This is a genomic window from Cognataquiflexum aquatile (assembly GCF_003316845.1).
GTDB classification, from domain to species: Bacteria; Bacteroidota; Bacteroidia; order Cytophagales; family Cyclobacteriaceae; genus Cognataquiflexum; species Cognataquiflexum aquatile.
Map to the genome: position 1 here is coordinate 1 of NZ_QMIK01000001.1, position 57671 is coordinate 57671.

Here is a 57671-nt window from a genome sequence, read left to right on the forward strand (position 1 = left end):
CGGCGAAGCCGCATTTCCCCTCCCCCTCCAATGCCGAATCTGCGGTGGCCGAGCTTGCCGAGGCCCATTTTTATTTTTATCTGAAAGCCAAAAAAATGTATGACTCTTTAAATAAATGATTGGCTGTTTTTTTTAGAGAGGGCTATCCAATTGAAGCATGAATGTCTGCTCAAATTAATTCAAACCCCGATCTATGGACTATTGTCTGCCAACTATCGACTCCTTCTACTTATCAAAAACCTTATAATATACCTCACTCCATTTCAATTCATTCTGAAGATTTCTGATAGTTGTTTGACCATCAATATTGACTGATTCTATTCCTGCAATGTTGGCAAAGTCATTTAGAATTGTCGTAGATAGGTTTTGGCTGAAGCAGGTATGGTGTGAACCTCCGGCCAAAATCCAGGCTCCGCACCCGGTTTTCATATCAGGCAAAGGCTTCCACATAACCCTTGCGACCGGTAATTTGGGCAAATCATGAGGAGCATCCACAGCCTCCACTTCATTGACAATCATCCTGAATCTATTTCCCATATCCACGAGGGAGGCATTGAGCCCTCTTCCGGCTTTTACATTGAAAACAAGCCTGACAGGATCTTCTTTGCCTCCGATTCCCAATGGATGCACCTCGCAGGAAGGTTTGCCTGAAGCGAGACATTCATCCACCTCAAGCATATGTGAACCCAATACAAGGGTATTTTCAGGATAAAAATGATAGGTGTAATCCTCCATAAAGGCATTCCCGCCTTCCAAGCCCGTACCCATTACTTTCATTGCCCTGACTAGAGCGGCTGTTTTCCAATCCCCCTCACCGGCATAACCAAAACCTTTGTTCATCAGTCTTTGGACAGCGATTCCCGGAAGTTGGCGCATGCCATGCAGGTCTTCAAATGTGTTGGAAAAAGCTTTGAATCCGCCTTCTGTTAAAAAACTCTCCAATCCGATTTCTATCCTCGCAGCTTCGACCAAAGAGTCTCTTTTTGCACCACCGTTTTTTAGATTTTCTGCCAAAGCATAAGTACGCTCATATTCTTTGATCAGGTTGTTGATTTCTGAATCGGTCACAGCATTGATTTTTTGGACCAAATCTCCTACAGGAAAGGTATTGACAGCAAATCCAAATCGCATTTCAGCCTCGACTTTATCACCTTCTGTGACGGCTACATTGCGCATGTTGTCTCCAAACCTTGCGATTTTCATGCCCTGCCAGTCATGCCATCCGCTAGCTGCGCGGCACCAACCGTCGATTTCCAGATGCACTTCTTTGTCTTTCCAAAATCCCACCACCACTTTTCTGTTGATCCGCATACGGCTTGTCAAAAAACCAAATTCCCGATCTCCATGGGCACTTTGGTTGAGGTTCATAAAATCCATATCGATGGAATTCCAAGGAATATCCCGATTGAATTGGGTATGCAGATGGAGTAGGGGTTTATTTAGGATTTTGAGACCATTGATCCACATTTTGGCAGGAGAAAAAGTGTGCATCCAGGTAATGATTCCGATGCAATTCAATGCTTGGTTAGCATCCTGACAGATTTTAAATATTTCTTCAGTGGTTTTAACGATGGGTTTGAAAAGGATTTTGACAGAAATGTCATTGGTCTGGTTGAGATATTCAGCAATAACTTGCTCATGTTCAGCTACTTTTGCCAAAGTTTCCTCTCCATAAAGGTGTTGGCTTCCTGTGATAAACCAAACTTCGTTTTGGGGGATTTTTTTCATGTTAGTGTCCTTTTTGAAAAAGAATAGGTTATGTTAAGTGTATTTTTTTGCCAAGCTTGGTTAAATCAGCCTTTGAATCGAAAACCCAAGATCCGGGCAAGTGGGATTGCTATTTTTCCTGAAGATAAAAGTAAATTAATTAAGTGTAATAATTACACCTAATGAAAACAATTTAATTATAATAGAGACCAGAATTATTCCCTTGCAGCGGTGATTTCATGAAGCGGGATGATTTTTTGGATTGTCAAAACAGTTTCTTTGTATTGTTTGACATCCAAAGAATAGTAAAATGCACCTTTTTTTGAGCTCAGTTTGTCTTTGTCTTTTTCTTTCTTCAAAAGATTGGTGGAAAGTAACTTTCTGGTGAAATTTCTTTTGTCAAATTTTGTATTGTAAAGACCCTCATACATGGTCTGTAATTGTGGCAAAGTGAATTTTTCAGGAAGCAATTCAAAGAGAATGGGTTGGAAAGCAGCTTTATACCGTAATTTATCCAATGCGATTTCTACCATTTCCTGATGGTCAAAAATAAGTTTTGGAAGCTCCTTCATTGGAAACCATCTCGCATGAAAATCATCATTGATTTGTTGTTGGTATTTTTTAATGTCAATCAATGCCACATAAGTCACCGCAATTACCCTTTCAATTGGATCTCTGTTTGGCTTGCTGAATGACTTCATTTCTTCAAGATAAATATCCTGAAGTCCGGTGAGTTGTTTCAAGATCCTGGAAGCTGCTTCATCGAGCGATTCCTCAGGCTGAACAAAACCCCCCATCAAAGACCATTTTTCTTTTTCAGGTGCAAAGCCACGTTGGATCAAAAGCAATTTGTATTCGGTTCCATCAAATCCAAAAACAATGCAATCGACTGCTACAAGGAACCGGGTTTGGTTTGAGTATTTCATTAATTATTAAAATCTATCCCTGATTATTTTAGCAAAAGATATGTAAAATCTTAGATTAAATTCCAATGTGTGATTTTGCAGGCAAAGTTTTATGTTGTTCAAATCAACGGGATTCATTTGATGGTTCTTGTTTGATTATTAGTGTAAAAAATACAATTAATTTTTGTCGATTAAGGTTTAATTTCTAATATTAGATGGTATATCACAGTGGAAGTAATTAAATGAATCTCTTTCTTTCAAAGTGAAATCCAAAAAATGATTTACATCTTCACCTGCAATAATTGAATCAAAACAACAAAATTAAAATCATATGAAAACAAATTGCTTGAAAGGATTTACAGTGGTGGCATTCATCCTGATTTCGTTCCTTTCCAACGCCCAGACTAGCAGACTGATCGTGAATGCCGATCAGGGAAGTGCCATTATCAACAAACATATATATGGTCATTTTGCCGAGCACCTTGGAAGAAATATCTATGGGGGAATCTGGGTAGGGCCGGATTCCAAAATCCCCAATGAGGAAGGTTACCGATTGGATGTCATGAAAGCTATCCAAAAGCTGGAGATTCCCAACCTGCGTTGGCCGGGAGGTTGCTTTGCAGATGAATACCATTGGACAGACGGTATCGGCAATCCAAAAGACCGTCCTACGATGATCAACACCCATTGGGGTGGCGTGGTAGAAGACAATTCCTTTGGAACACATGAATTCATGAATTTTGCCAAAAAAATCGGTGCAGAACCTTATATCACGGGTAATGTTGGGAGTGGTTCGGTCGATGAGATGTCCAAATGGATCGAATATATCAATTTTGACGGGGTCAGTCCGATGTCAAACCTGAGAAAGAAAAACGGCCAGGACGAACCTTGGGATATCAAATATTGGGGTGTTGGAAATGAAAACTGGGGCTGCGGTGGCAATATGACAGCCGAATATTATGCCAATGAATACAGAAGATATGCAACCTATGCGAGGGATTATGGGGCAAATAAACTATATAAAATCGCAGGTGGAGCTAACAGTAATGATTATAACTGGACTGAAGTATTGATGAAAAACATTCCCCTCAATATGATGGATGGGCTTTCGGTACATTATTATACCATGACTGGTTCTTGGACTGACAAGAAATCGGCTACTATTTTTGACAAAGAAACTTACTTGGAGACTTTGAGGAAAGCTGCGGGTATTGAGGAATTGATAAAGCGCCATGGTGCTATCATGGACCAATATGATCCTGAAAAAAGAATAGGAATGATCGTTGATGAATGGGGAACTTGGTATCAAGTCGAACCTGGAACCAACCCTGGATTCCTTTACCAACAAAATACCATGCGAGATGCACACGTGGCGGCTATTTCACTGAATATTTTCAATAAACATGCTGACCGTGTCCATATGGCTAATTTGGCCCAAACGGTCAACGTGCTGCAGGCCATCATCCTTACCAATGATACAGACATGATCCTTACCCCGACATACCATGTTTTTGATCTGTATAAGCCTCATAAAGATGCCACTTTGCTTTCCCACCATCTTGTGACGGAAGTTGTGTCTTATGGCAAAGAAAAACTGGAAGCTTTGAATGTATCTACTTCCAAATCTCCCGACGGAACGGTAAATATCAGCATTGCAAATATTCATCCTGACAAGAAAATTGACCTTGATGTGGTGTTGAGAGGGATTTCAGCCAAGACTGTAACAGCGGAATATGTGACGGCTCCGTCCATCGATTCTTACAATACTTTTGAAAAAAAGGAGGTAGTCAAAAAAGCAGCTTTCAAAGATTTCAAATTGGATAAAGACAACCTGAAAATTGCTGTTCCCGCCAATTCAGTCTTGATGGTAAGGGTGAAGTAATGTTTTGTAATAAGAATTAATTTGGTTTGGGGAAAAACTGATATAAATACCATGGAGGATAATTATGTAATCGGGTTGGATTATGGGACAGATTCTGTCAGGGCGGTTTTGGTGAATACCAAAAACGGTGACTGCGTGGCAAGCCACGTTGTTTTATACCCAAGATGGAAAGCCGGTAAGTACTGCAATCCGGTAGAAAACCAATTCAGGCAACATCCATTGGATCATTTGGAGGGATTGGAAGCGAGCGTCAAAAGGGTGATGGAAAAATCCAAAATCCCAGCTTCACAAGTCAAAGCCATTTGTGTGGATACCACAGGTTCTTCCCCTTTGCCTGTGGATGATAAAGGACAATCCCTGGCCATGAATCCTACATTTGCAGAAAACCCAAATGCCATGATGGTACTATGGAAGGACCATACGGCCATCAAGGAAGCCGATGAAATCAACCATATTGCCCGAACTTGGGGAGGGGAGGATTACACCAAATACGAAGGCGGAATTTACTCTTCAGAGTGGTTTTGGTCTAAAATATTACATGTCGTAAGAGAGGACCAAAAGGTGGCTGATGCGGCGTTTTCCTGGATGGAGCATTGTGATTATATCACTGCACAATTGATTGGAAATGAAGATCCTTTGACTCTAAAGCGAAGCAGGTGTGCGGCAGGACATAAAGCACTCTGGCATGAAACCTGGGGTGGATTGCCGCCCAAAGAGTTTTTAGGATTGTTCCATCCTAATTTAGCTTCATTAAGAGATCGTCTATATTCCGAAACCTTTACTTCTGACAATCAGGCAGGAAACCTTAGCCGAAATTGGGCAGAAAGGTTGGGTTTGACCATAGACACAGTCGTAGCTGTGGGAACATTTGATGCCCATGCAGGCGCTGTCGGTGGTGAGATATCAGAAAATACCCTGATCAAAGTAATGGGAACCTCCACTTGTGACATCATGATTACTTCTAAAGAGAATCTTGGAAACAACCTGATACAGGGAATCTGTGGGCAAGTGGATGGATCGGTTATCCCTGGCATGATCGGTTTGGAAGCCGGTCAATCAGGTTTTGGGGATGTATTGGCATGGTTTAGGGATTTGATTACCAAACCAAGTATCGATTTGATCCAAAAAAGTATTCATTTGGATGAAAGCCAAAAAGCAAAACTGATTGAAGAAGTCGAAGAAAATCTCATAACCCAACTTTCTGAAGAGGCGCTTAAAATTCCCGTGAATGAATCTAAAATAGTTGCACTTGATTGGATCAATGGGCGAAGGACTCCTGACGCCAATCAAGCTTTGAAAGGAGCGATTATGGGTTTGAATATGGGTTCGGATGCAGCGAGGGTTTTCAAATCCTTGGTGGAAGCCATCAGCTTTGGTTCCAAAAAGATTGTCGACAGGTTTGAGGAAGAAGGGGTAAAAATCGAGACAGTAATCGGAATGGGAGGTGTGGCCAAAAAGTCCAAACTTGTCATGCAGACATTGGCAGATGTGCTTAATATGCCCATAAAGGTGGCCACATCAGACCAAGCACCGGCTTTAGGTGCAGCCATATATGCAGCAGTTGCAGCAGGAATCCATTCAGATACACAAGCAGCAATCAAGGCCATGAGCAATGGATTTGATGAAGTTTACCATCCCATTCCCAAAAATGTAAACCATTATAAAAAGCTTTATAAGGAATATGGGGGGTTTGGGGAGTTTGTCGAGGGAAATAAGTGAAGGCTGAAGGATGAAGGAAAAAGGATGAAGGTTTAGGTAAACTTAAAGTAAAAAGGTTTGATCCTATCCATTATGGTATTCCCGGATTTGTTGTTATTTTCAAAAAACGGTATTATTTCAATATCATAACTTCCTTTTTAACATCAATCTCGAAGTGAAATGCAAAATGACCTGAAAGAAAGAACAAAAAAGTTTGCGATCTCAATTATTGATTTGGTAGAAAAGCTTCCCAATACTATTTCTGGCAGAGCTATTGGAAACCAACTTGTAAGAAGTGGTACTTCGGTGGCTGCTAATTACAGGGCTGCAAGTAGAGCAAGAAGTGATAGAGAGTTTATTTCAAAAATTGGAGTGGTGGTTGAAGAGTCAGACGAAAGTGGATTTTGGTTAGAATTGATAGGAGAAAAAAAATGGATGGAAGTATCAAATCTTATCAAAGAATCCAATGAATTAACTGCAATATTTGTTTCTATTGTAATGAAAGTAAAAAGCAGAGAATCAAAAAAATAGAAGTTCCAATAACCGTTTAATTGTTTCTTAAAATCTATTCTTCCTTTCCCTCTACCCTCTACCCTCATCCTTCATCCCTCATCCCTCTACCTTCATCCTTTATCCGTCAAAACCAATGTCAAAATTCCAAGCCCTCAAACAAGAATGCTTTGCTGCGAATATGCAACTGCCAAAGTTGGATTTGGTGGTCTATACTTTTGGGAATGTCAGTGCTGTGGACAGGGAAAAAGGTGTTTTTGCCATCAAACCAAGCGGAGTTCCCTATGAAGAACTGAAAGTGGAGGATATTGTGATTGTGGACTTTGACAATAACGTCATTGAAGGAAAGATGCGGCCTTCCTCTGATACCAAGACACATGCATTTCTTTACAAACATTGGGAAAATATTGGAGGAATCTGTCACACTCATTCGACCTATGCAGTTGCTTGGGCACAGGCGCAGATGGATATCCCGATTTTTGGGACGACACATGCAGATCATCTTACAGCGGATATTCCGTGTGCACCTCCAATGTCAAACAGCTTGATTCAGGGAGATTATGAGCACAATACCGGTCAGCAGATTTTGGATTGCTTTGCTTCCAAAGGGTTAAGACCCGATGAAGTCGAAATGGTGCTGATTGGAAATCATGGACCATTTGCTTGGGGAAAAAATGCCGCTAAAGCAGTTTACAACAGCAAAGTGATGGAAGAAATCGCCAGAATGGCTTATCTGACCTTACAGATCAATCCCAATGCCCCAAGGCTTAAAGATGCCCTGATCAAAAAACATTTTGAGCGGAAGCATGGAAAAGATGCTTACTACGGTCAGGGTTGCTGATTCTCCAATTATTCTGAAAGTGATAAGAGCGTGTTTTTTAAAAAATCGGTAATTTTATACGAAGCAGCATTAAATGTCCGTTTCCTTTTCGCCTTCTTTTTTAACCTTCAATGCCCTTTTGGTAACTTTCAAATCTCTGAAATAACCGATCGTACCAATATCAACATAAAGGCCTACAAATCCCTTCTTGGTTTTGCCCAACATTTTATCCACGATAAAGGAGGAATACTTCAAGTCATTGATATACATTTCGGCAGATTCACCATTTACTTCTATTCTCATGGTGATCCACTCATTGAGGGCCACAGGGGCCGAACCTTCATACCTGAAAGGGGCAATCTTCCGCAAAGTGTCAAATTTAAAGTCGGGATACGAGAAGTACTGTACGGTATGGTTTCTCCGAAGTTGGTTATCGGACCTTCCTACTTTTGGCCTTACATAAATACTCTCAAATCCCGAATCATCTTCCTGAATCCTGAAATAAAGACCGATAAATCCTGCAATGCCTGAGTAAGGGGCAGGATTTTGTAATTGGCTGTACATTTTGACTTCAATGGTTCCGTTTTCAAAGTCACCCAACCCTACAAGCCGGGCATAATGCGGTTCATCCACCGTGGCCTCTATCCGTGTCGAATCAAAAGGGAGGGCATTTAAGTCCCGTTCGATTTTTAAGACTTTTTTTCCTTGAAATTTCACCACCCCGCCGGTGACATTGTGAAGTTCAAACTCCTGGTTTTTGAGTTTCAGATTTTGGGCATTGCCACCAAAGGCGATCAATACCAAAAGTATAATTATAAGGAATTTATTCATTTCCATAATGTTTTTTGAGGATGTGGAAGATTCTACAAAAGTCAACATAATCAACGGCCTATACCCTTAAACTAGGTTAAGAAATCAGCCCTTGGATTGGAGGTTCTTCCGGATTTTGCTCAAAAATTCAGGGGTAATCCCGAGATAGGAGGCAATTTGAGTATTGGGAATCCTGTTAAAAAGATGGGGATATTGTTCCAAAAAACTCAAATACCTTTCCTCAGCCGTAGAACTGAACAGCTGTCCGATCCGCTCTTGCTGCTGCATAAAATGGTTTTCCAACAACACCCTAAAAATCCTGTCAAACTTTGGAGCCTTGATATACAGGTCAAGCAAATCCCGGTGTGTGATGCGAAGTACTAGGGTATCTTCCAAAGCTTCAATATTCAAAGTTGAAGGGATTCTTTTATGGAAACTTGTGAGGTCAAGAATCCAATAATTCTCCGTTGCAAACTGAAAAACGTGGTAATCCCCTTTTTCATCAACTTTAAAAAGCCTGAGACATCCTTTAACCACAAAATCAAAATGGTCACATATTTTACCCTGCTGCAGCGCAAACTGCTTTTTGGCAAAAGTGAGGGGATGGAATTTAGCTTCAACCAATTCTTTCTCCTCCCGCTTTAAAGGAATGAGTTTTCCGAAATAATCAAGCAGAGGTTGACATGAAGTTAAATTTGCGTTATTGCTCATTTTCAAGATTTTCCGGGAAGTCTTAGCTTCAAATATAAACAGGATCAGGGTAACTGTTGGTTTTTTTTGCATCCTGATATCGGGGTAATGGACTTCTGCTCAGGAAATGATTTACGAAAAAGATTTTAAGCTTTGGTTATTTAAAAAAGACCCCAAATACTAGTTGCCGGTTCCCAAACCATTAATTCCTTTTCTCTGTTTGTTCTTTATGGATTGGATTACCTTTGGGAAAACATCAGAAAATGCGTGAAATCATCGTTATCGGAGCCGGATTGAGTGGGCTTACTGTTGCTTATAACCTTCGGAAACGTGGGGTTTTTTGTAAGGTATTAGAAGCACAGGATAGGATTGGGGGAAGGATTCAAACCGTATTCGGGAAGGCAGGCACTCCCATGGAAATGGGGGCGACTTGGTTTGGAGATGTCCATGTACATCTTTTGAAACTGCTTCAGGAATTGGAAATCCGCTATTTCAAGCAAAAGGAAGAAGGCATTGCCTTGTTTGAGACCATGTCTTTTGAACCGCCGCATCGGTATTACATCCCACCTTCTGAGTCTTCTTCTTACCGGGTTCAGGGTGGGACTTCTTCTCTGATCTCCGCTTTGTCAAAGTTTGTAAGGGAGGAAAACATCAAGCTCAAGACGCAGATTCTTGAAATAAGCCAAGAAAATGACCAGCTCAGGTTGCGGGACCAAAACGGCAGTGAATACCTTTGTCATCATCTTGTGGTGGCGATGCCCCCGAAAATCTTTGCCCACAGCATCAAGGTCCGTCCTGAATTGCCCAAGGAAGCATCCGAAATCCTTCAAAATGTGCAGACATGGATGAGTGGCTCGGTAAAATTTGCAGTGGAATATGCCGTTCCCTTTTGGAGGGCAAAGGGATTTTCAGGCAATGTTTACAGCCAATCTGGATTGGCGACCGAAATGTATGACCACACTGATTTTGAGGAGTCAAAATTTGCGCTAAAAGGATTCCTGAACGGCAGCGCATCCCATTTTAGTTTGGAAGAGAGAAAGACAAGAGTAATCCAACAACTTGTACATTACTACGGATCGGAAGCAGCAGAATTCCTGAGCTACACCGATAAAATCTGGGATGACAAATACATCAAGTCTCCCCAAGATGGATTTTTGCTTCCCCATCAGAACAACGGCCATCCGATTTTCAATGGATCTTTTATGGAAGGAAAGCTCTTTTTGTGCGGAGCGGAAGCCGCCAAAAACTACGGAGGCTATATGGACGGTGCGGTTAGGGCAGCCAATTTGACCTCAGAAAAATTATTCAGCCAAGTCTTATGATTTGGCTGTGGCTCAATGGTCTCAGCCGCCGTTGACTCTCATTTTTTCATTGTCAAACCTGTAAACAACGCCGTTGTCCAATTCTATTTCCAAGTCAAAAATAAGTTCGATATTCTCTGAAGGTGGGCTGATAAATTTGAGGTAAAGCCGCTCATTCTTAAGAAATCTGTGCCTGTTGTTGATAAAATCGGTCAGGTTGTATTCCTGCTGAAAATTCTGGGTAAGGACAAACTTTTCATTGATCACGTCGCCTTCCTGCAAGGTTTCATTTTCGTTGACGACAAGATTTTTTTTGTTGATGATCCGAATAGTCCTCAGAGTTTCTATGGAAAAAGATTCAGGAGGACTGCAGGCATACGCTGTATTCATAAAGAAAGAACCTTTCTCTTGGGTTTTGATTTCGCTGACAGGTTTCAATCCAGACACCCAAAATGCCTTGTAAAGTGTCTGATGGAAATAATACCTATTTGGGTCGAATGCAAAATTTCTATCTGCCCTAAATAAAGTCTCCACAGAAAAGGTTGTAATGGAAAAATCTTCTGCTTCAAAAACGGGATTGCAACCACACGGACCATTGCACTGTTCGACACAAGAGACCGGAATAAGTCCCATAAAAACGACAATCAGGAAACCGGCTGCAAGTTTTTTATTCATGGTTATGTATTCAGGGCTTTTTATAAAAATACCTTATTCCAACCTTGAAACAAGGAAAACCCCAACAAGTTTGCAGTTTGGTTTTTTATTTTGAATTTTTCCAAAAAACAAAAGTCAATCAATAAGTAACCTCTACTACTTTGCGGTCTTTGTTCATTTTCCAAAACTTTTCGGCGAGAATGGCAGGGGAGTGGGTTTTGCTTTCAGGATTGATCCAGCCTGATACAGTAAGGGTTCCGACATAGATACCTTTGGCTTTCAGACAATCACTGAGCATATAAGCAAGGCTTTGAATCCCTGCTTTTCCCAAAGAAATCGAGGCTATGCTGGCATTGGGATAATTGGCAGAACCACCGCCTGTAAGCAGTACAGAACCTTTGCTTTCCAATAAGTCATCCATGAGGGCTTTGACCGCTTCAAGGACATTTCCGACACTGATCCTAAATCCTGTTGTCAAAGAATCGGCAGTTTCCTCCATCAGAGGGATCATCCGCGCATCGACAGCGTTATAGTGAAGGATTCCAAAAACAGGAAGCTTGACCTTGAGTTTTTCGATGGCTTCGATCATCTGTTCTGTATCAGAAAGGTCTGCTTTTTCATAATTGGAAACGATTCCCATTTTGTCAAGATGCAGCTGAAACCCCGCCAATTTATCGGCGCTACGACTGATCATTCCTACTTGGTACCCTTCTTTTCCAAATTTTTCGGCGATGGCGAGGCTCAATCCTTGACCCATTCCGATAATTAGTATTGATTTTTGCATAGAGATAGATATTTTGTGTATAAAGTTGTTTTTAGATTGTTTGGGAAAAGATTTAAAGTTTCTGATTCATTTCAAAATAATATACTGAAAAATTCTTCCCTGACTTAAAAATTAATATCATTCAATGTGTAATCCCGCCAATAAAACTCACATCAGTGAGTTTATGGTCCAAAGTATAATTTACCTGTTTGTCTGTAGTCGGTTGCGATCTATTGACAGTTATCGGTGATAAACAAAACTTGGAATGAATATACAGGTATCATTGCGTATAATCATATCAATCGACATTCAAAAAGATTAAAAACCAGTTTTTGGAGCAAATTGACCGCCTAATTTATCCTGAAATTTCCCTGTATAATACCGGCATAAATTCATTATCAAAAAAACAATGGTGAAAATCTCATATTCCTAAAGATACCAAATTTGTTTTTTGTATTTGTCTTCAAATTTTCCTTTTTGAGTCCTTATATTGACATTTTATATCTTAGCCATAAACCACATGGAATTAATTACAATTAAAGAAAGACCTGAGTATGCCTTGAATGAAAGGCAAAACAAAAAAAGCAATTGTTTTTCTAGCCTTATCAGTGAATTGAGAAAAAGGCGGCTTTCTGAAAAGGAGGTAGAAACGATCAACAACGAAATCAAAAATATCAATGCCTCTACCGGTACTGAAAAAGATTTCATGAAAACAATGGCCAAATCCCAAGCCACTATTTTAAAGGTGATTGAAAAGGAATCCAAGCTTGTAGTGAAAAACCACTACAGGAACCTGTGGTTGGTATTGGGGATGTCAGCATTTGGGATTCCTATCGGAGTTGCTTTTGGCATCTCCATAGGAAATTTGGGTTTATTGGGATTAGGGTTTCCTATTGGAATGGGAATAGGCGTAGCGGTTGGAACCTCTTTGGACAATAAAGCAGCCAAAGAAGGACGCCAACTTGATGTCGACCTTGCTGCTTAATCTTATAAAAAAACGAAATGATTTTCCCAAAATAAGCGCCATGAAAGCAGCTGTCTATTACGAATATGGTAACCCGGATGTCATCAAGGTGGAAGACTTGCCCAAGCCTGTTCCCGCCGACGATGAAATCCTGATACGGGTTCTCGCGACGACCGTGAACAGGACGGATTGTGCCAGACTCCGCGCTGTTCCTTTCATCATGCGTTTTTTTACAGGTTTGACCAGGCCAAGTAACCCGATATTAGGTACAGATTTCGCGGGAGTAGTGGAAGAAGTTGGGCGTTCGGTGACGGCATTCAGAATCGGGGATCAGGTTTTTGGGCTCAATGATCAGGGCATGGGTTCTCAGGCTGAATATATGGTTTGTGGAAATTTCAAATTCATCAGCCACATGCCAAAAAGCGCAAGTTTCCGGCAGGCTGCTGCAAGTGCAGAGGGTGCCCATTATGCCATCAATTTTATCAATAAAGTCAAATTGGGAAAGGATCAGCGGGCTTTTGTCCATGGTGCAAGCGGCGCCATTGGGTCGGCTATGGTGCAACTCCTAAAATACCATGGGCTTCATGTCACTGCTACCTGCAGTCACAAAAATCTGGGTTTGGTGGCTTCATTGGGTGTGGATCACATCATCGATTATGAAAAAGAAGACTTCAGAGCCATAGGGGAGACATTTGATTATGTATTTGATGCCGTGGGAAAAAGTACTTTTGGAGAATGTAAAGTTTTGCTCAAACCGACCGGAACCTACATTTCTTCAGAACTTGGACCAAAAAACCAAAACCCTCTTCTCGCCCTTGTTACCCCTTTGACAGGAGGAAAGCAGGTCAAATTCCCTTTTCCTTATGATATCAAAGAAAGCCTTTCATTGATAAAGAAGATGATGGAGGAAGGTAAATTTGAGCCTCTTATCGACAGGGAATATTCATTGGCAGACATAGCCAAAGCCTATGCCTATGTCGAAACAGGTCAGAAAACCGGAAATGTCATCATCAACCTTTTGTTGAAATAGCCGTTTTTTCATTCACTTCACTATTCCCTTTTTAGAAATGAAAGCGATTGTTTACTCCAAGTATGGGTCACCGGATGTCCTTCAACAGATGGAAGTTCCCAAACCAATTCCCAAAGACAATGAAGTCCTGGTAAAAGTCCATGCCACCACTCTCAATAGGACTGATTGTGGATTTAGGAGGCCGGATTATTTTATAATCCGCCTGTTCAATGGCTTTTTTGAACCTAAAGTAAAAATCCTCGGATCAGAATTTGCCGGAACAGTGGAAACTGTCGGTTCAAAGGTCAGCACCTTCAAAGTCAGTGATGAGGTCTTTGGGTTAAGTACAGGCAAATTCGGTGCACATGCGGAATATATCTGTGTTTCGGAATCAGGTTCTATTGCCATCAAACCCGACAATTTTTCTTTGGAGGAGGCCGCGGCAGTCTGTGATGGATTGATGCTTGCCAATGGATACCTCAAAGACCTCGATTATTCCAAACCTCAGAAAATCCTTATATACGGGGCCTCAGGATCAATAGGGACAGCTGGAGTGCAGTATGCGAAATACCTTGGGGCAAAGGTAACCGCTGTCTGTAATACCAAAAACGTGGAGCTTGTCCGGTCTTTGGGAGCGGATGAAGTCATTGACTACACCAACAATGATTTTACCCTCGCAGGCAATGATTTTGATTATGTATTTGATGCGGTAGGAAAAAGCTCCTTTTTCAAATGCCGGAAACTCCTCAAACCCAAAGGAGTATATGTTTCCACTGAATTTGGATTCCTCGCCCAAAATCTATTCCTGACCTTGTTGACTCCGATTTTTGGAGGAAAAAGAGTCAAATTCCCAATTGCTACAGACAAAAAGGGAGACATCCTGTTTTTTAAAAAACTCATCGAATCGGGAAAATACCGGGCAGTAATCGACCGACGCTATCCCTTATCTGAGATTATTGAGGCTACCAAATACGTCGAAACCGGCGAAAAGACCGGTAATGTGGTGATAAATGTGGGGTGACCAAGGTGGGCGGGTATTTTGTCTGGCCTGCGTACCATTTAAACAGGCTTTTCAGCATCTCTTTTTTTTCTTATCTTTAATTATTCACTTTCTATTCATTTACCATGAAAAAGGCCACTTTAATTATTCTTGGACTAGCTGCAGCATTCTGTTTTGGTTTTTTGGTGAAAACACCTAGGGCTGCTGACCCTGCTGTTTCTGGATCCAATACAAAAATGGAAACCATGAAATTGGGTGCATTTTCAGTCAGTCTGAATGTGAAAGACCTTCAGGCTTCCAAAGCTTTTTATGAGAATCTTGGGTTTAAGCAGTTTGGAGGGTCAATGGAACAAAACTACCTGATTATGAAAAATGAGAGTACACTGATCGGGTTGTTTCAGGGGATGTTTGAGGGAAATATCCTCACTTTCAATCCAGGTTGGGACGAAAATGCAGCTGAACTGGATTCTTTTGAAGATATCAGGTCTATCCAAAAGCAATTGAAATCTAAAAGCATCCCTTTGTTAAGCGAAGCTGATGAATCTTCTTCAGGACCTGCCAGTCTGATGCTCAGGGATCCGGATGGGAACCTGATTTTATTGGACCAACACCGGTGAAAGGCAACAACAAAGGGTAATCCACTCTTTTTCACTTTTTAAAATATTCCAACATTTTATTCAATTAGTCTTCTATGTCCGTGGGATTGCCCTAGCGTTCTCTCTGTCCTTTTTATGTAGGATTTGAAGGTGATTTTTATCTTTTTCAACCATTGTCCTATTATGTTTAAGTCGAAAGAAAAGGCAGTAAAAACCTATTAATGACAGGGTTTGATCGACTATCCATGAAATCTGTAAATTATGACAATTTGGATAAGTAATCTATAATGGTTGAGGAAAATTATCCTGCAAAATTGCGATGTAAATAAAAATAAAAATGAAAAAGATCAACGTAACACTATTGGCAGTCATGACTTTCGCTTTTTTCTCCATTGGTTCTGTCCAAGCAATAGGCAATAACAAAGGAGAAGCAAAGCCTAAAATGCCTGAGTCGGAAATGAAAATTCTCGTTGATAGACTTGAAGAAATAAAAAGCATGGATCGGTCTATGATGGACAGGTCAGAAAAAAAAGAACTGAGGACTGAGGTGCGGGAAATCAATGAAGAAATAAAAAGAGATGGGGGCGGGGTTTATCTCTCGGTGTTCGCACTTCTATTGGTCATTGTGCTTTTGATTCTTTTGTTATGATCTAAGGAATTACAATACAATTGACCTATATCGGATTACCCAATTCGAACAAACAATACTCCAACACAACCTGGCATTACATTAAATTTTCATTTCACTCCAAAACAATCAAAACAATGGGAAATCTTCTTTACGTCATCGCAGTGATTTTAGTAATCATATGGGCGGTGGGCTTTCTAGGCTACAATAGTGGTGGCATCATTCATATCTTATTGGTAATCGCCATCGTGGTGGTTTTGCTCAGGGTAATCCAAGGCGGAAGGGCCGTTTGATCCCCAACAGCAAAAACTTAAAAGTGAAATTTTCTGCTTTTCTCTTTGAAAAATGGGATTAGGCTTGAAAACTTCACTTTTGTAAAACAGAAATCTAAATCAACTGCACTATGCAAACCAAAAAAAACACCAAACCTGAATATTATAAAGTGACAGGTGATTGGGGCAGGCAATCTTCCCTTCTGCAAGAACAATATCCGGAACTGACAGACGACGACCTGGAATTTGAAGAAGGAAGAGAAGATGAACTTATCAGAAGGCTAGAGATCAGGCTGAACAAAAATCACGATGAGGTGGTGAAAATTATCACAAAAGGCCAATTGCAGTCTGTCTGATTTCCTGGCAATCTTTACACTTAACTGTAAAAACCGATTTAATAAAATGCATGGGAACCAAACTCCCGTGCATTTTTTTTTGACTTTAAAATTTGAAACCAAAAACAAGAGAAAACCTTGAAGTAGAGATAATGTGAATGGATTGCATTGGACACAATAGGGTCCTTAATTATTTTAAAAAAATTCATTTTTTTTTGTATTTTTCTTTTAACAAACAAAATCTCTCCAAGTTGAAGGTATACATCAAATACATGGTCAGCCTCCGCTGCAAAATGATTGTCCAGCAGGAATTGGAAAAGTTAGGCATCCCTTTTTTGAGCATAGACCTTGGCTTGGTTGAAACAAAAGATCCCATCACAGAACAGCAGCATGATGACCTTAAATCCAACCTGGAGCAGGTAGGGCTAGAGCTTTTGGATGACAAGAGAAGTATCCTCATCGATAAGATCAAAAATGTGATCATCGAAATGATCCATTACAATGAAGAAGTGCCAAGGGTCAATTACTCTGTTTTTATCAGTGAGAAACTTGGCTACGATTACACTTACCTGTCTAATATTTTTTCTGAAGTCAAAGGCATCACCATCCAGCAGTTTATCATTATCCATAAAATCGAAAGGGTAAAAGAACTGCTGCTCTACGACGAACTCAACCTGACAGAGATATCCTATAGGCTGAATTACAGCAGTGTCTCACACCTCTCAAACCAATTTAAAAAAGTCACCGGGCTGACTCCTTCGTTTTTTAAGCAGATTAGAATATTCCGCAAATAAAGTCTCAAAATGTATGATTTATATAAGATTAAAGGGGGATTCTATAAATTGAAATCACACTTTTTGTTGGAGATTTGTATCAACAAGAACACCAAAATATGTTGATGAAGGAGGCAAGTAGTAACATTGAACTTTCCAAAGGAACTGAACATATTGTTACTGAAGTCATTGCCTATCTGGCAGATTCGGTGGTCAGCAAAAAAATACTGAGTAAAGTAACAGGAAGTATCACCGCTTCCGCTATGGATGTGGGTACAAAAATTGAAGAAAAAAATTCCCATTTTGACAACTATATCCAGATCATTGACGGCAGTGCCGAACTCACTATAGACGTCAAAAAGTATAACTTGACCAAAGGTCAGGGAATTATAATCCCGGCCAATTCAAGTTATATTTTCAACGCCAACAAGCAGTTTAAAATGCTGTCGACCATTATCAAAAGTGGTTATGAGGATTGACTTTTTAATTAGTACTAAATGATTTTTAGGATTATCTATTTGTATGTCGGATTTAGCTTTGACAAGTCTTTATTTATTGAAAATAAAACATGTCAAGCCACTATTTTTCCTCCGGTTGAAATTTGTTTGGGTGAATTAAATGATACCGATTCTGACAAATAAATAGATAATCTCATTTTCTTTCTTTGTTTAACTTCTGAAAGGATGTTTGAAAATCAGGAAAATAAGTAAAATATATAAGTTTTTTGAGGAAGTTTATAAAATAAGAACCACACCTCACCATATCTTTACATCATAAAATGACAATTAGTAGGGCTTATAAATGGCAAGAATCGGCAGGTAAAACCTGCCTTTCTTTTTTTTAGACTTCTTGGTTCTGAGCATTCTTATTTTCCACACGACTGTTATCAAAACCTGACTTTTCAAAATTTATGATTGTTTGAAAGCAGATTCAAAATATCGCTCTCGCTTGAAGTTTTCAAGTATCATTGGATAAGGAAATCAGAAAAAAAGTTTTATGATTATCCGCTTTCATATCAGTAGCCAAATATCATTTTTCTCCACCTCGGCAAGCTCGGTGAACGGATATCGTGAGATCAGAGGGGGGTGGTAGAAATGCGGCAAAGCCGCATTTCTACCACCCCCTTCAATATCAATAAATTACGGTGGTCGATCCCGATAATTATCGTGGACGAGACCATTCTGTAAGTAATCCTATACTGGTAAGAAGGCGGATATACATAAAAAGTTTAAAGCCCCATTGACAATAAGTGCTCATTTGCCCATAAGTGATATCTATAATTTTAAAGTATTAAACTATAATTGAACAGACTTAACCCGCCGTATCTTTGAAATTGTAATATGACAATTACTAGGGCTTTTTAAAAGGTAAGAAATGGCAGGATGCACCTGTCATTCTTTTTTTAACTGATTTTGAAAAAATACTCCCAAGTTCTGAGTGTGATTTCTGTAATCTTTAAGTTGTATTCTGTAATTCCAAATCCAACACGTGCCATACCTTTGTGACAGTAAATAACAATTTACTAGGGCTTATAAATGGCAAGAATCGGCAGGTAAAACCTGCCTTTCTTTTTTCTACTGATTTTTGAAAGTCATCAAAATGCCCTAACTGATGCGGATATGTAATATCTACAAGCTTTAAGTTATATTCTATAATTTTTAAAAATCACATACGCATACCTTTGATTAATAAACCAACAAAATATTTAACAACAAGATTATGAGAAGAATTACATCAATTACCGCATTGATTATGGTGTCAGGATTGCTTGCTTTTGGTTGCCAGGATTACCCTGAGGGACCATCTGTGAGCTTGGTCCCAAAAGCAGATAGGGTAGGCAACGATTGGAAAGTGGGAGAGGCTTTGGACAATGGTACCAATGTGACAGCCGACTATTCCAGATACGAACTTGATCTAACTCCAGGCGGTACCGCCACCCTCACCGCACAATATACATTGTTAGGAATGGCTTATGATTTTGTGACTGATGGCACTTGGGTATTTGTCAGCGATGAGAAGAAAATCTCTTTTGATTTTGCCAATGACCAAGCAGATGGAGTGTACGAAATCCTAAAGTTAGAAACCAATGACATGTGGTTGAAAGAAGATGGCGGAACACTCGAATTGCATTTTGTCCAAAGATAAAATTCAAAATCCGATAGTTTCTATTTCAATTTCTAACCATCAAAACGTAAATAAGCTATGAAAATTTCAAAGTCAAATCCTACAGGATTGATTGTCAGCAGTGTACTGATGGTGATCGGCGCGGGTGCTATCATTGGTTTTTTTACCAAAAAAAGCAACCAAAAGAAAGCCTCACAGGCAAGTAAGTTCTTCATGAAAAAGTTGAAGGAAGAAGGTAAATCCCTCAAGAACAAAGCAAAGGACAGGCTTGAATCTTCCAGGAAGGTTTTGGATAATGTTTCTAATGTTTAAGCCAACTGGCGAAACCTGGGAATGTCCTTATTCACTATTGACGAAATAACAAAAAAATGAAAATTATACCTGTATTAAGCAAAGTTCTGATGGGTTCAGCCCTTGTTCTTTCTCTCAGCTATTGTACCAAGCCAATTGAGGAGAAACTCGATGATGCGGAAACAAAAGTTCAGGAAGAGCAATCTGATGTAATGGAGGCCAAAGAAGATCTTCAGGAGGTTGCCGTTGACTCGGTCAATCAAGTAGAAGATTTCCTTTTGGTTTCCAAACAAAGGCTGGAAGCAAATGCCAATAACCTTGCGGAAATCAAGAGGGAGTTAAAGTCCGACAGGGCTGTTCTGACGCCTATCCTTGAGCAGGAATTGTCGGTTTTGGATAAAAGAAACAAGGAACTCTTAACGATTGCAAATGATACATCGGCAATCAGAAGTGATACTTGGGAAAATGTCAAAATCGAATTAAACAAAGAAATGGATGCCTTGGAGACTGCTATTGCAGACTTTAGGGATAAAGGGAAGAAAAAACCCTGATCCAAAAATTTTTATTGGGACTAAAAATGGGAAAGAATGTCAGGTTTTACCTGGCATTTCTTTTTTTGTTAAAACCGGAGACCATTACCTTCTATCCTCCCCATATCTTGAAAAAAGCTAAAGGTGCCGGAACAGAGATTTTTTATTGGATAAAATAGTTTTCCATCCACCCTTCAGATTTCCCAAAAACCTGATTTATACAACTTAAACAGTCAATTGTATAAGAGAAACCCTTACCATACAGGAGACCTTTGGTTGGGGTAAACTCAAGATTTTGAGATTCCTTTCGGTATCTCATCGGCTAATTGAAGTCCAAAGGGATTTAGGAAAGTTCTTTAAATCATCTTCAGTTCTGAGTTGATTTCAATATCTCAGAATCCGATAAAACCATACGATCAAAGCCCAGTTTTGACCAACAGTCAAAGAACTTCCATAGCGATGAGATCTGATGCCAATCAGGAAAAGTCAAAGAAAACAAAGAATTATTATGCCATTGAATACTACATCAGTTCAACAACTTCCTGACCAGCCTACAGAGCAAGAACAATATCTGCACCTGATTAACTTAATGCCTGAAAAAGTCACCAAAGCTGATGCTGACGGAAAGGTATTTTACTTTAACCAAAGTTGGGTTGATTTTACGGGAGTAAGTAAGGATGATCTGGTGCGGGAAGGATGGTCCAAGTGGATTCATCCTGAGGATGAGGAAGAAACTGAAAAATCCTGGTTAGATGCCGTCAGGTCCGGAAACAAATTTGAAATGGAAGTTCGTGTCCTTGACCAAATGGGGGAGTACTATTGGCACATGAGCAGGGCAAGACCTATTGCGGATAAAGATGGTAAAATTATCCAATGGATTGGCATCACCACCATAATACAAGACCAGATAGAGGAAAAGGAGCAATTGGAGAGAGTTGTCAAGCGCAGGACCAAAATGCTTGACAAAACCATCAAGGAATTGAAATCAATCAACCTTGAATTGACCGACACCAAAGAGAAACTGGAGTCCGATTATGCAAGGAGTCTGATAGAAGCGAGTCTTGATCCATTGATCACCATCAGCACTGAAGGAAAAATAACAGACATGAATGAGGCGTTGACTACCATCACAGGAAAAAGTAGGGAGTTTTTGTACAATACTGATTTTGAAAATTATTTTACAGAACCCAAAAAAGCCCGTCAGATTTACCAAGAGGTTTTTAAAAAAGGCTTCATCAAGAATTTCCCCCTCGTCCTTATAGACGGAGAATTGGTGGATGTCCTATTCAACGGTGCTACTTACAAAGATCCCGCAGGCAAAGTCCTTGGTGCTGTAGTAGTGGCTAGGGTGGTCACCGAGCAAAAAAGGATTCAAAATGAATTGCTCATAGCGAAAGAGACGGCAGAGTCAGAAAGAAAATCCGCAGAAGCTGCGAAAGTAAAAGCAGAAGAAGCGGTCAAATCCAAGGAGCAATTCCTCTCTAACATGAGCCATGAAATCCGGACGCCTTTGAATGCCATCATCGGATTTACGGACTTGATGCTTAAATCAGACCTTTCTGAAAAGCAGGATAAATATATGTCTGCCATCAAAACAAGTGGAAATACCCTGCTGCTTTTGATCAATGATATTCTTGACCTTGCCAAAGTCAATGCAGGTCAAATGAAATTTGATAAATCTCCTTTCAACCTAGCCAAAACGATGAGAGATGTTTCTCTTCTCTTTGAAGAAAAGATCCAGGGAAAAGGCCTCCGTTTTGAATTGATTTTTGACCCAAAAATACCCGAAATTTTACTCGGAGACTCCCTAAGGCTTATCCAGATTATTGTAAACCTGATGGGCAATGCGATCAAATTTACAGAGAAAGGAAAAATCATACTGTCCTTAAAATCAATAAAGCAGAACAATGCTTCAGTCTGTATTGAAATAGCAGTCAAAGACACAGGTATAGGCATATCAGAAGACAGGGTTAAAAATATTTTTGAAAGTTTTCAGCAGGCTACCAGTGACATCATCAAACTTTATGGAGGCTCCGGCCTTGGGCTAACCATTGCCAAACAGCTCGTAGAAGGTCAGGGAGGAAGTATAAAAGTGACAAGCAAACTTGGAAAGGGATCCACTTTTTCATTTAGACTTACATTTCCAAAAACCGACCTTGCTATCCAAAAAGAGGAACATTTGCAGGAAATTGATTTGGATACAAAAAAAATCAGGGTGTTGGTAGCCGAAGATGTTATTTTGAACCAGCTATTGATCAGGACGCTGCTAGAGGGATTCGGATTTGAATGGGAAATTGCAGGCAATGGGAAAATCGCCGTTGAAAAACTTGAAGCCCAACCATTTGATATCATCTTGATGGACCTGCAGATGCCCGTGATGGATGGATATGAAGCGACAAAGCATATCCGATCTGTCATGAATTCAACCATTCCGATAATCGCACTGACAGCAGATGTCACCACGATGGACAGGGGAAAATGTGCGGTTTTAGGGATGGACGATTACCTCGCCAAACCTTTTGACGAAAAGGACTTGTTCAATAAAATCAGAAAACTGACTGACCCAAGTCCAAAAAGGGAACAACTGACGGGTAGGAAAAGCCGGATTTTCAGATTGAATGAAAAGAATGGCCGTCTGACCCATTTTGAATATCTGGAAAGAATCACTTCTTCTGACCATGACCTGATGCGGGAAGTGATCATGATGTATTTGGACGAAACTCCAAAATACCTCGATGCGATCATTCATAATTTAAAAATCAAAGACTGGAAGGGAGTCTACCAGAGTGCACATAAAATCATTCCTTCATTTTCTATTGTGGGTATTGATCCGGAGTACACGGCAATCGCTTTGGATATCCAAAACTTCTCTGATATAGAATCCAAGCACTACCGAATACCCGCTTTGGTGCAGGAGCTGAAGGACTTGATATTTCGCATATCGGCAGAATTGACAGAGTCAATCAACACTTCCTTTGATACAGCAAATGATTCCTAAAATAAAACGGAATATTCTTGATGAAAGAGAAATTCGATTTTTAAAGACCAATGGTTAATCTCCCGGAAAGGTCAACCAATTTAAAGGCAACTGAAATAAGCAGATGGAAAAGGGATTTCCATTACATTTCCCTTCGTATTTGGATTGGGTTTTTCTTTTCAAGCCCCTTTTTGGTTAGTTGTTGTCCCAAGGATTCTTCAATGAAGCCAAAAAAAAAGCACTGCCATAAGCAGTGCCTCTTGTCCGTGAAGCCTAAAAGTACCTTTGAATAAGTTGATCAAAAGTAATTTAAATTTAAATCCATCCTCTTTTTTAACCATTATCAAATAGTGGTCTTTTTGGAATTTGACTCACATGATTTTTAACAAAACCATAACGCCGATACTTTGAATTGAAGAAGATTCTTCAAATTATTTCAATAAAATTACTTGACAATAAATTTTGGTTTGATGATTCTGGCTAACTTTGGGATAGACCATTCAACTTATGAAAAAGAAAAAATATTTACCCCTCAAGGAACTCACAGACACAAAATTGCGGTATTCACAGCTTTATCTTGATGAGCTCAAAAATCCAAAAATAGCAGGTTCCGACACTGAGAAAGCCCATCAGCAATCTTTCCTTTTTCATTTGAACGGTGTGGTTGACGCTTTTCTTGCGGAGTTAAACGAAATTTATAACCTTGGCATTCAGGAAAAGAACCTCAGTCTGGAAAAACTGAAAAACGCCAAATCCGATTCCAAAAAGCCAATCAAGGAAGCATCGAAGATCAAAAAGCTCTATGGCAAAAAGAACTGGCTTGCAGAGTTAAAATCTTTCAATCCCCACTTACCTCTGTCAGACAAAAAATCCAAAAAAACAAAAGGAAAAGCCAAGGAAGAAACTTCCAATCTTGTAGAACAGATCAGCCAAATTCCAACCAACCCCATAATGGACAAATTTGAAGAATGGCAGTCAAAAATGAGAAAATTGGTAAGTGAACTCAGGGAATCTGCCCTCCACGCGAGTGGCAATTCACCCAAAAAATAATAGAATCCTTTTATTTACTTAACTCAAAGCTCTCAGGTGTTGTGGGCCATTTAATTATAAAGATTCGACTGACAATATTATTGGCTCTGATTTGTGTAGCGACATCTTTTGGACAAACAAGCAGAGGTGGACTAGTTGGTGTTTACAAATCCAATGGAAATTCGTTTGAGAGATATTCAATAATGACTCTTGAGGCGAATAACAGGTTTGTTTACAAATATGGACTTGGCGGATGTCAGGGAGAGGTAAAGGGAAATTGGAAAGTAGTTGACAAGAAAATCGTTTTTGAAAATGATGCTGTATTTCTTAAAGACTCAATTATTCATTACCCAAACTTAGGGCTGACGACTTGGACTGTAAAGACGATTGGAATAAAGCCTGAGCAAGCTGTTGATGCTGGTTGCCTAAAGGACGACAACCTTCATTTGAAGGAAGGAGTGATTTCAAGTGAAGATTTTAACGTTTCAATCGTTAGACTAATCGCGACACCTGAGAGGTATCATGAGAGAAAAGTTCAAGTTGTGGGTTTTATGAATTTAGAATTTGAAGGTGACGCAATCTATTTACACAAAGAGGACTATGAAAATGGACTAACTAAGAATGGATTCTGGGTCACGTTCTCCACCAAGTTGGACAGGAAGGAAATAAATAAACTGAATAAAGTTTACGTACTAATAGAAGGCACGTTTAACAAAGATCGAAATGGACACTTGGGACTTTTCGGTGGAGAAATTTATGAAATCACACGAATTATAAAGTGGGGAAATTAAACGGCACACAACGTGCATAATCAATGGCGGGGTTCAGTATAAATTTGTAGTTTAGTTTTTCAAACAACGTTTGATTTCGTGGGACAGTGACTCGCTTCGAACACCCACCACTGCTTATGCACAAACGTTTAGGCCTGAGATTTTTTTGTTATCAAAAACCCTTACTGAATCCGACTCCAATCATCCATGAATCATAAACTCCGAACTTTAGATCATACTGGATAGTGGCAAAAACCTCCCAATCATTTTCTATTTCCCAGCCTCTTTCTATTCCTAACCGGAGAAGTGACAAATTCTCTTCTCTAGCAAATTCTTTTCCAGCCCCCGCCAGGAAAGACCACCGCTCATGGGGTTTGTATATCCCCACCAAGGTCATGGTAAGCGGTCTTTCTCTTTCAAATTCCTGATTTCCTTCAAAATCGATGACCGTAAAGGTTTCTGTGATAAAATCAGAATGGAGCCCTAGAGCCCATTTTCTATTGATCTGATAATTGTAATCCAATCCCCATGAGGGAACTGAAAAAAGCTTTTTTTCACCTTCTGATTCTCCTGAGGGTATGTGGGTATGTCCTATCATCAAGGAAACCCTGTGCCGGAGCGGTGCTTCTATATCCTCCTCCACCAAATCCTGGCAAAAAGAAATGGTGGCAAATCCGAAAATAAACAAAGAAGTTATCAGCAGTTCTACTTTCCTTTTGTTTTTCATTTTCAATTGGAGTAAGTGATTGTTATTAATTTCTTAAAAAAAACCGTTTTCTGACATTTTGGAATTTTGCTCAAGCCTAGATTTATAAGCCGATTTATAGCTTCAGTAATATAAGAAAAATGAACACATGGAAAAATCAAAGAGGAAAGTCTTTTTTGAATACCAAAAGCAAATTAACACCGTGATTTACCTTAAGGCAAATTTACCTCAAAAGGAAATATCACCTTCCAATCTGTTTTCATATTCACAACAACCCATTTGTTTTTGGTGGCGTCATCCAAAGCTTTGGAAAGATGGCCAAAAGGGGAATCTTTGTCATAAGCATATTCCCTCACCGAATCAGTATGGTGGACGATCATTCCTAATCTTGGTCCATCTCCTTTGGAAGTATATTCCAACATCGCGTAATCCCCATCGGAATTACCGGCCGCAAAGACTGGCCTTTTACCGATATGTTGGTGGATACCCAAAGGCTTGCCTTCTTTGTCATCAATGAAATTGAGTTCAGGAAGTTTGGTGATGACAGGTACACCATCCACTGATTCATATTTGGCTTTTATCGAACTTCCAATGACTTGATAAGGGGGTATTCCATAGGCTTTCTCCGCCCATACCCTCATAAAATCAATTCCTCCACCTGACACTATAAAAGTTTTATAGCCATTGGCACGAAGGTATTCCAAAAGTTCTACCATAGGTTGATAAATCATTTGGTCAAATGCCTGACCGGTTTTAGGATGTTTAGCGGTTTCAAGCCAAGCGGTTACAGATTTCTCAAATTCGGTGGTTGTCATCCCAGCATGTGACACCATAATCATTTCTAACAAAGCTTTTTCCCCTCCTTTCATCACGGCTTCCAAATCACCGGAAACAACACTTTTAAAAGGCTCTTTGGATTTCCAATCAGGATGGTTGGGAGCTTCTTTTTTGATATAATCAATGCCGTAAGCCATCTGAAAATACATCGGCTGCTCACTCCAAAGGGTCCCGTCATTGTCAAAAACTGCTATACGGTCTGCTTCAGGAATAAAATCAGGACTTCCTGTTGTGGTCGTTGTGGTTACAAAATCAATTATTTGCTGCTTTGTACTGGTTTCATTCCAAGAGGGAAGAGGATCAGGTGCTACGACAACCTCTTTTGGTTTTGGACTGCTGCAGCTAAGAGCTAAAATTGTGAATGATACAAAAATCGCAATAGACAAGATTGATTTGAATTTCATGGCCTTTAAAAATTAAAAGCCGGGATCACCCTTTTGGATAATCCCGGCTTCAATGAAATCTAATTATTGTTTTCTGGAGCCTTGTGTTACAGATTCCATGACGGCTTCTAGGTTAAACGATCCGGGTTTTTGTCTTGGTGGGTAATCTTTGAAACTTTGGAGCCATTTTGCTACATAAGCTCCCGCAGGGGCGATCATGAACATATGTTCCAAAAACCATCTGTCGTAATCCATTCCTATTTCATGTGCCAATTCAAAAGGATCCATTCGGAGGTTAGTCAATAATGGAGCTCTCAGCACAGTGAACGGTTCAAGCCAAACGTGCAACCCGTGGGCATCCTGACGCAGGAATGTTGCTTTCCAATTGCCGTATCTCAAAGCAGCTACGCTTCCATCATCTGTCCAATAGATAAATTCCTGACGTGGCCATGCTTCTTCTCCTTTAAGGGCCGGTAGGAGATTGTAACCATCAAGATGAACCTTGTAGGTCATTGTCCCAATTTTTTTACCTTTTAGTAACTCATTTTTAATATTGGGAGAGCCTGCAGCTGCGAGTAAGGTGGTCATCATGTCTTCATGAGCGCCTATTTCATTGATAACAGTTCCAGGTTTAATAACTCCAGGCCATCTGATGGCAGTAGGAACTCTGTAGCCTCCTTCCCATTGGGTGTTTTTCTCACCTCTAAACATCGTGGTGCCACCATCAGGCCAGGTAAATGCCTCTGCACCATTGTCAGTGGAATACATCACAATGGTGTTTTCATCAAGTCCAAGTTCTTTCAATTTGGCCAAAATCAAACCCACCTGACGGTCATGCTCTACCATGCCATCTGCATAGATGCCCAATTTTGTCTTTCCATTGAGGCTATCCAAAAGATGGGTAAAGATGTGCATTTTGGTGCTGTTCCACCATAAGAAAAACGGTTTATTTGCTTTGGCTGCACGCTCCATAAAATCCATGGCTTTGTCATTGACTTCTTCGTCAATGGTCTCCATTCTTTTCTTTGTCAGCGGTCCTGTATCGGTGATTCTTCCATCAGAAAAACTATGGATAACTCCCCTAGGTCCAAAATTCTTTTTGAAATCAGGATTTTTTGGATAATCAGGATGCTCAGGTTCTTCCTCAGCGTTCAAATGGTAAAGGTTTCCGTAAAATTCGTCAAAACCATGGGCTGTAGGCAGCATTTCATCCCGGTCTCCCAAGTGATTTTTTCCAAATTGACCTGTCATGTAACCCTGCGCGCGAAGTAGGGTGGCAAGGGTAGGGTCTTCCTTTTTCATCCCCTCGGGAGCACCGGGAAGGCCGACTTTGGTCAGACCGGTCCGGATGGGAGATTGGCCGGTAATGAATGCAGCCCTACCAGCGGTACAGCTTTGCTGTCCGTACCAGTCTGTGAACAAGGCACCATCTTTTGCGATCTGATCAATGTTTGGAGTTTTGTATCCCATCATGCCAAGATTATAGGCTGAGATGTTAAACTGACCGATATCATCTCCCCATATCACAAGGATATTGGGCTTTTTTTGTTGAGACCATGCCATACTGATGCTTAATGCCAGTAACAGCACACTGAAGGTTGTTTTTTTCATATTTGGATTTTGGTTAGTAAAAATTGAATCTACTGAATTTTATGTAATGTTTCGGAGGGTAATTCCCCGAAAAGCATTTTGTAATCCACTCCAAATTGTCCCATATGGGTGAATCCATATTTTGATGCAATTTCTTGTACGGTTATTTCCTTGGGAGAGGAGGAAATCAGGAGGTCTCGTACTTTCTTGATTTTGAAATTCTTAATATACCGCTTAGGACTTTCACCTGTCACCTTTTTGAAGGCATAGTAGTAGGTCCGAGGAGCCATATTTTTTTCTGCAAGAATGGAACCCAGATCGACCTCTACTCCCGACATAGCGGTTGTCTCCATAATTGTTATCGTATCAATGATATCGCTTTTGCGCACTTTGATCCCTATAAAATCAGCGTTCTTCAAGTTTTTTTGAATCTAAAATGAAAGGATGGATTTATATTATTTGCAGGTTTTGGGAACTGCCAATAATCTCCAAATTTATGTTTAACTCCTTTGGGCACGCATTTGGGATCAGTAATTCTTGCAAAAACTCATCGAATATTGGCAAACATTATCAAAATTTCGCCAAACATGGAATTGGAGAATGAAAAATGGGGAAGTAGAAAAAAGGAAGAAATTAAATTTTTAACCTTCGGGTATACTCAGAAGGTGTCATTCCTGTAAATTTTTTGAAAGCAGAGGAGAAGGAATTCCTGTTGTTGAAGCCGCATTTATGTGATAAAGCCTCTAAAGTGTAGTTTGAATATTCACCTTTTTGGATAAGCTCAAGGCAATATTCAACTCTTTTTTTGTTCAGCAGATCTGAAAAAGTCGAATCCAAAGACCGGGTGATGCAGGCTGAAATCTGATAGTAGGGGACCTGTGTATCCCTTGCAAAATCCTGTATGGAATAGCCATGGTTGAGGTATACCTGCTTTTCATCTATCCACTTGGTGATAAGGCCTCCCAATTCCCGCATTTTTGCCTCTTGATAATGGTCAGGCTTGTCTTCTTTTTGTGATTCAATGGAGCGCGGTATTTGGTCTGATACGTATTTCACCTCGTTGATACCATAAAGTAGTTTGGGATAGAAATAGAGCAAAACCGCACTGAAAAACAGTAAGATGGCAGCCGATGAATGGACAAGCGTAAAAGCCAAACTGCTGTCCAACCAAAAGAAGGTAAGGTAGTAAGGGAAAAATAAAAAAAACTGAAGCACCATAAAAGAAGCAATCCATACTTTCCAGTCTTTTTCAAACTTGGTTTGATCTCTTTTCAGGCTTTTTTGCCACCTGACCAAAGTCACTATTTGTACTATCCAATAGACATTGATAAGCGCAGTTCTGAAGAATTGGTGAAATCCTTTTGGAAAAAACCGGCTTTGATTAAATCTTGTGAATTGGTTTGGGTCTTTGATATCATCAAGAATCAGTTTGATTTTTTCTTCATTTTCCAAAAATAGGACAGGGGCAAAATCAATGCTGTAAATCAACAGGGGAATGAAATGAAGTGCGTCATACCATTTCAGAGACCGGTTTTGTGTGATGCACTGAACATATAAGAAGGGCATGGGGACAAAAATCCAACCAAAAATATTTCCTGTTCGGTACAATTTTGGAAAATGGACCATTAACCCCGAATTGATAAGCAGTACTATAAAAATGGCAGCGGAAAGACTTAAAAAATATAAGGCCAGTGGAAAATTAAATTTATTCCTTCTCAAGGAATAAATTAAAATAATAACCCCGGTGATGGTGCCAACAATTACCGATATAAAATAAATGAGGTTGGCAGGTTCTAGTTTTAAAAACATCCGGGAAATTTAAGGAATTTGGTCTAAAATTTTCCTTTATTCATTTCTTTACCGAAAAAGTAGTGGTGAGACCCCGAGGGGTCTAACGTTGAATAGCCATGGGTTCTCCCTAACGCTATCGTGGACCGGGGATAGAACGTGGTGCGATGTCAGGCCAACCCAGAAGGCCTGCCTGCCACAGGCAGGGGTTGAATTAATCATTGGATAATTGGCTTGAAATTGATTTTCATGCCTTGACTTTCCCTGTTTTTGGCGGAATCCTTTTTTTTCTCTTTTCCTTGCTTCGGCCAAAAACCGGAATCGCTGGTTACGTTTCTTACCCCAGGTAAGGAACGCAACCCGGGGTTATTAATATTTGACCACTTCGTGGTCAGTCGTCGCCAATTTTTGTGTCTCTGTCCGCCAAAGTTTGCGTCTCTACAAACATTTCCTCATTCTTTCGGCTAAAGCCCAAATGCTTTTTCTCATTTATTCAACGACCAGCTAAAGCAGGAGGAAAGAAAAGCCATGTTAATCCTCAAATGGAATTTCCAATCTTAAAAGAGTTTAAGCGATTTCCTGAAATTCTTTAAGACCTTTTTCGGTCAAGTAAGGGAAAAAACATCCTAAAATCCCTTTCAAATAAACAGGCTTCATTTCAGCATATGGTTTTGTAGTATGGTAGATTTCAAGGCTGATCACCCAAGTCGTAAATAAGCTTACATATTGAAAACTAAATACCTCAAATTTTTCCGGTTGGAGGATTTCGGAAGTTATCAATCCGGCATCGATGAGCGGTAAAACGCTCCATCGAACCTGTTCAAAATTTGATTTGTAGCTTTCTGTTACCCTTTCATGGATTTCTTTCTGACCGCTATTTGTCGTCGATACAAAAATGATGGCACTTCTATATTCATATTGTAAATCCATAACAACCGAACAGATTTTATAAAGCCTTTCAAAACTAGGGCTTTCCGTTTCGTCAAAATTCAAAAATAGATTGGCAAATTGCTCATCATAATCTTTTGAAATAGCTACAAAGAGATCTTCTTTTGTTGGAAAGTAGTTGGTAATTCTTCCTTTGGATAGATTTAAGATAGCAGCCAACTGATTTAAAGTCAAGTTCAACCCATATGAATTGTACACTTTCCGTGCTTCCCTGATTATAGTCTGACGCATTTCCACGCCTTTCTGATAATTTCCCATTGAATTCAAAACAAAATTTTTTTTTTGATCTTAAACATTTAAATTTTAATGATTATCAGATCTTATATGCTTTGAATGCAAATGTTTTGATCCAAGAATTGAATCGAGGAATTTCATTTTAATAATTTCCGGCATTTGCTTATCAATTAATTCAAAAAATCTCCATTATGAAAAAATTAATTGTTCTCATTTTTCTTTTTACCGGGACGTTTTCCCTAGCCCAAAAAAGGGGTCAAACGGTTAAGTCGGGCAAGCCAAATATCCTCCTCATTTGTACGGATGATGTCGGAATATGGAATGTGGGAGCATATAGCCATGGCATGATGGTGCCGACGCCAAACATTGACAGGTTGGCCAGAGAAGGAATGTTGTTTACAGACCATTATGCTGCTCCGACCTGCACTCCCGGCAGGGCCATGTTGGTAACCGGTCAATTGCCTATCAGGACTGGCCTGACTACAGTTGGGATGGCCGGTTCACCCATCGGCCTCAGCGAAAAAGATCCTACATTGGCAGAAGTCCTCAAACCCCTTGGTTACCGGACTGGCCAATTTGGAAAAAACCATTTGGGCGATAGAAATGAACATCTGCCCACGGTACATGGTTTTGATGAATTTTATGGAAACCTATACCACCTCAATACAGAAGAAGAGCCCTATTTAGCAGCTTGGCCAAAAGATCCGGGATTTGACCAGCGCTATAAACCTCGGGGTGTCCTTGATTGCAAAGCCACTGAGATAGACAATCCAACGATCGATGGTCGGTTTGGCAAAATAGGGAAGCAGACCATCAGGGATACGGGGCCGCTTGATCCCAAGAGAATGGAAACTGTAGATGATGAATTCAACAACAAAGCGATGGATTTTATGGAGCGGTCAGTGAAGGCCGGGGATCCTTTTTTTGTCTGGCACAATCCGACAAGAATGCATATCTATACCCATCTGAGACCTGCCCACCAAAACCTTGCAACACCCTATTCTTCCGAATTTGATGTGTTTGGTAGTGGTATGATGGAATTGGACATGATGATTGGCACTCTTCTGAAAAAATTAGAAGACTTGGGAGTGGCTGAAAACACAATCGTGATATTCACAGCCGATAATGGCGCGATGGTGGATTGGTATCCTGATGGAGGCACCACGCCCTTTAGAGGAGAAAAAGCCACCACATGGGAAGGAGGAGTGAGGGTCCCCATGTTGATCAGATGGCCTGCAAAGATCAAAGCTGGTTCTGTTTCAAATGGCATACAAGATCATACAGACCTGTTTACTACACTTGCAGCAGCTGCAGGAATTGATGATGTCGCCGAAAAATTAAAAGAAAGCCATAAGGTTTATATAGATGGTGTCAACAACCTCGCTCATTGGACATCCCAAGCGCCTTCTAAACGCAACTTTGAAATTTATTATAATGAAAGTGATTTGGCGGCTATTCGGATTGGTCCTTGGAAGTCACACATGCTCCAGCGGGAAGGGTTTTTCGATTACAATAAACCAAGTGCACTGATCTTCAACTTACGGTCTGACCCCTTTGAAAGACAAGATGGTTGGAAGTCGCGCGAGATAGCGATGAAGCTTGGAATAGCTTGGGGCGGTCAGATCCAAGATGTATTACAAAAACATTATCTCAGCCTTCAACAATTTCCTCCCAGGCAAAAAGGAGCTTCCCTTAGGGCAGGTGAGTAAATTTTAGGCTGAACTCCTATCAAATCGTTTTACCTAGGAAAGAATTTTGGCTAAAATCTAAAAAGGAAACAGCATGGGAAAGAACCGAATTGCGATTACAGGCAGTCAATCAAGGATGGGATTAGCCTTTCGATTGCTGTTAGAAAAATCAGACTTTGTGGTGGATAATCTGTACAACATTATAAACTGGGACAATGCTGCTAACAGGCTGGACAATGCATTGAAACTTATAAAATAGCAGAGGACAATAGCTGTTTATTTAAAAAATCTTCTCAACTTCTCTTCATGCCAATTTTTGTGGAATAATAAATTTTGTTGATCCTGAATTATTCATTTCTTTTGGCTAATGCCCAACTACCTGTTTTCATTTTTACAGCCACCCACTAAAGCAGGTGGCAATTAAAACCAAGTCCACGATGCGACTGAATTTCAATCATCATTCAACATTCTGAATTTTTCATTTCAAAAAGTTTCCCCGCCAATGTTTGTGTCTCTACAAACATTACGCTTTATTTTTTTCAAGGACCTTATTCTCGCATCTCGGCTCTCGCTTCTCGCTTCTTTAAAAACTCTCATTCACATTCAGGTAAAAACCTGAATTGCCTTTTTGACCCCAACCATAGTCTGCAGTGATCGTGGTGCGGTTCTGTTTGTTGATCATGACACGAAGACCCAATCCATATCCCGGATTGAATTGCTCAAAAAGTTTCTCGTTGGTGTCACGACTGCTGAAACTTCCCGCATTGACAAATACTGTCCCACCAAAGGTTTCCTTGTTTCTTTGAAGTGGAAAGCGGTATTCCGCTTCTGTATAAACCATACTTTCACCTCTAAATCTACCCTGTGCATAGGCCCTGCCTGACCTTCCAAACATATCCCAACCTATGGACGGCAGGTTCATATACGGTAAATCACCGGATACAAGAAAATTGCCCAATCCCCAAACTGCAATCAGGTGTCTTTTTCTTCTTTCGCTCAGGTTGAAATAGTGCCTGTAGTCCATTAGAAGGGTACTTGAGGATTTGTCTGAACCAAGGAAAGTGGGATTGACTTTGTAGGAGAGGAGTGCAAAGTTTTTTTCGTAAGGAGAAACAGCGATGTCCCTGTTTTCCATGACGGCATTGAAGGTAATCCCCGACAGAATATATTTATCCGTCGAAATCCCACGGGCAATGTTATAAGCATCATGTGAAAATTCGAGCTCAGGAGCATTTTCTTCACCCGAAAAGTTGTTGATTTTAGAATGAAGGTCAAAATGATACCCCATTCCAAGATAAAACTTTGAATCCCCAATCCGCCTTAATACTGTTTCATAAAACCGGATCAGGTTAAAATCCATTTGTTGTTCGCCCCGCCAAACTCCGGGTCTCGCGGGATCTTCTACGGGTTCATTGGGAGCACTGCTTCCCAATCCAAAAGTAGGCTGAGAGGTGATGAAATAACGCCAGTCACCGACTAGGATCCATTTGTTCTTGTCCAAAAAAATGTTGCTTCTTGAGCTAAAAATCCACTGTTTCTTGGTCGTATAAAGGAAATTGCCAACGAAATTTGACATTTTGGTGTCGGCAGGGTTACCCATATACCAGGTGGCTGAAGGGGCTAAACCAAACATCCAACCATTTGCCGGATTGGAGCCAATGGCAGGTAAAGGCACCCACCTGAATTCATGGATTTTGTTGGGAGCATAAACCACAGAATCCTGGGCTTTCAATTCCTGAAAAATGCCCAAAAATATGATTAACAAGGAAAGTGCCTTCATGGAAGCGATGTTAGGGTAAATGTTTTGGGTATTATTACTTAATACAGCTTTGAACCTAGAACAATACTTAGCAAATGATCAAAAGCTGATTGATTTGGATAAACGTGTACCGCTTTATTGAATGTACTGAATTATTTCCTAAAAAGGAAAATAAGCAGCAATCTGGTGCGGGTTGCCTATCAAATAAATTTTAGGCTTTGGAGGTTATTTTTTGTCAGCAACGCACCTGAATCCTACATTGGAAGTACCGCTGTCGTAAGCGTGTCCCTGTCTGGCTGAAGGCCGGTAATTGATACAGTAATCATCCGCACAGAGGAAAGAACCCCCTTTGATGACTTTTTCAATGGCATAAGGATTATCAGGATTATAACATTTGCTGATTGCACTGTCGAGTGCAGGTGCTTCACCTGACATTCTGAGAAATGTGGCCGCATCAAACCAGTCACTTGTCATTTCCCAAACATTGCCTATGATGTCATAAAGTCCAAAATCGTTTGGCGGAAAGCTTTTGACAGGTGCAGAGCCCAAAAAACCATCCCTTCCTTCATTGGCATGTGGAAAATCCCCTTGGAAAGTATTCGCCATGAATTGCCCGTTTGGCTGGAAATCTACGCCCCACGCATAGCGTTGGCTTTCTTTTCCTCCCTTTGCGGCATATTCCCATTCTGCTTCTGTAGGCAACCGCTTTCCTGCCCATTTTGCGTAGGCTTCAGCATCTTCATCCGCCATATGCACGACGGGATGGTTTTCTTTTCCTTTGATACTACTTCCGGGACCTTCGGGGTGTTTCCAGCTTGCACCGTCTACCCATTTCCACCAAAGCGCTAGGTCATTTGATTGTGTCGAGACAGCCTGGGCAGGTGGAGAAAAAACCAAGGAACCGGGTTGCATGTCCTTATCAGCCGGTCGAGGGGTGCCGGGAGGAAGCTGAACTTTCATTTCTTCCCAATCCAATGGCCTTTCTGCAACGGTTATATAACCGGTCTCTTCCACAAATTTGGCATATTGGGCATTGGTCACCTCCGTCACATCCATATAAAAACCTTTGACTTCCTTCCGTACTGCAGGTCGTTCTACATGATAGGATTCCTTCTCATTTGTACCCATGGTAAAAGTACCTCCTTCAATCCATACCATCCCTTCCTTCGAAAAATCCGAGGCTTGCTGTATCTCATTTGCCTTGACTTCTACCTCTTTTTCCTTAGGATTACATTGGGCAAAAAGAAATCCTGTCAACAAAACTGGAAATGCAAAATAGTGGGATTTTTTCATTGGTGGGTTTAAATTTTGTTTCATAAAGGTAGGGGAGTCCAAGAATATTAGCAATATCTGGTTTTTGCCAGAAGGAATAAAAAAACCTGCTCCCGAATAAAGGAACAGGTTTTGCAAGTTTCAGAATTTCAACAAATTAAAGCTCCCCAATGAAAGGCAGTCTTTCAGTGATCGCTAGAAGAATGGTATTCTGAACGTAGTTTTCCAACTGGACAAACTTCGCTGCGTTGATCGCACCGATAGATTTCTTTATTTTTTTATAATGCTTGGCAGTGAGACCGTTGAGACCTGCATTGTTTTTCATGGCCTTCATCGCCAATGCATCCGCGTCTGCTTCAGTAAGTTTCGGCAACTTTTCAAGATATTCATTGATGATAAATACTCTTTCCTTCATCAGCTCTCTTCTTTCTACTTCATAAGCTTCATAGACTGGCCAAAATGGGGAATCTGCAGGCAGTGCCATATACTGCTCTACCAATGCACGCTTTTCCATTCCAAAAGCAGATTGGATAAGTTTGATCTCATCGTTGATTTGCTGTGCATTGCTGATCAGAGGAAGAGCAAAGAAAATCAATAGGGCAAATAATTTTGTTTTCATAAGAGGTTTTTAAATTAAAGATTAGATTGTGTTTTTTATTTGTTAAAATTCAGCATTACAAAACCTAGGTTAAATCCCATCATGGAATGTGCCCGCATGTCGGTGTTTTCGAAGGTCTGATAATATTTTGAAGACAATTTGATGCCGACATAGTCACTCAGTTGATAAATGGCACCTATTTCAGGACGGATGATAAATTGCCTGGCTTCGGTTTTTTCCACAAATATGCCCATACTGACTGTCTGCGTATTGATCCCAAAACCGGCCCCCATGGCTATGAATGGTTTAAAGGATTTATCGGCATTGAAAATGTAGATGGCAGATGCCATTATTGGAGTGATTTTGAGGTACCTGTATTGCATTCCACTCAGAGAGGCTGTTCCCTGTTCAAAAATTTGGTCTGGAACTTCCTCATAGAAATTCATCGTACCAAATTCAACACCGTATCCAAAATTGTTTTCATTCATTTTATAGAATTCAAAATTCGCTCCACGGCCTGTAAAATTACCGGTAAAATCTGCCGTTGTGCCCAAAGGCAAAGCAGGTGCAAAATTAAGTTGAATCATCGTCCCCTGTCCAAAAACCTGGATTGAGGACAGGCTGATCAATAACAAGGTGAGGTATATGTAGAATTTCATAAAATCACTTTTGGATGTAAGGGGATTGGATAAATGCTTGATTGATTCCTGCTACAGCCCGATCTGTATTGCTTGTCTGAGAACCTGTCAATGCGCCGTTGACAATAACCACCCAATCTACTTCAAGCTCATTGGTCGAACTGGTTCCTCTCATATTGACCATTTGAACAACCAAAGAATTTGTAGAAACTGAAGTCACAACCAAAGGCTGGAATCCCGGATAACGCCATCCAAATCCAGTTCCAATATTTGGAATCCACCATTCCCAAAACCACCAATTGTAATCAAATAATAAAGAATTACTTTCAGGTACATATGGAAGAATGATAAAATCAGGATCTGAAAATTGATTGACCTGAGTATATCCCCGAGACAACATATTTGCACGGATAGCTCCAAGAATACTTCTTCCGGCTACAAAATCTATGAAAGGCGGCTGTTGCCCTTGAGGAGGAGGGTTTTCGCTGATAATTGGGACATTTTCAGGTATGGCGAAAGTAGTCCCTTGGGCAAAATCAAAGTCAGGGTTGAAATTGGTGTAGACGACATCAAGCGTGGTGACGTCTTCAGGGAGATCAGGTGCGCATCCAAAAGATGCCATCAACCCTAAGACTAAAGCTAAGCAAGGGAAATTGAACTTCATTACTGGTTGGGAATTTTATATAATAAAAACAGTGGATCAAATGTATGAATAGTTTTTTGGAAAATCCAAAACAACAGAATTTGTGATGGTCATTCGTGAGAATATTTCAGGAATATTGGCAGGATTAGAGGTATTGGAAATTTAATTTATAATTTGCAACTTCATAGTGAAGTAACCATAAAATGATTTTAGTATGGAAGTAGCCCTCGATTGGAAAAACATTTTTTACGTATTTTCGCAGTTTGTCGGGTTTTTGGTGGGGTTGGTTTTGATTTTTTTTGGGTTCCGAAAAAACCGACAAAACATACTTCTTGGTTTTAATTTCTTAGTTTTAACCTACAGTTCTTTTATCATCTGGCTCATTACTACCTCTTACTTTGTGTACTTTCCACAGTTGTATCGGACAGGTAATTTTACGGGTCTTTTGTTTATGCCCATGATGTACCTGTACATCAGGATGGTGGTGACAGGCAAAAAACTTCAATGGAAGGATGCGCTGCACCTGATTATTCCTTTGGTTTTTTTAGTGGATTATTGGCCTGTTCTGGTTTTGGATAGTGCTGATAAATTGGCGCTTATCCGGTCAGAAATATCCAACCCTGCATTATTTACCGCTTTCAAACAATCAAGGTTTTTTCCTGCCAATTTTTACACACCGTTTAGGTCATTTGTTCTTTCGATTTATTGGCTCCTTTCGGTGTATTTGGTTTGGCAAGGAACCAAGAAAAATGACAAAGAAGGTTTTGCAAAAGAATGGTTTGTATGGATTCAGGTTTTTTTGGTATTGGAATTTTTTGTCTTTTTCCCCTTTTTCTTGTTATTCTGGACGGTAGATCCCATCACAACCTTTCATTTGGTCCATATTGCCATAGTACTTCTGAATTTGTCCACTGCGTTTTCTCTTTTGTTTTTCCCAAAAATCCTTTACGGTTTGGATAAAGAATTATTTGTAAATCAGCTTAAGAAGCAAAAGTCCAAAACTGAAATCATGGACAATATTTCAGTGGAAAAATCCACCGAAATTGAGAAAAAAATAAAAACAGCGCTCGAAGAAAACAAAAGGTACCTGCAGCACGGCTATTCTATACATGACCTGTCTGAGGATACAGGGGTTCCAACCTACCTGCTAACCATGTACATCAATAAGGTTTTGGATTCCAGTTTTACAGACCTGATCAATAAAAAAAGGATAGAAGAATGCTGTCTGCTGATGGCTTCAGGGAAATACTCCCATTTGGCAATTGAAGGATTTGCTACCCTTTGTGGGTTCAACAACCGTAATTCATTTTCGTTGGCTTTCAAGAAGTTTAAGGATATGTCTCCCTCTGCCTACTACAAAGTCAATTCGATTAAGTAACCAACAAATCCTTTCTACTTCCTTCTGTTGGGATTTTGGAAATACTATTAACATCCTCAAGATCTTCTAATTCCGCCAAATTAGTTCACTTAAGAGATTGTATACTCTTAATTGATGTCATTTCAAAGTTGAAAAAAGAACAGCCAATATTTTGTCATATTTTACAAAATTTCGATAGTTTCGTACAGAGTTAAGGTTTCATAGTTTCATTTTACCCTTCCGTTGACTTAATTTTATGGAAATCACCGCAATAAACTTATTTTTTCTTTTCACGATGTTTATTGGGTCTTTGGTGGGTTTGGTTTTGATTTATTTTGGGTTCCAAAAAAACCGCCATAATATCCTTCTTGGGATCAATTTTTTATTGCTTACCTACATGTCTTTGATTGTATGGCTTATTACTTCCGGATATTATTTTCATTTGCCATTTATTTACAGGACGGGTAATTTGGCAGGATTCCTGTTTATGCCATTGATGTATATGTATATCCGAATGGTTCTTACTGGAAAGGCACTGGCATGGAAAGATCTTATTCACTTGCTGCCATTTCTGGTCATTTTGTTGGATTTTTGGCCTTTATTCATGTTGGACAATGTAGAAAAACAGGTATTAATCCATTCAGAAATTTCCAATCCGGTTTTGTTTACAACCTATACCCAAAGCCGATTTTTTTCTTTTGATTTCTACACACCGTTTAGGTCAGTGGCTTTGGCGTTTTATTGGATACTTTCTGTTGCCCTCGTTTGGGCCAATACAAAAAAGCATGATATAAAAGGCTTTGCCAAAGAGTGGTTTGCATGGATTAAGATTTTTTTGGGATTGGAATTATTGGTCTTTTTTCCTTTCCTTCTTTTATTTTGGGCGATAGATCCCTTGACAAATTTTTTTATGGTTCATCTGACGATAGTTATTTTAACCATTGTTACAGGTTTTTCTTTGGTGTTTTTCCCAAAAATCCTTTACGGGATGGACCAAAACCTGTTTGTGGAGCAATCCATCAAGAGCAAGCCTGAAAAGAATGAAACACTTTCTGAACAAAAGACCAGAGAGATCGAATCAAAACTTGATTTGGTCCTAACAAAAGATAAAAAATTTCTCCAACACGGATACTCTATCCATTCTTTGGCGGCCGATACTGATATTCCTGTGTATTTATTGACGCTATATATCAACCACCACCTCAACACAAATTTTTCAGATTTGATCAATCAAAAGAGAATCGAGGAATCCTGTAAGCTGATTCAATCAGGGAAGTTTGAACACCTTTCTATACATGGTCTCGCAGAAATCTCAGGGTTCAATAACAGAAACTCATTTACCCTTTCTTTTCAAAAGTTCAAAAATGTTTCCCCTTCGGCTTTTATCAAATCTGCAAAGGCAAAAACATAGAATATATCTCGCCAATTTTGTACAAAGATTGGCATCTAAGTCCTTTCAACCTTCCTTTCCATCTAATGCCTCGGTAAATTTAAGGGTTAATTTAAACTTATAACATATAGAAAATTTATGGGCACAAATCCAGTAAATAAAATCCTACTGATTCCGTTTTTGATGGTTGCATTGTTAACCCAAATCAGTTGTAATAACCAGAGTACCGAAACTACAGACGCCGAAACTTCTGGATCCGATTTGGCGGTGAGTGACCACTTCGATGCAAAGGGGAAAGGTCCATCCAAACACACCTTGGCAATATGGGAGAATTGGAAAAAGACTTTGCCATTTGAAGATAAAAGGGATTTTGAAGAAGCCCAAAAAGGCTTTATTGCCGCACCGGACTTCAGACAGATAAAAAATGCCGAGGGTAGGGTTATTTGGGATATAGGCAGGTACGATTTCCTTTTGAAAGAACAGGATTACCAAACAATACACCCGTCTCTGCAACGAATCGCCACGCTTAATATGGGTTACGGTTTGTATAAAGTTTCGGATGGTATCTACCAAGTCCGTGGCTTCGATTTATCCAATATGACCTTGGTTGAAGGAAAGACAGGTTGGATTCTAATTGATGTCTTGACTACTAAAGAAACATCGGCTGCAGCCTTAAAATTTGCTAACGAGCAGTTGGGAGAAAGGCCTGTCAGGGCGGTGATATATTCTCATACTCACGCTGACCATTTCGGAGGTATAAGGGGAGTTGTCAATGAGGAAGATGTTATTGCCGGTAAAGTGAAAATCATTGCTCCAGAAGGATTCATGAACTTTGCAGTATCTGAGAACGTGATCGCAGGTAACGCGATGAATAGAAGGTTGTTTTATCAATATGGCGTGCTATTGCCTGTAAGCCCTTATGGGCACGTAGACCAAGCTTTGGCCAAGAATGTTTCTTCCGGAACACTGGGCTTAATAGCTCCTACTATTTCAATCAGGAAACCTGTCGAAGAACTCGTAGTTGACGGGCTAAGGATGATCTTCCATAATACCCCAAACACTGAGGCACCTGTTGAAATGAATACTTACATCCCTGAGAAAAAAGCATTGTGGATGGCTGAGAACGTTACTGCCACAATTCACAATATATATACCTTAAGGGGGGCTTTGGTACGGGATGCATTGACTTGGTCCAAAAAAATATCTGAGGCGCTCTATATGTTTGGAGAGGAAGCTGACGTCATGTTTGCATCACACCATTGGCCAAGATGGGGTAATGAAAGGGTACAGGAAGTTCTACGTGCACAGCGTGATACCTATGGTCATATTCACAATACTGTTTTGAACCTGGCCAACCAAGGGGTGACAGTCAACGAAGTTCACAATGTATACGAAGTGCCCGCAAGCTTACAGAAGCAATGGTCCGTACGTTCTTATCATGGTTCTGTGGAGCATAACAGCCGGGCCATTATCAACAGGTATTTAGGCTATTGGGATGCCAACCCACTGACTTTAATTCCGATGCCGGAAAGAGAATCTGCACCGTTATTTGTTGAAATGATGGGCGGGTCCGGACCAATTATCGAAAAGGGTAAGGAACTTTTCGAAGAAGGAAAGTATAAGCATGCTGCCGAGCTTTTAAATAAATTGGTATTTGCAGAACCGGAAAACCAGGAAGCCAAGGACCTTTTGGCGGATTGTTATGAGCAGATAGGATACCAACAGGAAAGTACAAGTGTCAGGAACAGTTTCTTGGCAGGTGCCTATGAGCTTCGAAACGGTATCCCTGGGGGCGAAATGCCTAAATCTGTTACTCCGGATATTATCCGTGCCATGAGCACTGAAACCTGGCTGGATTTTCTTGGTGTCAAACTCAACAGCAAAAAGGCAGAAGGAATCAACTTCAAGATGAACATCATTACCCCTGACAACAATGAAAAATTCTTAGTCGAGCTTAGCAACTCTACACTGTCGAACCTTAAAGGGTTTACCGCTAAAAATGCTGACCTCACGCTGACCTTGAATCGCACAGACCTTAACCTGGCAATGATGGGCGTCAAAACCTTTGAAGATTTATTGAAAGAAGGAAAGGCTAAAGTAGAGGGGAATCCACAGATTCTTGCCCAATTGGTAGGCATGTTGGATGAATTTGATCCGAGATTTGAAATCCTCCCCGGTACAAAGAAAGACAAATTCCAAACAGCCAAAGGTGACGGGGGATTTGATGAGCCTGCTTTTGTTGAAGATTGATTTTTTATTTTCGTCTCCAACCGAATATTTCTTTGGTGGTAAAATGATTTCCTAAAATGAATCACTGGTTCATTTTAGGAAATCTTTCGCTATTGGAGAGTTTCACTTCAATTCTTGCAATGATTGGTTTAATAGGTGCAATAATTTTTGAAATCCCAAATCCTTTGCTCCTATATTTAATTGTTCAAAATTATATTCCCATCAAAAATGAAAAAATCCCTTACTGTTGCATTGTTATTTGGTTTCCTGTTTTTTAGCCCTCTAGTTACATTTGGTCAAGAGGAAGAGAAGGCTCCCGAAAAAGTAGAGAAAAAAGAAAAGAAAGTTGATATTACGATTTTGCCTGTAATAGCGACCAACCCCACTGTCGGGGTTTTGTTTGGCGTATTGCCGGGTCTGAATTGGAATATGGGAACTCCGGAAGATACAAGAAACTCTACAGCTCTGATTGGTATTTATTATACTACGCTGAATCAGCTGTTCACCTCATTTAGATCCAACGCATTCACAAAAGGCGACGGCTTCAATCTATTGACAGATATAAGATTTAACCTCAACTCCCAGCCAACATATGGCCTTGGGTCAGAGATTCGAAGCCCCATAGTGGGTGATGGGGGAGGTGTCAACGATTATCCTTATCCACCTATTCCCGCTAATGAACAGATGGCATTCAATAATTTCAGGTTGTATCAGACTGTTCAGAAAAGGCACAAGCAAACCAATCTGTTTTATGGGATCGGTTACCATTTGGATATCTTTTGGAACATTGATGACAAGCAGCTTGACCTCGATGCCGAACCACAAAGAATTACCCACCACTACCGGTATCAAACCCTAAAAGGAATCAGTACCGAAAAATATTCACAATCAGGTCTTTCACTGAACACTACCTTTGATAGCCGGGATAATGTTGTAAACCCCTATGAAGGTCAATTGGCGGCTGTTTCTTTAAGGCTTTTTCCTGAGTTTCTTGGAAGTACAGTCAGTGCTTCACAGTTGTGGATGGAATACCGTACTTATGTAAACATGGATAAGAACCGCGATCGTAATATATTGGCTTTTTGGACATATGGATGGTTTGTTACAAGCGGCACTTCACCTTACCTTGCATTGCCGGCCATCGGATGGGATATGTTTGCCCGTTCAGGACGACCATTTACACATGGAAGGATAAGAGGAGAGGACCTGATGTATGCAGAAACTGAATGGAGGTTTCCATTGCAAAGAGATAAGAATAAGTGGGGGGGCGTCCTATTTGTGAATACTTCTACCGCAAGTAGCAGAACTGAAGACATTAGTCTGGCAAGTAATTTTGTATTTGGATATGGAGGAGGCTTGAGATTTATGATCAATGAGAAGAAAAGAGTTAATCTGGGACTTGATTATGGTTTTGGTACAAACGGTGCACAGGGATTGTTCCTCAACCTCAATGAATACTTTTAACAAAACAGTGGCTTCTAGATAATTGATTTATTATTTGTTTGATTAAGGGTAGAAGGGTGAAAAACATTCCAAGGTCCGGGTACATAAAGTTGGGGTCGGTTTCTTTGTTAATGCTGGGCAATAACCATGTTGATGCAATGAAACCCCTGGACGGGAAAAGTATCAAAGTGAAAACGGCCAAAAGGATGTTTTTCCCCTTTTTTATTTTTCTATTTGTAGGGCTTCAGGTTCAAGCCCAATCCAATAAACCCCAATACTGGTTCACTTATAACCACACCGGAAGATTTGCTGACAGGTGGAGTTATGGCTTTGACCTTAATCACCGTACCAACGGAATCATTCCTTTCAATTCCAGTCTGAGTGCAGCAAGGATGGGGATGAATTACCATACCAAAACAGGATTCAGAATTACTGCAGGGTATGCCTGGTTTGGGACTTTTGTGCCCCAACAAGAACGTATCTGGCTGCACGAAAACAGGCTTTATGAACAGGTTCAGTACAGCCACACTTCCGGTAAGGTCAATTTCACCCACCGCATCCGGATCGAACACCGGTGGAGACAATTGTTTACCGATGCGGCTTTGGATGAAACAGAAGTATTTCTCACAAACCGGTACCGCTACCTCATCCAATTGGATGGCCCGATAGCGAGAAGACCTGATAGACAGACTTCTTTTCGTTGGCAGGTGGCCAATGAGTTTTTTATCCATAACAAGGAGGAAATAGGGTATATGCTTTTTGACCAGAACAGGACATTGGCAGGAGTATTGATTTCGCCTTCCAAAACCGTCAGTTTGGCGGTACTTTACCAACTTATCTTACAGCAGCAGCCCTTTCTCAAAGAAACCCGTACCATCAATTCCTTTAGGATCACACTTTTTCACCAACTCGATTTCAGAAAAATAAAGACCATGAAGGTGGAGGAAATCCCGGTAATTGATTGACAGTTTTTGATTTTCCAACTTGTAAATGACAGGTGAATTATTTTTGTAGGTTTACTGTACAATTAAGACCTTCATTTTTTCAAATACATGGCTTTTTAATTTGGTTGAATATTCATTAATTGAAAAGTTATTCATCCGAATAATTTAAGCAGGAAATTCTCAACTAAATGGAAATAAGTTTTGATGCTATCACCTTTGCTCATTTGGCCGCTGTCATAGTGGGGATAGTATCTTCTGCGGTTATTCTTTATTTCGGATTCAAGACCAATCCTGTCAATCAACCCTTGGGTATAGGGCAGCTAAGCATTTCTCTGGGAATTTTTGTGAGTTTCTCCCTTGTTTCACAATTGATTGTCTATTGGCCTTTTCTGTACAGGTTAGGAAATGTGTTTGTCCTGATTTTTATCCCGATGCCTTATTTATATACAATTTTCCATACCAAGAATAGGCTTTGGCGTTGGTACGACATGCTGCATGCGATCCCGCTTTTGATTTATTTGGTGGATTATTGGGATGTGTTGTCGTTATCTTCTGCACAAAAGACTGAACTCATCCTTTTAGAAATCAATGATTTGGACCTTTTGGGAAAATTCAATCAAGGGAGGTTTATCGGTCCGGGTTTTCACCAAGAATTCCGGACAGTACTTTTTAGTCTTTATTGGGTGGCACAGGTTATTATTTTAGTCCGATGGGTAAGAAGTCAATCATTTTTGACCCATGAAAACAAGGTTTGGAAAAATTGGATGATTCTTTTTCTTGGTTGCCAATTTTTTATGTGGTTTCCTTTTTACCTTACTGTTTTTTGGCTGGACAAATTGACCACCTACCACATCGTCAACTCCTTCTCAGTGGGATGGGTGATGCTTTCAAGTCTTTCCCTTTTCTTTTTCCCTTCTTTGCTCTATGGGAAGCCCTTTGAAGGAGGTGATAGAATCTCCAAGTTGACCAAAGCCCTTAAGAAAACTCCTATATCTGAGGGAGATGAAAAAAGATTAGAGGAAGTCATGCGGTCGATAGAAACACTTATGGCTGACAATCGGCTATTTTTGAAACCAGGGTACACCATCAATGATTTTTCGAAGGAAATCCATATTCCCGTCTATCAGATTTCAAAAAGTCTGAATACATTTCAAGACCTGAGTTTTATAGATTTTATAAATAAGAAACGCGTCCAATATTGCGTGCAAAAATTGGAAAAAGGTGAATGGTCAAATTTTACCATTGAGGCGGTTGCCCATGAATGTGGCTTTAATAACCGCAATTCATTTACCAATGCTTTCAAAAAATTTCTTGGGACCTCCCCATCTGAATACAGAGAAAATTTTCATAAGTCCTAGAGTTCAATAATCAGCCTACGGCCACGCTCGGGAAATAAATCAGCCGATTTTTTTAGATACCAAGTCGTTAGTATTCGCCATTCTTGATTGAATACATGCCAGCACATTTAGCCTTACAAGATGACTTGACTTATTTTTGAGTTGTAGCCATCATGAAACCTCTTGTTAGGTTGGGTCAATTCACCATACCATACTTTTCTGCCCAATAATTAGTAATAGCAGTTAAACAAAATTTACATTCCAAAATACACCATGAAAAAACAGATTCTTTTAGTATTGATAGTGGCCGCCTTCCAACTAACCCAGTTACAGGCGCAATCAACCCTCAATTACCCCGGTCGCTATATGGGCAGGGAGGATGTGAAGACAATAACAGCTCCCAATGGAGCGGTGGCCGATGCCGGTTTTGCTCAAACACTGCAATTGATTTACCCCCAACCGACCGTTGAAAAGACTGCCGATGGGATTTGGGTGATAGGTGGGTATTCCATTACCAATGTGGTAGTGATTGAATCTGATGAGGGTTTAATTGTTATTGATACGGGTGATTCTAAAGAAGAGGGAATTAAACTGAGAGAAGTAATCCGGGAAAACATCAGTAAAAAACCCATCATTGCAGCCATTTATACCCACTCGCACTACTGCATGGGCACAGGCGTGATGGTAGATGATCCGAAAACAGCCATCATTATTGGTCACAAAAGACTTAACGAAACAGTTCAAAATAATTTTATGTCGGGAGGTGCCATTGCACAGATTCCTGAATTGGGACCGGTTTTGACAGCAAGGCAGTTGATCCAATTCAGTAATTTTCTTCCTGATACAGGTGCTGATGGCCTTCTTGGTCAAAGGTACCGCATCAAGGAAAATGCGTATTTGCCTGCCAATAAAATAGTTGATGATGGTGAAATAGTAGAAATTGGCGGAATAGCCTTTCAATTTTTTACGGAATATAGGTCTGACGATTTTAACCTTACCGTATGGTTACCAGAGCAAAAAGTAGTCATGAACAACTTCTATTGGCCGGGAACACCCAACCTTTACAGTATCAGAGGCGCTTCTTACAGAGATCCTAGGGAATGGAGAAATGGACTTCAGGTTATCAGGGATTTGAAACCTGAAGTGATGATGAATACCCATGCGAAGACTGTAAAAGGAAGCAAAGAAGTTTTTGATGCGATTTCCAACTACATGGATATGGTTACGCTGGTGTATGACCAATCCCTCAGAGGGATTTTGCATGGTTTGGGACCTGATGAATTGAGGTATTTTGTCTATCAGCCCAAACACCTGGCATCTTTTCCCAACAATGCACAGGCTTACGGTGAAGTCCCTTGGTTTACTCCTGCTGCATTTTACCACCAAATGGGTTGGTTTGACAGAAATCTTTCCACCCTGCACAAACTACCTCCTGTAGAAGAAGCACAGCGGACAGTTGCATTGATGGGAGGAAGAAAAAAAGTATTGCAGGCAGCCAAGGCTTCATTTGCCAAACGTGAACTGGCTTGGGCAGCTCAACTTGGAAATTACCTGTTTACCATTGACGCTAAAGACACCGAAGCCAGAAAATTATTGGCCGATGTATACAGGGCTATGGGCCAAACTTCCTTGAGTGTAATAGGCCGTTCCTTTTTCTTAAGTGAAGCGCGTGCACTCGAAGGAGAAGTGCAGATTCCTAGGGTAGTGCCACCTAAGCAGGATATCATTGCTGCCAAACCCACTTTTTTTGTGGACATGTACAGGGTGCGGATTGATCCAAAAAAATCAGAAAATACCGAGAAGATGGTGGTATTCAATTTCTCTAATGGTACCACGGCCGGCTTACACGTTCGTAGAGGCATAGCTGAATTTGTTCCCAATCCTGCCAACCATTACAGGCCAGCAGATTTAACGTGTACAGTGGATACCAAAGCCTGGGCGGATCTTTATCTCAACGCTACCACTTTGGATGAAGCTGCCAAAAGCGGCGGGGTTAAAATGACCAAAGGAAGTATGGAAGATTTGAAGGCCGTTATGGATTTCTTTGACAAGTTTGATCCGGCTAAAAATTACACCATTCCAACTACCAATGCGGAGGACCAATTTTGAGCGTAAGAATTAATTATCAGTATTTCATTTCTAGAAGGATTATTGCCGGATTTTTAATTCGGCAGTAATCCTTTTTCATTTAACGCTCCTAAATATTGTTAATCCTAGTAACATAGAAATTATATAATATCTTAAATTGTATAGGGAAATCCGCACTAAAAATCACACAATAAATTAAAGACAATGAAAACAAAATTATGGCTTGGATTAGGGCTTATTGCCCTGACCATCAGCTGCCAAAGCCCGAAAACTGAAGTTACACCCGAAGAAGCCCGGGCCATTGCTAAAGAAGCCTACATCTATGGCTTTCCTGTAATAGATAACTTGCGGGTGCATCATTCTTACTTTACCAACACAAGCGATCCTGACTACAAAGCGCCTTACAACATTCTCTATAACATTCCCCGCGTTTTCACGTCCCAGGACAAAGCGATCCAGACTCCAAATTCTGACACACCCTATTCATGGATAGGCTTGGATCTGCGCTCGGAACCGATCGTGTTCACCGTTCCACCTATTGACAAAGAACGATACTGGAGCTTACAGCTGATAGATCTTTTTACGCACAATTTCGACATTCCAGGCAGCCGAACAGATGGAAATGATGGTGGCAGTTTTCTTGTCGCCGGACCAAACTGGAAAGGGGAAAAACCCGAGGGTATCACGCGAGTGATCCGTTGTGAGACCGAGATCGCTTCCGCCCAATTCCGTACGCAGCTCTTCGATCCTGAAGATCTTGAAAATGTCAAAAAGATCCAGGAGCAATATATCGTAAAGCCACTATCGGCATTCCTCAATCAACCTGCTCCACAATCAGCCCCGAAGATCGACTTCCCCCAGCCACTCACTCCTGACACCCAAAAGACCTCCCTCGAATTTTTCTCCTTGTTGAACTTCTACTTACAGTTTTCTCCGACGCATCCTACCGAAAAGGACCTCATGAACCGATTCGCCAAAATCGGATTGATAGCTGGACAAACGTTTGATCCCGAATCGTTGAAACCAGAAATCAAAGAAGCACTAAATGCCGGCATTCAAGATGCATGGAAAGAATTTGAAACCTTTAACAACAATGAAATCAAAACCGGCAAGGTAGGAAGCGCGGAAGCATTCGGCACACGGGAGCATTTAAAGAATAATTATATGCTACGCATGGCCGGTGCGGTTTTGGGTATTTATGGCCTTTCCAAAGAAGAAGCGATTTATCCTATTTACCAGACTGATTCCGAAGGGCAGCCTTTAAATGCCTCTACCAACAAGTACACCCTGACAATGAAGGAAAATGAAATGCCTCCGGTAAATGCGTTTTGGTCCTATACGATGTATGAACTGCCCTCCAGACTGTTGGCGGAAAATCCTCTCAACCGGTATTTGATAAATTCCCCAATGCTGCCTGACCTTAAGCGGAATCCAGACAATAGCATCACGCTTTACATACAGTACGAATCTCCGGGTAAGGACAAGGAGTCCAATTGGCTTCCTGCTCCCAATGGTCCGTTCTTTTTCGTAAACCGATTGTATTTGCCAAAACCGGAAGCACTTGACGGAACTTGGAAGCCAAAGCCTTTGGTACGGGTGCAGTAACCTATTGCCAATTTATTCTTGATTCTGAATAAAAAGCCTCAACCTTAAATGGTACTTTCCAATTTGGGTTGAGGTTTTTTATTTCTATGGAAATGGGGTTTAATTATAAAAGTAGTTTTTCTATTAATTTTTATCTTTGCTCCTAATTCGAAATAAAAGATTGCCGCACAGTAATATCATTCGTCAAGGAAATTGACCTGCGTTTTGTATATAACTGTTGTTTATCCGTGTGCCAATGTTTCATTTAGATAATTTACCTCCGAAGCTACTTCTAAGAGGGCAAAAGGGATTCTCATTTGTTTTCTTTCCAGCTTTTGAATGATTAGCAGACATTATTCCCAGAAATAATTATCGTAGGTACTTTTTATATTCACCCCAAAATAATTCCCCAAAATTCCTTTATTTGTATTGTACTAATTGTAGGTACATAATAGGTTTCTTACCTCTATAAATGGAAATCAGTTTTGATTTTATCACCCTTGTTCATCTTGTTGCGGTAGGCGTTGGGGTCGTGTCTGCTGCGGTAATTTTTTATTTCGGAATAAAGACCAATCCTGCCAACTTACCTTTGGGAATTGCCCAACTGAGTGTCTCCATGGCTATTTGGGTCAGTTTCTCCCTGATCTCCCAATTACTTGTTTATTGGCCTGTTTTTTATAGAACAGGAAATATTTTCGTGATGGTTTTTATCGTAATGGCATTTCTACATGCCGATTTTTATACCCGCAAACGCAAATGGAAATGGTACGACTTATTTCATGCGGTTCCACTCGTTATCTATCTGATTGACTTAGGAGATGTTTTGTGGCTGTCTTCAGCTCAAAAAAAAGAATTGATTCTTCAAGAAATCAATAATTTAGCTGTTTACGGAAAGTTTAATCAAAGCAAATATTTGGGTCCGGGTTTTCATCTGGAATTCAGAACATTTTTATTGAGTGCCTATTGGGTCGCGCAGGTGCTGGTTTTTGTCCGGTGGCTTCGAAATACTGTATCATTCACTCCAGAAAACAAGGTGTGGAAAAATTGGATGTTGATATTTTTGGCTTGTCAATTTTTTATGTGGTTTCCCTTCTACCTTAGCCTCATTTGGTTGGATCAATTGACCACCTACCACATTGCCAATTCCTTTGCGGTCATTTGGTTGTTGATATCCAGTATTTCTTTATTCTTTTTTCCCTCCTTGCTGTATGGAAGGACATTTGACGGAAACTCCAAAGCTTCTAAAGTCATCATCAAAACGCCGATGACAGAAGGGGAAGGGAAGAAAATGGAGGAAATGATGCAGACCATTGAATCTCAAATGGAGGGGAACATGCATTTTCTGAAACCAGGCTACAGCATCCATGATTTCTCGAGAGATATCAATTTGCCTGCCTATCAAATTTCCAAAAGCCTAAACACCTCTAAAGGACTTGGCTTTGTAGACTATATCAACCAAAAACGAATCCGATACTGTATATCCAAATTTGAAAAAGGTGAATGGCTCAACTTTACTTTGGAAGCTGTTGCCGCTGAGTGTGGGTTCAGCAACAGAAATTCTTTTACCAAGGCATTCAAAAAAGTGATCGGAGTTTCTCCCTCGGAATTTAGGTTTGAGTTAGAAAAAATGGCTCGACCCTGATATATTTTTTAAAAAGGATATTTAGAGAAATAAACAAGGGATTTTTTTAGTAAAAGGAAGAATTACCATCAACCTATGTTGATATTTCTTTTTGCATGGTTTTGCTAAAAACATGCAAGGTGTGTGTCTGTTATGCACCCATTTGAATTAAATTTGGAGTAGAATTTATCCAAACAAAGATTATGAAAATCAATTATTTACCCTTTGCAGTCTTGGCTCTGTGGATATTAGTCCAGTGTGCGCCAAAGGAAAAATCAGTCACACCCGAAGAAGCCCGGGCCATTGCCAAAGAGGCCTACATTTATGGGTTTCCATTGGTGGATCACTACAGGATTTTCTATTCCTATTTCGTGGACCAAAATGATCCCGAATTTAAAGTGTCATTCAACCAATTAAAGAACATTCCAAAGGTTTATACCCATGAGGACCGATCGGTCCAAACAGCCAATTCGGATACCCCATATTCTTGGGCGGGACTGGACCTCAGGGGAGAGCCTATTGTAATCATCATTCCCCCTATTGAAGACACCCGCTACTTCTCTGTGCAGTTGATAGATGGATTTACCCACAATTTTGCTTACATAGGCAGCCGGACTACAGGTAATAAAGGTGGCAAATACCTGATTGCGGGGCCGGATTGGAAAGGGGAAGCCCCGGTCGGTTTCGACGAGGTTATCCGATCAGAAACCAATATGGTGATGGCGCTAATCCGCACCCAGTTGTTTGAGCCGGATGATATTGATAATGTCATCAAGATCCAGTCTGGTTATGAATTGATGCCATTGTCTGCCTATCAGAAGCAGGCGGCCCCTGCGCAACCGGCAGCCATTACCTGGGTGAAGCCACTCAGCAGTGAGGAACAGAAATCCAACCTGATGTATTTTAATTTATTAAACTTCTGGTCACAGTTCTGGGCCATCCATGAGTCTGAAAAAGAGCTTTTCGAACGCTTCGCCAAAATAGGGATAGTACCGGGACAGACTTTTGATCCCGAATCATTTACTCCCGAATTCAAGGAAGCTTTGGCGGCCGGAATGCAGGATGCTTGGAAGGAATTTGCAGCCTATAATGAAGCAGAAATAATGACCGGAAAAGTCGGGAGTGCAGAGGCGTTTGGAACCAGGGAGCATTTAAATAATAATTATATCCTCCGTATGGCCGGTGCAGTATTGGGCATTTATGGCAATTCAAAAGAAGAAGCCCTTTACCCCATTTACCAAACCGATTCAGATGGACAGCCTTTGAATGCCGCCACCAACAAGTACACACTAACTATGCAAGAAAATGAAATGCCCCCGGTGAATGCTTTTTGGTCTTATACCATGTATGAATTGCCCTCTAGGCTGATGCTGGAAAACCCGATTAACCGATATTTGATCAATTCTCCTATGTTGCCCAACCTGAAGCGCAACGCAGACAACAGCATTACCCTTTATTTACAATACGAATCGCCAGGCAAGGAAAAGGAATCCAATTGGCTACCCGCTCCCAATGGTCCGTTCTTTTTCGTGAATCGCCTGTATTGGCCAAAGCCGGAGGCCTTCAACGGTACCTGGAAGCCTAAGCCTTTGGTACGGGTGCAGTAACCTATTGCCAATTTATTCTTGATCCTGAATAAAAAACCTCAACCTTATTGGATATTTTCCATTTTGGGTTGAGGTTTTCCTTATTTTTGTGGACATGGGTTTTTATAAAAAAGTTGTTTTTCTATTCATTTTTACCTTTCTATCCTATTCGATCCAATCGAGAGCCCAGCAGCAATTTCAATATAATTATGAAACTTGGTGGGGAGTGATGACCTCTGTGAGGGTTTCTGAAAAATGGTCTGTCTGGAACGATGCCCATTTTGTGGATGAAACTTTTTTCATATACCGAACAGGGATGACTTACCATAACAGACGGGACAATCTTGTCACCACGGCAGGGTACAGTTGGTTGCGGCTTACCACGCCTCTTTCGGAAGGGAGACTGATCCGAAAAGAACATCGGCCTTGGATGCAAACCATCTATAGGGTACCATCTACCAAAAAGTTAAGCACGAGTTTCAGGTTCCGTTATGATGCCCGATTTATCCAAAATCTTGAATCAGGGCAGTTGGCAGAGGGGTTTTCTTTCAATCACCGTTGGAGATTCAACAATGGATTGCGGTACCGTTGGGGAAATGTGCTCAGTCCAAACACTGTTCTGAGCACAAGTTTGCTGAATGAAGCCTTGTTTAGAACCGGTTCGGGACCCAATGGAGTTAGGCACGAACACCGAACCCACCTTATCATGGGGCTATCAAAGGGACCAATTACCTATTCGGTAGGATATATTGTAAGGTATATCAATATCAGTCCCGAAAGGGCCCGACTCAATCATGGCATGGTATTTTGGCTGACCATAAATCTGAATGCCATAAAGAAAAAGCCTTCTGAATTTGTTGAATTCCCCGAGGACCACATGAATTGAACCAACAAATAACCAGGTTTTGAAGATTTCATTTTTCATCGAGCCATTTGAAAAAAAACTCCATTAAAAAAAGCCTAATTCAAGGTTATTCCTATTTGGTTGCCATTGTTTCACACTTTTTCTTCAAGGTGGTTGGAAAAAAAACTAAATCACTATTTTTTGATTGGGAATAATGTAAAAAATATCCTCCCAATAAAGGTCAGGACGGGAAAATTGGCTTTTATTCAGTTCTAACATTGTAGAAATGTTTTTTTGGAATTCTTTGTCGCCTGTTTTATTTGTAAATCAAAAAAATCATTTTTGTAAAAAAACATGACATAAATCAATATTTTCTCAATTTCGAATAGTTTTTGATTAAATGTTTAGCAGATATTACCAATATCATTGGCATCTGGTTTATCATGTAATCATTTTATTTTTAATTCCCACAAAACCTATGGAAGTAATTTTGGATTTTAATGCGCTGATCCACTTGGCTGCAGCCATTTTGGGTATTCTTTCAGGTTTTATCATTCTTTATTTTGGAATCAAATCCAATCCAAAGAACCAGCCATTGGCTATATTTCAAATCATAGCCTCCATCGCAATTTTTGTAAATTTTTCACTGATTTCAGAATTGATATTTTATTGGCCTTTTATGTACCGGATGGGCCATATATGTATTCTTATTTTTCTACCGATGCCTTTTTTGTTTGTTGTATTCCATACGAGAAACCGTCTTTGGAAATGGTATGACTTGCTTCATGCCTTACCTCTTCTGGTTTTTTTTATTGATTATGGCCATGTTTTGTTGATGAGCAATGCAGAGAAAATTCTGATTTTACAAAAAGAGGTAAATGACTTGGACTTATTGGGCAAGTTTGCGCAGAGTAAATATATAGGACCCAATTTTCATGAGAATTTCCGTTCTTTTTTGTTTTCCTTTTATTGGATTGCCCAGTTTTACCTTTTTTTAAAATGGTCAAAAGCCCAAAAGGCAATGGCAAAGCAAACAAAAATCTGGAAGAACTGGACAATGTTTTTTCTCAGTTTCCAGTTCTTCATGTTTGTTCCATTTTACCTGAGTTTCTTCGGATTGGATAGCCTTACTTCTTACCATATGACAAATTCTTTTGTTGTCATATGGCTGCTTTTATCCAGTGTTTCCCTTTTCTTTTTTCCAAGTCTTCTGTATGGATTTACCATTAAGCCTGAAAAAGAAACCCCAAAAATTAAAAAGCAAATAGAAACCAAAGTAGGTGAGGACCAAAAATCGGATGATGTTATATTGGCTATTGAGCAACAGATGGATGAGAGGAAGCTTTTTTTGACGATGGGTTATAGTATCAATGATTTTTCAAGGGATATAAACATTCCTGTCTACCAGATCTCAAAGACCCTCAACACTTTTAAGGGTATGGGATTTGTTGATTACATCAACCAAAAGCGGATACTTTATTGTGTTTCAAAATTCGGAAAAGGAGAGTGGCTCATGTATACATCAGAGGCAATTGCAGCAGAATGTGGGTTCAGTAACCGAAACACCTTTACAAGAGCATTCAAAAAATTTCAAGGCATTTATCCTTCAGAATTTAAGAAAAAGCTTAATTCTTAAGGTATAATTTCAAACCTCTTTCTATATTTTTTTGTGGAATCTTTTTTTGCCGAAGGAAGATTTGGAGAATCAAATCGGTTAATTGCTTTATTTGACCCAAATCGAGCACGAGAAAATTTAATGGGGAGAAATCATTGCCTAATTTTGATACTAAACTTGTGAATTAGGGATGGCAATTCCAATTCCTTTCTTTTCTTAAAAAATATAAATTCTTATAACTCTTTGATGATGGAAAAATTGTTCAGGTGTCTAAAAATTATTGTGTTCATTTTTGCATTTTATCCCTCATATGGGCAAGATGCTGATTCCGTTTCTTCCAAGGGAGAAGAAAATGAAAGAAAAATCAGCATCATACCTATGCCGGTGATTGCAACCAACCCCACCATGGGGCTTATTTTTGGTGTAGCCCCGGGATTCAATTGGGTGAATGGTGACCCCGCCAATACAAGTATGACAAGTTATCTTGGCCAGATTCTGTATACCACAAAAAATCAATTACTTGTAGGTCTAAGGGGCAACCAGTTTACCGAAGGGGACAAATTGCTGATGATGACCGATATCCGCTTCCAAATCAACAGTCAGCCCACATACGGCTTAGGTACAGACCCAAAGTACTCCAATACTGTAATTGACGACCCCTCATATCCTAATGTTGGGGATGAGTTGGGCAAAGGTCCTGCTGAACAGGAGATGATGTATTTTAATCTCTTCAGGGTTTACCAAACCTTTTTGAAAAGACATCAGGACACCCGTTTCTTCTATGGGCTCGGTTATCATTTAGATGTTATGTGGAACATTGATGATAAGTTACTCGACCTTGATGCCAACCCACCAAGGGAGACATGGCACTACAAATATCAAACTGAAATAGGAATGCCGCTAGATGGCTATACACAATCGGGTATTTCTTTTAATGCCTCTTTTGATAGCCGTGACAATGTGGCCAACCCCTATGATGGCAGGTATGCATTGGCCCAATTTCGTACTAACCCGAGTTTTTTGGGGAGTACGGCGAGTTCTGGCCAATTGTGGCTAGAATACCGGGATTATTTCACGCTCAATAAAGAAAGGCCTAGAAACCTGTTGGCCTTTTGGACCTATGGGTGGTTTGTAACCGGTGGCAAAGTTCCCTATATGTTTTTGCCTGCCACAGGTTGGGATATGTTTGGACGTTCTTCCAGGCCGCATACCATGGGCCGCTTTAGAGGAGAAGATTTGGCCTATGCAGAACTTGAGTGGAGATTTCCACTTCAGCAAAACAAAGATAGGCTAGGAGCGGTGTTGTTTGTCAATACTGCTACTGCAAGCAGTCGCACACAAGACGTTAAGTTATTTGGCCATTTTGGCACCGGTTATGGTGGTGGCCTAAGGTATATGCTTAGCCCCAAAAACAGGGTAAATATTGCCTTGGATTATGGTCGAGGGATCAATGGTGCTTCAGCCATATTCTTGAATCTCAACGAAATGTTTTAACTTTAATCAAAAGCATA

The 57671-nt window shown here is 40.3% G+C and carries 52 protein-coding genes; 35 read left to right on the plus strand and 17 right to left on the minus strand.

What is annotated here, in order from left to right:
• Positions 1 to 225: 225 nt before the first annotated feature.
• Positions 226 to 1728: an L-arabinose isomerase gene (gene araA, locus DQW11_RS00005; RefSeq protein WP_113921960.1), complete on the minus strand. Its 1503-nt coding sequence runs from the start codon at positions 1726 to 1728 to the stop codon at positions 226 to 228.
• 194 nt (positions 1729 to 1922) lie between these two features.
• Entirely contained in the window at positions 1923 to 2633 is a 711-nt protein-coding gene (locus tag DQW11_RS00010; protein ID WP_113921961.1) for an NUDIX hydrolase, read from the minus strand.
• 310 nt (positions 2634 to 2943) lie between these two features.
• Between DQW11_RS00010 and DQW11_RS00015 the strand changes: the two genes are divergently transcribed.
• The 4 genes from DQW11_RS00015 to DQW11_RS00030 all read left to right on the plus strand — a co-directional run bounded on the left by DQW11_RS00015 (position 2944) and on the right by DQW11_RS00030 (position 7543).
• On the plus strand, positions 2944 to 4494 hold the full coding sequence (locus DQW11_RS00015; protein ID WP_113921962.1) for an alpha-N-arabinofuranosidase: 1551 nt from the start codon (positions 2944 to 2946) through the stop codon (positions 4492 to 4494).
• Between the two features lie 51 nt (positions 4495 to 4545).
• Positions 4546 to 6213, plus strand: coding sequence for a ribulokinase (locus DQW11_RS00020; RefSeq protein WP_113921963.1), 1668 nt, complete (start codon positions 4546 to 4548; stop codon positions 6211 to 6213).
• Between the two features lie 159 nt (positions 6214 to 6372).
• Positions 6373 to 6723: a four helix bundle protein gene (locus DQW11_RS00025; RefSeq protein WP_113921964.1), complete on the plus strand. Its 351-nt coding sequence runs from the start codon at positions 6373 to 6375 to the stop codon at positions 6721 to 6723.
• 115 nt (positions 6724 to 6838) lie between these two features.
• Positions 6839 to 7543, plus strand: a complete 705-nt coding sequence (locus tag DQW11_RS00030) for an L-ribulose-5-phosphate 4-epimerase (protein ID WP_113921965.1) — start codon at positions 6839 to 6841, stop codon at positions 7541 to 7543.
• A 69-nt stretch (positions 7544 to 7612) separates the two neighbouring features.
• Here DQW11_RS00030 and DQW11_RS00035 read toward each other — a convergent pair whose 3' ends face one another.
• The gene (locus tag DQW11_RS00035; protein WP_198669811.1) at positions 7613 to 8353 is read right to left on the minus strand and encodes a family 16 glycoside hydrolase; all 741 of its coding nucleotides are present in this window, start codon (positions 8351 to 8353) and stop codon (positions 7613 to 7615) included.
• Positions 8354 to 8437: 84 nt separating this feature from the next.
• On the minus strand, positions 8438 to 9043 hold the full coding sequence (locus DQW11_RS00040) for a Crp/Fnr family transcriptional regulator (RefSeq protein ID WP_113923122.1): 606 nt from the start codon (positions 9041 to 9043) through the stop codon (positions 8438 to 8440).
• 242 nt (positions 9044 to 9285) lie between these two features.
• On the opposite strand from DQW11_RS00040, the gene DQW11_RS00045 reads away from it, so the two are divergent.
• Positions 9286 to 10344, plus strand: a complete 1059-nt coding sequence (locus DQW11_RS00045) for a flavin monoamine oxidase family protein (protein ID WP_113921966.1) — start codon at positions 9286 to 9288, stop codon at positions 10342 to 10344.
• A gap of 21 nt (positions 10345 to 10365) precedes the next feature.
• Here the strand turns inward: DQW11_RS00045 and DQW11_RS00050 are convergent, their stop codons facing one another.
• Positions 10366 to 10998 (minus strand): hypothetical protein, encoded by a 633-nt coding sequence (locus DQW11_RS00050; protein ID WP_113921967.1) that lies wholly within the window; start codon positions 10996 to 10998, stop codon positions 10366 to 10368.
• Between the two features lie 118 nt (positions 10999 to 11116).
• Complete coding sequence (locus DQW11_RS00055) at positions 11117 to 11761, minus strand: SDR family NAD(P)-dependent oxidoreductase (protein WP_113921968.1); 645 nt, start codon at positions 11759 to 11761, stop codon at positions 11117 to 11119.
• Positions 11762 to 12260: 499 nt separating this feature from the next.
• Here DQW11_RS00055 and DQW11_RS00060 point away from each other — a divergent pair, with 499 nt between their 5' ends.
• From DQW11_RS00060 to DQW11_RS00130, 15 genes are all read left to right on the plus strand, one after another.
• Positions 12261 to 12725 carry a hypothetical protein gene (locus DQW11_RS00060; RefSeq protein ID WP_198669812.1) on the plus strand — a complete coding sequence of 155 codons (465 nt, stop codon included), beginning with the start codon at positions 12261 to 12263 and terminating at the stop codon, positions 12723 to 12725.
• A gap of 40 nt (positions 12726 to 12765) precedes the next feature.
• Positions 12766 to 13734: an NAD(P)-dependent alcohol dehydrogenase gene (locus tag DQW11_RS00065; RefSeq protein WP_113923124.1), complete on the plus strand. Its 969-nt coding sequence runs from the start codon at positions 12766 to 12768 to the stop codon at positions 13732 to 13734.
• Between the two features lie 37 nt (positions 13735 to 13771).
• The gene (locus tag DQW11_RS00070) at positions 13772 to 14734 is read left to right on the plus strand and encodes an NAD(P)-dependent alcohol dehydrogenase (RefSeq protein ID WP_113921969.1); all 963 of its coding nucleotides are present in this window, start codon (positions 13772 to 13774) and stop codon (positions 14732 to 14734) included.
• Between the two features lie 104 nt (positions 14735 to 14838).
• Positions 14839 to 15330, plus strand: coding sequence for a VOC family protein (locus DQW11_RS00075; protein ID WP_317047861.1), 492 nt, complete (start codon positions 14839 to 14841; stop codon positions 15328 to 15330).
• A gap of 316 nt (positions 15331 to 15646) precedes the next feature.
• Complete coding sequence (locus DQW11_RS00080) at positions 15647 to 15958, plus strand: hypothetical protein (protein ID WP_113921970.1); 312 nt, start codon at positions 15647 to 15649, stop codon at positions 15956 to 15958.
• A 116-nt stretch (positions 15959 to 16074) separates the two neighbouring features.
• Positions 16075 to 16230 carry a lmo0937 family membrane protein gene (locus DQW11_RS00085; protein WP_113923126.1) on the plus strand — a complete coding sequence of 52 codons (156 nt, stop codon included), beginning with the start codon at positions 16075 to 16077 and terminating at the stop codon, positions 16228 to 16230.
• A 110-nt stretch (positions 16231 to 16340) separates the two neighbouring features.
• Positions 16341 to 16565, plus strand: a complete 225-nt coding sequence (locus tag DQW11_RS00090; RefSeq protein ID WP_232826635.1) for a CsbD family protein — start codon at positions 16341 to 16343, stop codon at positions 16563 to 16565.
• 230 nt (positions 16566 to 16795) lie between these two features.
• On the plus strand, positions 16796 to 17338 hold the full coding sequence (locus DQW11_RS00095; protein ID WP_198669813.1) for a helix-turn-helix domain-containing protein: 543 nt from the start codon (positions 16796 to 16798) through the stop codon (positions 17336 to 17338).
• Between the two features lie 104 nt (positions 17339 to 17442).
• Positions 17443 to 17796 carry a cupin domain-containing protein gene (locus tag DQW11_RS00100; RefSeq protein ID WP_113923129.1) on the plus strand — a complete coding sequence of 118 codons (354 nt, stop codon included), beginning with the start codon at positions 17443 to 17445 and terminating at the stop codon, positions 17794 to 17796.
• A gap of 1240 nt (positions 17797 to 19036) precedes the next feature.
• A complete protein-coding gene (locus tag DQW11_RS00105) occupies positions 19037 to 19462 on the plus strand; it encodes a hypothetical protein (RefSeq protein WP_113921971.1) in 426 nt (141 codons plus the stop codon).
• A gap of 57 nt (positions 19463 to 19519) precedes the next feature.
• Positions 19520 to 19753, plus strand: coding sequence for a hypothetical protein (locus DQW11_RS00110; protein ID WP_113921972.1), 234 nt, complete (start codon positions 19520 to 19522; stop codon positions 19751 to 19753).
• A 56-nt stretch (positions 19754 to 19809) separates the two neighbouring features.
• On the plus strand, positions 19810 to 20283 hold the full coding sequence (locus DQW11_RS00115) for a hypothetical protein (protein WP_113921973.1): 474 nt from the start codon (positions 19810 to 19812) through the stop codon (positions 20281 to 20283).
• A 487-nt stretch (positions 20284 to 20770) separates the two neighbouring features.
• Positions 20771 to 23260 (plus strand): response regulator, encoded by a 2490-nt coding sequence (locus DQW11_RS00120; protein ID WP_198669814.1) that lies wholly within the window; start codon positions 20771 to 20773, stop codon positions 23258 to 23260.
• Between the two features lie 486 nt (positions 23261 to 23746).
• Positions 23747 to 24289 (plus strand): DUF6586 family protein, encoded by a 543-nt coding sequence (locus tag DQW11_RS00125; RefSeq protein ID WP_113921975.1) that lies wholly within the window; start codon positions 23747 to 23749, stop codon positions 24287 to 24289.
• Positions 24290 to 24369: 80 nt separating this feature from the next.
• On the plus strand, positions 24370 to 25059 hold the full coding sequence (locus DQW11_RS00130; RefSeq protein ID WP_113921976.1) for a hypothetical protein: 690 nt from the start codon (positions 24370 to 24372) through the stop codon (positions 25057 to 25059).
• 151 nt (positions 25060 to 25210) lie between these two features.
• Here DQW11_RS00130 and DQW11_RS00135 read toward each other — a convergent pair whose 3' ends face one another.
• From DQW11_RS00135 to DQW11_RS00160, 6 genes are all read right to left on the minus strand, one after another.
• Complete coding sequence (locus DQW11_RS00135) at positions 25211 to 25765, minus strand: hypothetical protein (protein WP_113921977.1); 555 nt, start codon at positions 25763 to 25765, stop codon at positions 25211 to 25213.
• A 191-nt stretch (positions 25766 to 25956) separates the two neighbouring features.
• Positions 25957 to 26985 (minus strand): HAD family hydrolase, encoded by a 1029-nt coding sequence (locus tag DQW11_RS00140; RefSeq protein ID WP_113921978.1) that lies wholly within the window; start codon positions 26983 to 26985, stop codon positions 25957 to 25959.
• Between the two features lie 63 nt (positions 26986 to 27048).
• The gene (locus DQW11_RS00145) at positions 27049 to 28575 is read right to left on the minus strand and encodes an arylsulfatase (RefSeq protein ID WP_113921979.1); all 1527 of its coding nucleotides are present in this window, start codon (positions 28573 to 28575) and stop codon (positions 27049 to 27051) included.
• Positions 28576 to 28604: 29 nt separating this feature from the next.
• The gene (locus tag DQW11_RS00150) at positions 28605 to 28973 is read right to left on the minus strand and encodes a helix-turn-helix domain-containing protein (protein WP_113921980.1); all 369 of its coding nucleotides are present in this window, start codon (positions 28971 to 28973) and stop codon (positions 28605 to 28607) included.
• Between the two features lie 214 nt (positions 28974 to 29187).
• Positions 29188 to 30180, minus strand: coding sequence for a helix-turn-helix domain-containing protein (locus DQW11_RS00155; RefSeq protein ID WP_157965980.1), 993 nt, complete (start codon positions 30178 to 30180; stop codon positions 29188 to 29190).
• 729 nt (positions 30181 to 30909) lie between these two features.
• On the minus strand, positions 30910 to 31548 hold the full coding sequence (locus tag DQW11_RS00160) for a TetR/AcrR family transcriptional regulator (protein WP_113921982.1): 639 nt from the start codon (positions 31546 to 31548) through the stop codon (positions 30910 to 30912).
• Between the two features lie 167 nt (positions 31549 to 31715).
• Between DQW11_RS00160 and DQW11_RS00165 the strand changes: the two genes are divergently transcribed.
• Positions 31716 to 33233, plus strand: a complete 1518-nt coding sequence (locus DQW11_RS00165) for an arylsulfatase (RefSeq protein ID WP_113921983.1) — start codon at positions 31716 to 31718, stop codon at positions 33231 to 33233.
• Between the two features lie 73 nt (positions 33234 to 33306).
• The gene (locus tag DQW11_RS22140; RefSeq protein ID WP_157965981.1) at positions 33307 to 33471 is read left to right on the plus strand and encodes a hypothetical protein; all 165 of its coding nucleotides are present in this window, start codon (positions 33307 to 33309) and stop codon (positions 33469 to 33471) included.
• Between the two features lie 324 nt (positions 33472 to 33795).
• Here DQW11_RS22140 and DQW11_RS00170 read toward each other — a convergent pair whose 3' ends face one another.
• The 5 genes from DQW11_RS00170 to DQW11_RS00190 form a co-directional block, all read right to left on the minus strand.
• A complete protein-coding gene (locus DQW11_RS00170) occupies positions 33796 to 34992 on the minus strand; it encodes a BamA/TamA family outer membrane protein (RefSeq protein ID WP_113921984.1) in 1197 nt (398 codons plus the stop codon).
• A gap of 204 nt (positions 34993 to 35196) precedes the next feature.
• Positions 35197 to 36264: a formylglycine-generating enzyme family protein gene (locus tag DQW11_RS00175; protein ID WP_113923130.1), complete on the minus strand. Its 1068-nt coding sequence runs from the start codon at positions 36262 to 36264 to the stop codon at positions 35197 to 35199.
• Between the two features lie 136 nt (positions 36265 to 36400).
• Positions 36401 to 36862, minus strand: coding sequence for a hypothetical protein (locus tag DQW11_RS00180; protein WP_113921985.1), 462 nt, complete (start codon positions 36860 to 36862; stop codon positions 36401 to 36403).
• 35 nt (positions 36863 to 36897) lie between these two features.
• Positions 36898 to 37500: a hypothetical protein gene (locus tag DQW11_RS00185; protein ID WP_113921986.1), complete on the minus strand. Its 603-nt coding sequence runs from the start codon at positions 37498 to 37500 to the stop codon at positions 36898 to 36900.
• A gap of 4 nt (positions 37501 to 37504) precedes the next feature.
• Positions 37505 to 38143, minus strand: a complete 639-nt coding sequence (locus tag DQW11_RS00190; RefSeq protein WP_113921987.1) for a DUF4136 domain-containing protein — start codon at positions 38141 to 38143, stop codon at positions 37505 to 37507.
• Between the two features lie 193 nt (positions 38144 to 38336).
• On the opposite strand from DQW11_RS00190, the gene DQW11_RS00195 reads away from it, so the two are divergent.
• From DQW11_RS00195 to DQW11_RS00255, 13 genes are all read left to right on the plus strand, one after another.
• On the plus strand, positions 38337 to 39500 hold the full coding sequence (locus DQW11_RS00195) for a helix-turn-helix domain-containing protein (RefSeq protein WP_113921988.1): 1164 nt from the start codon (positions 38337 to 38339) through the stop codon (positions 39498 to 39500).
• A 235-nt stretch (positions 39501 to 39735) separates the two neighbouring features.
• On the plus strand, positions 39736 to 40890 hold the full coding sequence (locus DQW11_RS00200) for a helix-turn-helix domain-containing protein (protein ID WP_113921989.1): 1155 nt from the start codon (positions 39736 to 39738) through the stop codon (positions 40888 to 40890).
• A 117-nt stretch (positions 40891 to 41007) separates the two neighbouring features.
• Positions 41008 to 43119 carry an alkyl/aryl-sulfatase gene (locus DQW11_RS00205; protein WP_113921990.1) on the plus strand — a complete coding sequence of 704 codons (2112 nt, stop codon included), beginning with the start codon at positions 41008 to 41010 and terminating at the stop codon, positions 43117 to 43119.
• A gap of 207 nt (positions 43120 to 43326) precedes the next feature.
• The gene (locus DQW11_RS00210) at positions 43327 to 44562 is read left to right on the plus strand and encodes a BamA/TamA family outer membrane protein (protein ID WP_113921991.1); all 1236 of its coding nucleotides are present in this window, start codon (positions 43327 to 43329) and stop codon (positions 44560 to 44562) included.
• Positions 44563 to 44699: 137 nt separating this feature from the next.
• Positions 44700 to 45506: a DUF2490 domain-containing protein gene (locus tag DQW11_RS00215; RefSeq protein ID WP_232826636.1), complete on the plus strand. Its 807-nt coding sequence runs from the start codon at positions 44700 to 44702 to the stop codon at positions 45504 to 45506.
• A gap of 167 nt (positions 45507 to 45673) precedes the next feature.
• Positions 45674 to 46843: a helix-turn-helix domain-containing protein gene (locus DQW11_RS00220; protein ID WP_113921993.1), complete on the plus strand. Its 1170-nt coding sequence runs from the start codon at positions 45674 to 45676 to the stop codon at positions 46841 to 46843.
• Positions 46844 to 47095: 252 nt separating this feature from the next.
• On the plus strand, positions 47096 to 48931 hold the full coding sequence (locus tag DQW11_RS00225; protein ID WP_113921994.1) for an alkyl sulfatase dimerization domain-containing protein: 1836 nt from the start codon (positions 47096 to 47098) through the stop codon (positions 48929 to 48931).
• A gap of 183 nt (positions 48932 to 49114) precedes the next feature.
• Positions 49115 to 50515, plus strand: coding sequence for a DUF1254 domain-containing protein (locus DQW11_RS00230; RefSeq protein ID WP_113921995.1), 1401 nt, complete (start codon positions 49115 to 49117; stop codon positions 50513 to 50515).
• A 451-nt stretch (positions 50516 to 50966) separates the two neighbouring features.
• Entirely contained in the window at positions 50967 to 52136 is a 1170-nt protein-coding gene (locus tag DQW11_RS00235) for a helix-turn-helix domain-containing protein (RefSeq protein ID WP_113921996.1), read from the plus strand.
• 182 nt (positions 52137 to 52318) lie between these two features.
• Positions 52319 to 53722: a DUF1254 domain-containing protein gene (locus DQW11_RS00240; RefSeq protein WP_113921997.1), complete on the plus strand. Its 1404-nt coding sequence runs from the start codon at positions 52319 to 52321 to the stop codon at positions 53720 to 53722.
• A 94-nt stretch (positions 53723 to 53816) separates the two neighbouring features.
• Positions 53817 to 54587 (plus strand): DUF2490 domain-containing protein, encoded by a 771-nt coding sequence (locus DQW11_RS00245; RefSeq protein WP_113921998.1) that lies wholly within the window; start codon positions 53817 to 53819, stop codon positions 54585 to 54587.
• 436 nt (positions 54588 to 55023) lie between these two features.
• Positions 55024 to 56181 carry a helix-turn-helix domain-containing protein gene (locus DQW11_RS00250; RefSeq protein WP_113923131.1) on the plus strand — a complete coding sequence of 386 codons (1158 nt, stop codon included), beginning with the start codon at positions 55024 to 55026 and terminating at the stop codon, positions 56179 to 56181.
• Positions 56182 to 56442: 261 nt separating this feature from the next.
• Positions 56443 to 57654 (plus strand): BamA/TamA family outer membrane protein, encoded by a 1212-nt coding sequence (locus DQW11_RS00255; RefSeq protein ID WP_232826637.1) that lies wholly within the window; start codon positions 56443 to 56445, stop codon positions 57652 to 57654.
• Positions 57655 to 57671 lie beyond the last annotated feature (17 nt).

Bases quoted from the DNA above. Each gene is read 5' to 3' on its own strand.
- DQW11_RS00060 (WP_198669812.1), top strand. From the start codon at position 12,261: ATGGAATTAATTACAATTAAAGAAAGACCTGAGTATGCCTTGAATGAA.
- DQW11_RS00245 (WP_113921998.1), top strand. From the start codon at position 53,817: ATGGGTTTTTATAAAAAAGTTGTTTTTCTATTCATTTTTACCTTTCTA.
- DQW11_RS00105 (WP_113921971.1), top strand. From the start codon at position 19,037: ATGAGAAGAATTACATCAATTACCGCATTGATTATGGTGTCAGGATTG.
- DQW11_RS00070 (WP_113921969.1), top strand. From the start codon at position 13,772: ATGAAAGCGATTGTTTACTCCAAGTATGGGTCACCGGATGTCCTTCAA.
- DQW11_RS00020 (WP_113921963.1), top strand. From the start codon at position 4,546: ATGGAGGATAATTATGTAATCGGGTTGGATTATGGGACAGATTCTGTC.
- DQW11_RS00220 (WP_113921993.1), top strand. From the start codon at position 45,674: ATGGAAATAAGTTTTGATGCTATCACCTTTGCTCATTTGGCCGCTGTC.
- DQW11_RS00110 (WP_113921972.1), top strand. From the start codon at position 19,520: ATGAAAATTTCAAAGTCAAATCCTACAGGATTGATTGTCAGCAGTGTA.
- DQW11_RS00035 (WP_198669811.1), bottom strand. From the start codon at position 8,353: ATGAATAAATTCCTTATAATTATACTTTTGGTATTGATCGCCTTTGGT.
- DQW11_RS00050 (WP_113921967.1), bottom strand. From the start codon at position 10,998: ATGAATAAAAAACTTGCAGCCGGTTTCCTGATTGTCGTTTTTATGGGA.
- DQW11_RS00235 (WP_113921996.1), top strand. From the start codon at position 50,967: ATGGAAATCAGTTTTGATTTTATCACCCTTGTTCATCTTGTTGCGGTA.
- DQW11_RS00120 (WP_198669814.1), top strand. From the start codon at position 20,771: ATGCCATTGAATACTACATCAGTTCAACAACTTCCTGACCAGCCTACA.
- DQW11_RS00055 (WP_113921968.1), bottom strand. From the start codon at position 11,761: ATGCAAAAATCAATACTAATTATCGGAATGGGTCAAGGATTGAGCCTC.
- DQW11_RS00115 (WP_113921973.1), top strand. From the start codon at position 19,810: ATGAAAATTATACCTGTATTAAGCAAAGTTCTGATGGGTTCAGCCCTT.
- DQW11_RS00240 (WP_113921997.1), top strand. From the start codon at position 52,319: ATGAAAATCAATTATTTACCCTTTGCAGTCTTGGCTCTGTGGATATTA.
- DQW11_RS00025 (WP_113921964.1), top strand. From the start codon at position 6,373: ATGCAAAATGACCTGAAAGAAAGAACAAAAAAGTTTGCGATCTCAATT.
- DQW11_RS00155 (WP_157965980.1), bottom strand. From the start codon at position 30,180: ATGGTCCATTTTCCAAAATTGTACCGAACAGGAAATATTTTTGGTTGG.
- DQW11_RS00230 (WP_113921995.1), top strand. From the start codon at position 49,115: ATGAAAACAAAATTATGGCTTGGATTAGGGCTTATTGCCCTGACCATC.
- DQW11_RS00040 (WP_113923122.1), bottom strand. From the start codon at position 9,043: ATGAGCAATAACGCAAATTTAACTTCATGTCAACCTCTGCTTGATTAT.
- araA (WP_113921960.1), bottom strand. From the start codon at position 1,728: ATGAAAAAAATCCCCCAAAACGAAGTTTGGTTTATCACAGGAAGCCAA.
- DQW11_RS00165 (WP_113921983.1), top strand. From the start codon at position 31,716: ATGAAAAAATTAATTGTTCTCATTTTTCTTTTTACCGGGACGTTTTCC.
- DQW11_RS00210 (WP_113921991.1), top strand. From the start codon at position 43,327: ATGAAAAAATCCCTTACTGTTGCATTGTTATTTGGTTTCCTGTTTTTT.
- DQW11_RS00185 (WP_113921986.1), bottom strand. From the start codon at position 37,500: ATGAAATTCTACATATACCTCACCTTGTTATTGATCAGCCTGTCCTCA.
- DQW11_RS00085 (WP_113923126.1), top strand. From the start codon at position 16,075: ATGGGAAATCTTCTTTACGTCATCGCAGTGATTTTAGTAATCATATGG.
- DQW11_RS00190 (WP_113921987.1), bottom strand. From the start codon at position 38,143: ATGAAGTTCAATTTCCCTTGCTTAGCTTTAGTCTTAGGGTTGATGGCA.
- DQW11_RS00010 (WP_113921961.1), bottom strand. From the start codon at position 2,633: ATGAAATACTCAAACCAAACCCGGTTCCTTGTAGCAGTCGATTGCATT.
- DQW11_RS00195 (WP_113921988.1), top strand. From the start codon at position 38,337: ATGGAAGTAGCCCTCGATTGGAAAAACATTTTTTACGTATTTTCGCAG.
- DQW11_RS00170 (WP_113921984.1), bottom strand. From the start codon at position 34,992: ATGAAGGCACTTTCCTTGTTAATCATATTTTTGGGCATTTTTCAGGAA.
- DQW11_RS00125 (WP_113921975.1), top strand. From the start codon at position 23,747: ATGAAAAAGAAAAAATATTTACCCCTCAAGGAACTCACAGACACAAAA.
- DQW11_RS00145 (WP_113921979.1), bottom strand. From the start codon at position 28,575: ATGAAAAAAACAACCTTCAGTGTGCTGTTACTGGCATTAAGCATCAGT.
- DQW11_RS00225 (WP_113921994.1), top strand. From the start codon at position 47,096: ATGAAAAAACAGATTCTTTTAGTATTGATAGTGGCCGCCTTCCAACTA.
- DQW11_RS00065 (WP_113923124.1), top strand. From the start codon at position 12,766: ATGAAAGCAGCTGTCTATTACGAATATGGTAACCCGGATGTCATCAAG.
- DQW11_RS00205 (WP_113921990.1), top strand. From the start codon at position 41,008: ATGGGCACAAATCCAGTAAATAAAATCCTACTGATTCCGTTTTTGATG.
- DQW11_RS00100 (WP_113923129.1), top strand. From the start codon at position 17,443: ATGAAGGAGGCAAGTAGTAACATTGAACTTTCCAAAGGAACTGAACAT.
- DQW11_RS00135 (WP_113921977.1), bottom strand. From the start codon at position 25,765: ATGAAAAACAAAAGGAAAGTAGAACTGCTGATAACTTCTTTGTTTATT.
- DQW11_RS00215 (WP_232826636.1), top strand. From the start codon at position 44,700: ATGAAACCCCTGGACGGGAAAAGTATCAAAGTGAAAACGGCCAAAAGG.
- DQW11_RS00180 (WP_113921985.1), bottom strand. From the start codon at position 36,862: ATGAAAACAAAATTATTTGCCCTATTGATTTTCTTTGCTCTTCCTCTG.
- DQW11_RS00200 (WP_113921989.1), top strand. From the start codon at position 39,736: ATGGAAATCACCGCAATAAACTTATTTTTTCTTTTCACGATGTTTATT.
- DQW11_RS00080 (WP_113921970.1), top strand. From the start codon at position 15,647: ATGAAAAAGATCAACGTAACACTATTGGCAGTCATGACTTTCGCTTTT.
- DQW11_RS22140 (WP_157965981.1), top strand. From the start codon at position 33,307: ATGGGAAAGAACCGAATTGCGATTACAGGCAGTCAATCAAGGATGGGA.
- DQW11_RS00175 (WP_113923130.1), bottom strand. From the start codon at position 36,264: ATGAAAAAATCCCACTATTTTGCATTTCCAGTTTTGTTGACAGGATTT.
- DQW11_RS00160 (WP_113921982.1), bottom strand. From the start codon at position 31,548: ATGGGAAATTATCAGAAAGGCGTGGAAATGCGTCAGACTATAATCAGG.
- DQW11_RS00090 (WP_232826635.1), top strand. From the start codon at position 16,341: ATGCAAACCAAAAAAAACACCAAACCTGAATATTATAAAGTGACAGGT.
- DQW11_RS00140 (WP_113921978.1), bottom strand. From the start codon at position 26,985: ATGAAATTCAAATCAATCTTGTCTATTGCGATTTTTGTATCATTCACA.
- DQW11_RS00030 (WP_113921965.1), top strand. From the start codon at position 6,839: ATGTCAAAATTCCAAGCCCTCAAACAAGAATGCTTTGCTGCGAATATG.
- DQW11_RS00015 (WP_113921962.1), top strand. From the start codon at position 2,944: ATGAAAACAAATTGCTTGAAAGGATTTACAGTGGTGGCATTCATCCTG.
- DQW11_RS00075 (WP_317047861.1), top strand. From the start codon at position 14,839: ATGAAAAAGGCCACTTTAATTATTCTTGGACTAGCTGCAGCATTCTGT.
- DQW11_RS00045 (WP_113921966.1), top strand. From the start codon at position 9,286: ATGCGTGAAATCATCGTTATCGGAGCCGGATTGAGTGGGCTTACTGTT.
- DQW11_RS00250 (WP_113923131.1), top strand. From the start codon at position 55,024: ATGGAAGTAATTTTGGATTTTAATGCGCTGATCCACTTGGCTGCAGCC.